The following is a 41963-nucleotide window of genomic DNA, read 5'->3' as shown; positions in this document are numbered from 1 at the left end:
ACACCGCACTATCAACTCCTTCTGGGCTTCGATGACCTGAAGCAACCCGCTGTCGAATTCCGCGTAACTACTTGTTTACCAAGGAGTTTTCCGTTTCGACTGCGCCGGAAGTGGGGCGAATTATAGAGAGATATGAAACGCCGTCAACACCTAATTTCAGTTTTATTCGGATTTGAGCGTAATACGCGCAAATGCCTTCTTGCCGGCTTGGCAAACGTGGGTCGCGCCCAGTTCGTATATAAAGGCGCGATCCACAACCTCACCATCTATACGCACACCGCCAGAACCCAACAGGTCACGCGCAACCGCCGAGTTCTTCACCAGGCCTGCCTTATTAAGGACAGCCGCAATCGGCATCGCCTCTGCCGCGGTCAGCTCGATCTCCGGCAAATCATCCGGCAGCTCGCCATCTTTCATACGGTTACCGGCAGCACGGTGAGCATTCGCCGCAGCCTCTTCACCATGGAAGCGCGCGACAATTTCTTCAGCCAGCTTGATCTTCACGTCACGCGGATTGGCGCCCGCCTCGACTTCAGCGCGCAGCGCATTGATCTCATCCATCGAGCGGAAGCTCAACAGTTCGAAGTAACGCCACATCAACGCATCCGGAATCGAAACCAGCTTGCCGTACATCACGCCCGGCGCTTCCTGGATACCCACATAGTTACCCAGGGACTTCGACATCTTCTTGACGCCGTCCAACCCTTCCAGCAACGGCATGGTCAGGATGCATTGGGCCTCTTGCCCATACGCACGCTGCAGCTCACGGCCCATCAGCAGGTTGAACTTCTGATCAGTACCGCCCAACTCAACGTCCGCACGCAATGCTACCGAGTCATACCCCTGAACCAGCGGATAGAGGAACTCATGAATAGCGATCGGCTGATTGGTGGAATAGCGTTTATCGAAGTCATCACGTTCAAGCATGCGCGCCACTGTGTACTGAGACGTCAGGCGGATAAAATCCGCCGGCCCCATCTGGTCCATCCAGGTGGAGTTGAACGCCACTTCGGTCTTTGCCGGATCGAGAATCTTGAAGACCTGAGTTTTATAGGTCTCGGCATTGTCGAGAACCTGCTCACGGGTCAACGGCGGGCGTGTAGCGCTCTTCCCGCTCGGATCACCGATCATCCCGGTGAAGTCACCTATAAGGAAGATGACCTGATGCCCCAACTCCTGGAACTGACGCAGCTTATTAATAAGCACGGTATGCCCCAGATGCAGATCCGGCGCCGTCGGATCAAAGCCGGCCTTGATACGCAGAGGCTGGCCACGCTTGAGCTTTTCGACCAGCTCGGCCTCGACCAACAGTTCTTCCGCACCACGTTTTATCAGCGCTAGCTGCTCTTCAACCGACTTCATAACAGACCCGCAAGGCTCAGATTCAAAAGGGGAACAACCATACAAGATCAGGGACTAATTACAAGTTTTGCCCTGCGCACGGACACCGCTGGGCAAGCCCAGCGTTCGCGAGCTTGCGCCACAGATGATTTGGTTATATTTTATACAGTTATTTCATCTTCATCATGTCATTCATCTTTTCCATTTCATCTTCAAAGTCAAAAATTACCTATGACCACTGAACCGTCTAAAGCGCCACCGCTTTACCCGAAGACCCACCTGCTCGCCGCAAGTGGTATCGCCGCCCTTCTTAGCCTGGCACTCCTGGTATTCCCTTCCAGCGACGTAGAAGCCAAACGAACCTCCCTGAGCCTTGAGCTGGAAAGTCCCGCTGATCAACTGACACAAGATCAAGACGCTTCCGACGCACAACAAGCCACAAACGCTGCGACAGAATCACCATTTGCCCAGATAGAAAACACACCAGAAGATACCCGGCAAGCCGAAGCAAAGCCCGCAGCTGACAGCGCCAAGAACCCGCAACACCGCGAAGTGATCGTAGCCAAAGGCGACACGCTTTCCACTCTGTTTGAAAAAGTCGGCCTTCCTTCCGCCACCGTTGGCGAAGTATTGGCCACTGACAAACAAGCCAAGCAATTCACCCAACTCAAGCGCGGTCAGAAGCTTGAGTTCGAACTGACCCCAGACGGCCAGTTGAGCAACCTGCACACCGCTCTCAGCGATTTGGAAAGCATCAGCCTGAGCAAAGGCGCCAAAGGTTTTGCATTCAATCGCGTAACCACCAAACCCGTGATGCGCTCCGCCTATGTGCACGGCGTGATCAACAGTTCCTTATCGCAATCGGCTGCCCGCGCGGGCCTGTCCCACAGCATGACCATGGACATGGCCAGCGTGTTCGGCTACGACATCGACTTCGCCCAGGACATCCGCCAGGGTGACGAATTCGATGTGATCTACGAGCAAAAAGTCGCCAATGGCAAAGTGGTCGGCACCGGCAATATCCTTTCCGCACGCTTTACCAACCGCGGCAAAACCTACACCGCCGTGCGCTACACCAACAAACAAGGCAACAGCAGCTACTACACCGCCGATGGCAACAGCATGCGCAAGGCGTTCATCCGCACCCCGGTCGACTTCGCCCGTATCAGCTCGCGTTTCTCCATGGGCCGCAAACATCCCATCCTGAACAAAATTCGCGCGCACAAAGGTGTCGATTACGCGGCCCCTCGCGGCACGCCCATTAAAGCGGCGGGTGACGGCAAGGTATTGCTGGCAGGGCGCCGTGGCGGATACGGCAACACCGTGATCATCCAGCACGGCAACACCTACCGCACCCTGTACGGCCACATGCAAGGCTTCGCCAAAGGCGTCAAGACCGGCGGATCGGTCAAACAGGGCCAGGTAATCGGCTACATCGGCACTACCGGCCTGTCTACCGGCCCGCACTTGCACTATGAGTTCCAGGTCAACGGCGTGCACGTGGATCCATTGGGCCAGAAGCTGCCAATGGCTGACCCGATCGCCAAGGCCGAGCGCGCGCGCTTCATGCAACAGAGCCAGCCGCTGATGGCGCGCATGGATCAGGAGCGCACCACCTTGCTGGCCTCGGCGAAGCGTTAAGGGATGCCTCTATATATAGGTGTGATGTCCGGGACCAGCCTTGATGGCCTGGATATCGCCTTGATCGAACAGGACTCGGCGGTCAACCTGATCGCCACCCACTACACCCCCATGCCGGATACCTTGCGCGCCGAGCTGCTCAGCCTGTGCGCCAGCGGCCCGGACGAAATCGCCCGCTCCGCCATCGCTCAACAGCACTGGGTGGAACTTGCCGCCAAGGGCATCAGCGCATTGCTGGCTCAGCAAAACCTCAAACCTCAGGATATTCGCGCGATTGGCAGCCACGGCCAAACCATTCGCCATGAGCCCGCACGGGGCTTCACCGTACAGATAGGTAACCCGGCGCTACTCACCGAACTCACCTGCATCACTGTGGTAAGCGACTTCCGCAGCCGTGATGTCGCGGCCGGCGGCCAAGGTGCGCCCCTCGTACCCGCGTTCCACGAAGCGCTGTTTGGCGAACGTACCGGCAACCGTGCGGTATTGAATGTCGGAGGCTTCAGCAACCTCAGCCTGATCGAGACGGGCAGGCCTGTAGCCGGTTTCGACTGTGGCCCGGGCAATGTCCTGCTGGACGCCTGGATTCACCTGCAACAGGGCGAGCACTTTGACCGTGACGGCCAATGGGCGGCCAGTGGCAAGGTAGAGCCTGCGCTACTCAGCGCGCTGCTCAGCGATCCGTTCTTTATGACCAAAGGCCCAAAAAGCACGGGGCGCGAAGTGTTCAACCTGCCATGGCTGCAACAGCATCTTGCGAAACTGTCAGCCTTCGAACCCCAGGATGTACAGGCCACCCTGCTCGAGCTGACCGCACTGACCATCGTCCACGCCCTGCAAGCCGCGCAACATCAGACCGAAACCCTTTTGATCTGCGGCGGCGGCGCCCATAACGCCACGCTGATGAAGCGCCTGGCCGCACTGCTTCCTGCCACCCAGGTCAGCAGCACCGCCGTTTATGGCGTTGACCCGGACTGGGTGGAGGCAATGGCGTTCGCCTGGCTGGCCCACTGCTGCCTGGAAGGCATCGCCGCCAACCGCCCCAGCGTCACCGGCGCCCGTGGGTTGCGAGTATTGGGCGCGATCTATCCCGCCTGACTGACCGCAAAACCGGCAGACAAAAAAACGCCGCTTGAACGATCAAATCCAAGCGGCGTTTTATAGGCGGTGCGAACCCATTTATCGATCAGATCGAAAACGAAGACCCGCAACCACAGGTCGTCGTCGCGTTCGGGTTCTTGATCACGAAACGCGAACCCTCCAGACCTTCCTGATAATCCACCTCGGCACCTGCCAGGTACTGGAAGCTCATCGGGTCCACGACCAAGCTCACGCCCTCGCGCTCAACGATAGTGTCATCGTCGGCCACATCTTCATCAAAGGTAAAACCGTACTGAAACCCTGAACAACCGCCGCCCGTAACAAATACGCGCAGCTTCAAGCGATCATTACCCTCTTCATCGACCAGGCTCTTCACCTTGTGCGCAGCACCGTGGGTGAATTGCAAAGCCGTGGGGGTGAAGGATTCAACGCTCATGCTGATAATCTCCCGGCGTAACGCCGTCATATGCGTAATGGCCGGTATTATCCGCTTCTCCTAGAAAAGCGGTCAACTATTGTTACGGTATAGCAAATCGGCCATGCGCCTATAAAGACAAAAAAGGCCCGATTAACGGGCCTTTGCACCTTTGCAGGAAATGCCTTAAGGCAACATGCCCGCGTGGGAAAGCCCCAGCTTCTCATCCAGGTCAAACAGAATGTTCATATTCTGCACCGCCTGGCCCGATGCGCCCTTGACCAGATTATCGATCACCGACAGTACCACCACCAGGTCACCATCCTGCGGACGATGTACCGCAATCCGGCACACATTGGCGCCGCGCACACTGCGGGTTTCCGGATGACTGCCGGCCGGCATCACGTCGACAAACGGCTCATTGGCATAGCGCTTTTCGAACAGCGTCTGCAGATCGACCGAACGATCGACCACTGTTGCGTACAGCGTGGAATGAATACCGCGAATCATCGGCGCAAGGTGCGGCACGAAGGTCAGGCCCACGTCCTTACCCGCTGCCCGGCAAAGGCCCTGGCGAATCTCCGGCAAATGACGATGCCCTTTAACGGCATAAGCCTTCATGCTTTCGGCAGTCTCGGCGTACAACGAACCTACCGCCGCACCACGACCTGCGCCGCTCACTCCCGACTTGCAGTCTGCGATCAAACGTGAAGCGTCCGCCAGCCCGGCTTCCAGCAAAGGCAGAAAGCCCAGCTGGGTTGCGGTCGGGTAACAACCTGGTACCGCAATCAAGCGGGCTTGCCTGATTTGCTCACGATTGACTTCCGGCAGGCCATACACCGCCTCCTCAAGCAACTGCGGCGCGCCGTGCGGCTGGCCGTACCACTTGGCCCACTCATCGGCGTCCTGCAGGCGGAAGTCGGCAGACAGGTCGATGACCTTGGTGCCGGCAGCCAGCAGTTCGCCGGCCAACGCATGGGCTACCCCGTGAGGAGTGGCAAAGAACACCACATCACAGGCGCCCAGCGTCTTGACGTCGGGCACGCTGAACGCCAAACCGTCGTAATGGCCGCGCAGGTTCGGGTACATGTCCGCAACAGCCAGGCCGGCCTCGGATCGAGAGGTGATGACCACCACTTCAGCCTGTGGATGCTGGGCCAACAGACGCAGCAATTCGACACCGGTGTAACCCGTGCCGCCGACAATACCGACCTTGACCATAACCCTGCCCTCAACGAACCACTGGAAAGCCGTCGATAATAGGGGTCGTATCGCCCTGCGACAACCGTCAACGTGACGTATGGGCGCATCAGCCACTACTATCCTCACTACCGTGAACCTGGGAATAACTAGAAATGCTCTATCTATGGATCAAAGCCTTCCACATCATCAGCATCGTCTGCTGGTTTGCCGGGCTGTTCTACCTGCCCCGCCTGTTCGTCTACCACGCTCAAAGCGAGGACACCGTCAGCAAGGAACGCTTCAGCGTCATGGAGCGCAAGCTGTACCGCGGCATCATGGGGCCGGCGATGATCGCCTCACTGGTGTTCGGCATCTGGCTGATCGTCCTCAACCCGGGCATCTTCCAATCCGGCGGCTGGATCCACGCCAAGCTGACGCTGGTGGTATTGCTCATCGGCTATCACCATATGTGCGGCGCTCAGGTAAAACGTTTCGCCCGTGGCGAGAACACCCGCAGCCACGTGTTTTATCGCTGGTTCAATGAAGTGCCTGTTCTGATGTTGCTGGCTATCGTCATTCTGGTGGTGGTCAAACCGTTCTAAATGCAATGAGGCCAGGGTGTCGGCGAGACCAACGACCTGCCCGGCGTAGAACTCGTTGCGCGCCTGGATGCCGAATACCGCACGGCGCGCGAGCAGACTGCACAGTTGCGCTGATCACGCTGATACACTCGCCGGGCCCGCCGATAAAGCAGGCCGGCTCACCTTCCCTTACGACTGACAAGGATGCCCGCATGAGCGACAACCGTTTCAAGATTGTGTTTGACGGAGCCCTGCTCCCGGGTGTCGAAAGCACCACCGCCAAATTGAATCTGGCCGAACTGTTCAAGAGCGATGTGGCCGCGATCGAGAAGCTCTTCACCGGCCGCCCGGTCGCGCTCAAGCGCGATCTGTCGCGGGCCGATGCCGAGACCTACCTCACCGCGCTGAAGGATGCCGGGGTCGATGCCCGTATCGAGGCCGAGCAACCTGTTGCTTTCAGCCTGGCTGAAGCTCACGAAACCGGCTCTACCGACTTCTCCCGCCCTGCCGCTTCTCCCTATGCGCCACCACGCGCCGCCGTCGGTGATGACCTGCCGGAATTCGCCGACTTGAAGGTGTTCACCATCAATGGGCGCATCGGGCGCCTGCGCTACCTGGCCTGGACGCTGGTGCTGACCATCGCCATGCTGGTGGCGGGTGGCATCATCAGTACCGCCAGTTTCGCGGTGGCGACCGCCTCGCCGACAGCGGCCATCATTCTCGGCGGCGTGCTGGGTTTCGCCCTGTTTATCGCACTGATCGTGGTCAGCGTGCAGATCGGCGTGCAGCGTCTGCACGACCTGGGCTGGTCCGGCTGGCTGTACCTGTTGAACCTGGTGCCGCTGGTCAACAGCGTATTCCCGCTGCTGATGCTGGTACTGCCAGGTAACGCAGGCGCCAACCAATATGGCGCTCCGCCTCCGCGCAACTCCACTGCGGTCAAAGTGCTCGCGACGCTGTGGCTGGCGTTCATCCCAGTGATGCTGGCAATCGTGGTGACATTGGGCATGAACGGCTACCTGGACCAGCTCGAAGCCAACATGGACAGCAACTATGAAAGCAGTTCGATCATCACCGATGAGGCCGGCGACCAAACCGTCATCATGGAGGATGAAGACGCGCAAAGTGCTGACGACGCAGGCGAACCTGTAGACTCTCCGGAACAGTAAAGAAACGCCCGCCGCCTGTGACGCCTCTGTCACAGGCAAGGCGGCGTTGCGATGGAGAAAGGCATGACCCGTTACGCTCTGATCACCGGTGCCTCCAGCGGCATCGGCTTGGCCCTGGCCGAAGCCCTGGCTCGGCGTGGCCGCAGCTTGATTCTGGTGGCCCGCCAGCGTGATCAGTTGGAAAGCATTGCACTCGAATTGACTCAACGCTTTGGCGTGGAGGTGCTGTTTCGAGCCTGCGATCTGGGCGAACCATTGCGCTTGTCCGGCTTTTTGCTGGAGTTGGAAGAAGGCGAGCGGCAGATCGACCTGCTGGTCAACTGCGCCGGCATCGGCACCAGCGGGCCGTTCCTGGCCCAGGACTGGATGACCGAGCAGGACCTGATTGAAGTCAATATCCTCGCCCTCACCCGCCTGTGTCACTCACTGGGCAACGCCATGGCGCTGCAGGGCGGCGGGCAGATTCTGAATGTGGCCTCCGTTGCGGCGTTCCAACCCGGCCCGTGGATGAGCAGCTATTACGCCAGCAAGGCTTATGTGCTGCATTTCTCCGAAGGCCTGCGCGAAGAGCTCAAAACCTGTGGCATCAGAGTATCCGTGCTGTGCCCCGGTCCCACGCGCACTGCATTCTTCGGCACTGCACAAATGGACACCGCCAGGCTCGACCGCAGCCAGCAACTGATGAGTCCCGAAGAAGTCGCGCTGTACGCCGTGCGTGCCCTGGAAAAGAACAAAGCCATCATCATTCCCGGTCGACGCAATCGCTGGCTGACATTCAGCTCCCGTCTCAGCCCGCGCTGGCTGACACGCAAGATCGCCGGCGCCATTAACAAGGCCTATTGCCCGCGCTGACCGCCTGGGTACACTCACTCGCATACCAATAAAGGGAGAAACCGCTGTGGATACTCTGTTCACCAAGATCATCAACAGAGAAATACCTGCCAACATCATCTACGAAGATGAACAGGTTCTGGCCTTCCACGATATTGCACCGCAGGCACCGGTACATTTTCTGGTGATTCCAAAAAAACCCGTCCGCACACTGAACGACCTGACCGAGGACGATAAGGCGCTGGCTGGCCACATCCTGTTCACGGCTCAGCGCCTGGCGCTGGAACTGGGCTGTGAAGCAGGGTTTCGGGTGGTGATGAACTGCAACGAGATGGGCGGCCAGACCGTTTATCACATCCATATGCATGTACTGGGTCAGCGCCAGATGAACTGGCCACCGGGCTGAAACAGCCTATTGCGTAAGGTCGTGGCCGCTGGCCGTGACCTCGTGCCCCCTGACTGCGCGCAAACGCTTCGCCCTCTCTTGCGGTAGACTGGCCGCTGAGATTTTTCCCGGAGGTCTGCATGACTACCCAACGTCACTACTCGCCGATTGACCGCCTGCTGCTGCAAGCCGACACCGCCATGCGCACGCTGCTGCCCTTCAGCGGCCAGCCTCACCGGCCCTCGCCGGCCATCGTGCAACCCGATGCCCAAATGAGCACCACCGAGACGCGCCATGTCGCCGGCCTGATGCGCATCAACCATACCGGCGAAGTCTGTGCCCAGGCGCTGTATCAGGGTCAGGCCCTGACCGCCAAGCTGCCGCAGGTGCGCGCAGCGATGGAGCACTCGGCCGAAGAAGAAGTTGACCATCTTGCCTGGTGTGAGCAACGCATCCGCCAACTGGGCAGTCATCCCAGCGTACTCAATCCGCTGTTCTATGGTTTGTCGTTTGGCATCGGCGCTGCCGCCGGCCTGATCAGCGACAAGGTGAGCCTGGGGTTTGTCGCCGCCACCGAACATCAGGTATGCAAACATCTGGATGAACACCTCGAACAATTGCCGGCCGAAGACGAAAAGTCCCGGGCAATCCTCGAACAGATGCGCATTGATGAAGCCCACCACGCAGACAGCGCGCTGGACGCCGGCGGCTTCCGCTTCCCGGCGCCGGTGCGGTTCGGCATGGGCCTGCTGGCCAAGGTGATGACCAAAAGCACCTACCGCATCTAACAGGAGCGAGCATGCTCGCTCCTGTCGCTCAACCCAGTTCGATAATCTCGTAATCATGGGTGATGGCCACACCGGCCGCACCCAGCATGATCGACGCCGAGCAATACTTCTCTGCCGACAGCTCGATAGCCCGCTTGACCTGGGCCTCCTTCAGCGCCCGCCCCTTCACCACAAAATGCATGTGAATCCGGGTAAACACCTTGGGATCTTCGGTGGCGCGCTCGGCCTCCAGAAACGCTTCGCAGCTCTCCACGGCCTGACGGGACTTTTTCAGGATACTGACCACGTCGAAATTGCTGCAGCCACCCACGCCCAGCAGGAGCATTTCCATCGGCCGCACGCCGAGGTTGCGGCCACCCGCTTCCGGCGGACCGTCCATCACGACCACATGGCCGCTGCCCGATTCACCGAGGAACATGGCTTCGCCCGCCCATTGGATGCGTGCCTTCATCGCCCAGACTCCACTGCTAAAAAAGGGTCGCCAGCTTAGCACAGGGCCCGGCAGCCACAGTGTTTGGCACCACCACGATCAATAAAAGCGTTTACCCGATAAATTGTCTAATCGAGTCAGAATGTGTCTGTTAAGCTGGCGCCAATTCGATGGCGTATTGCCACCCTTCGGAGACCATAATTCCAATTCCTTCGCGTCTCCTTTCGGGAAACAACCATGGTTGCCCTTACTCCCACACCCAAGATCAAGAATCTCGACAAGCTGTTGATGCATTGCCAGCGCCGACGCTACCCGGCCAAGCACAACATCATCTGCGCCGGCGAACGCTCCGAAACACTGTTTTTCATCATCAAGGGCTCGGTCACCATTCTGATCGAGGACGATGACGGCCGCGAAATGATCATTGCCTACCTCAACACCGGCGATTTCTTCGGCGAGCTGGGCCTGTTCGAACAAGCCGGCAAAGAACAGGAACGCAGCGCCTGGGTACGCGCCAAGGTCGAATGCGAAGTGGCCGAGATCAGCTATACCAAGTTTCGCGAACTGTCCCAGCAGGACCCCGACATTCTGTATGCCCTGAGTGCTCAGATCGCCCAGCGTCTGCGCGACACCACGCGCAAGGTCGGCGATCTGGCGTTTTTCGATGTCACCGGCCGCGTGGCCCGTTGCCTGTTGGAATTGTGCAAACAACCCGATGCCATGACCCACCCGGATGGCATGCAGATCAAAGTCACGCGGCAAGAGATAGGACGCATTGTCGGCTGCTCACGGGAAATGGTCGGCCGCGTGCTCAAAGACCTGGAAGAGCGCAACCTCGTGCACGTCAAGGGCAAGACAATGGTGGTGTTCGGCACGCGTTAAGCGGGCATGAGACCGGCGAGCATCTGACGGTACAACGTGTCGAGCCTGGGGATGGCATCCGGCGCGGCATAAGCCTCATGCAAAGCGATATGGCTGTCGGCGCGCACCCGCTGCTCCAGGCCACAGGCTTGATTGAACCGATTGACCGCCGCAATCAATGCCTCGCGATCGTCATCCAGTAATAACGCGCCGTGCACCAGTCCCACCGGGCGACCGCCGCTTTGCCGCCAGCGCTGGGCGGTGCCTACCATCTTGCGGCCGTTGAGATTGACGTTGTAACGCCCGTCGCAGAAGGCGCCCTCGACTTCACCCACACTGGCATCGCCGCCCAGCTCAATCAGCAAGTCACAGATCGGCTGGCACAAACGCTGATAACCGGTTTCGATCCGCCCCTGGTCACCTTCGCTGCGGGGTGGCGCATAGACCAGCGCGATATTCACCGTGGCGCCCGACTGCGGCACCGGCTCACCGCCGGTTTCGCGCAGCAGCACCGGCCAACCCGCCTGCGCGGATACCTGGCTTGCCGCCTCGAACGCCGGCAACCGGCTCAAGCGACGCGGCATCACCAGGGCCTGGTCAGTGGGCCGCCAGAACAGCAACCCGAATGCCTGCTCGCCTGCGCAAACGGCGGCCAGCAAATCCTGCTCGGCGGCAAGGCCAGCTTCAACAGTCATTGCCATCGGTTGAATCATCCGCTGCCTCCCTGAATCCCCTCAAGCCCAATGTGAGAGGGGGCTTGCTTCCGATAGCGGAGGCTCAGTCGAAATACCCATCAACTGAACGACTGCCATCGGGAGCAAGCCCCCCACCGGTTGACCGTGTTTCAATCAGTCCAGTGTCGATCCGCCGACCGGCACGCCACGCTCCGGGAAGAACAGCCGTTGCAGCTCCGCCCCAGGGTGCTCGGCGCGCATGAACGTCTCGCCTACCAGGAATGAATACACCCCATTGATTTCCATCAGCTCCACATCGGCACGGTTGGCGATGCCACTCTCGGTGATCACCAGGCGGTCACGCGGAATGCGTGGCAGCAGGTCGAGGGTGGTTTCCAGGCTGACTTCGAAGGTGTGCAGGTTGCGGTTGTTTACCCCAACCAACCGCGTGTCGACGGTGTTCAATGCGCGCTCCAGCTCATCGCCATCGTGCACTTCAACCAACACGTCGAGACCGACGCTCTTGGCCACCGCCGCCAACTCGGCCAGCTTCACGTCATCCAGCGCGGAGACGATCAGCAGTACGCAGTCGGCGCCCAGGGCACGGGCTTCGATGATCTGATACGGGTCAACCATGAAATCCTTGCGGATCACCGGCAGCTTGCACGCCGCCCGCGCCTGCTGCAGAAACAGGTCGGAGCCCTGGAAGTAGTCGATGTCGGTCAGCACCGAGAGGCAGGTCGCCCCGCCCTTCTCGTAACTGGCGGCAATTTCGGAGGGAACGAAGTGTTCACGAATTACGCCTTTGCTCGGCGAGGCCTTTTTTACCTCGGCGATCACCGCAGGCTGCTTGAGCTTGGCCTGGGCGATCAAGGCATTGGCAAAACCGCGCGGGGCATCGGCAACTTTCGCCTGCGCTTCCAGCTCGGCCAGGCTCACGCGCGCGCGGCGCTCGGCGACTTCTTCTGCCTTGCGGGCCAAAATCTTTTGTAGAACGGTTGGCACACTCATCCTTCATTCTCCATCTTGAATACCGCAGTGAATGCTCCCAGCTCCTCGAGTTTTTCGCGAGCCAGACCGGTGTGAAGTGCATCGTGAGCCAAGGCGACACCCTCTTTAAGACTATAGGCATGGTCGGCGGCGTAAAGTGCCGCGCCCGCATTCAGAACAATCATCTCAGCTGCTTTTTGACCGTTCTCGGTCTTGCGACGCCCCAGGGCATCGCGGATCAACTCCAGGGAAGCGGCGGGGCTTTCCACTGCCAGGCCGTGCAGGCTCTGGCTCTTCATGCCGAGATCTTCAGGTTCGACCCAATACTCGGTGATCTGGTCGTTTTTAAGCTCCGCCACAAACGTCGGCGCCGCCAGGCTGAATTCGTCCAGGCCATCCTTGGAATGCACCACCAGCACATGCTTGCTGCCCATGCGTTGCAACACTTCGGCCAGCGGCCGGCACAGGGCTTCGCTGAACACGCCCACCACCTGATGCTTCACACCGGCCGGATTCGTAAGCGGGCCAAGCATGTTGAACAGGGTGCGCAGGCCAAGGTCCTTGCGCGGGCCGGCGGCGTGCTTCATCGCGCCGTGATGGGACTGGGCAAACATGAAGCCAATGCCGACGCTGTCGATGCAGCGCGCCACTTGCACCGGCGTCAGGTTCAGGTAGATGCCTGCCGCTTCCAGCAGATCGGCACTGCCGCTCTTGCCGGACACCGCACGGTTACCGTGTTTGGCCACCGTGCAGCCCGCCGCCGCAACCACAAACGAAGACGCCGTGGACACGTTGAAGATATTCGCGCCATCGCCGCCGGTACCGACCACGTCAACCACGCCGTCGAGGGTTTTGAGCTCAACCTTGTCCGCCAGCTCGCGCATTACCGACACAGCGCCGACGATCTCGTCGATGCTCTCGCTCTTCATGCGCATGGCCATCATGAACGCGCCGATCTGTGCGTCGGTGCATTGACCGGTCATGATCTCGCGCATCACATCGCTCATTTCCGCGGTGCTCAGGTCCAGGTGGCCAACGATACGGCCCAGGGCAGTCTTGATATCCATGAAAAGTCCTTAGCGCGTGCCGCCGCTCTGCTTGAGAAAGTTGGCGAACAGCTCGTAACCCTGCTCGGTCAGGATCGACTCAGGGTGAAATTGCACCCCTTCGATATTCAGCGTCTTGTGGCGCAGGCCCATGATTTCGTCGACCGAGCCGTCTTCCAGCTGGGTCCAGGCGGTCGGTTCCAGGCACTCGGGCAGGGTTTCACGCTTGACCACCAGGGAATGGTAACGGGTCACTGTTACGGGATTGTTCAATGCCTGAAAGACGCCAAGGTCCCTGTGGAACACCGGGCTGGTCTTGCCGTGCATCACCTGGCGCGCGCGCACCACATCACCACCAAAGGCCTGGCCGATGGACTGATGGCCCAGGCACACGCCCAGGATCGGCAGCTTGCCGGCGAAATACTGAATGGCTTCGAGGGAGATGCCCGCCTCGGTCGGGGTGCAGGGACCAGGAGAAACCACGATGCGCTCGGGGTTCAGCGCCGCGATCTGCGCCACGCTCAGTTCGTCGTTGCGCACCACCTTGACCTCGGCACCGAGTTCGCCCAGGTACTGCACAACGTTGTAGGTAAAGGAATCGTAGTTATCAATCATCAGCAACATGTGGGTTCAAACCTCTTGAATTCACTGATTTCGAATGTCCGCCTTCCAGGGCGTGACCCGCTGCCGAACGCACGTTCCAGTTGCCGGCCGAGCCGACACGGGGCGTCAAACAAAGGGTGAAGAAGGCAAATCGGTACAGGTCCGGCGAGGCCGGCAGGGAACAGTCAGGCGCGCCAACGCCAACGGGCGTGAGCCTTGATGACGCGCATCAAGAGTTTGCTGATGATCAACACGGGGAGGGTCTCGTTCATACGTTGGGGCACAGTAGCCTAGCCTCGCGAGCGGTGCAATATCGCCGCGCAAATACCCGAGCAGGCCTGCATTGGTTTATAGGAAAAAGCTGTTTTCACTTGAAGAACATTCTCAATGTCTGGTTAATGTTTCGCTTCCGATACAACAAAACCAAATGGAATTTGTCATGCAAAGACCCGCCCTTCTCGCTCCGCTCGCCGGCTGCCTGTTGTCCCTGGCCTGCGCCCAGGCGTTTGCAGCCTCCTCGCCCTATTCAACCATGGTGGTGTTCGGCGACAGCCTGGCCGACGCCGGCCAGTTCCCGGACGGTAATGCCGGGTCGACGCTGCGCTTTACCAACCGCACCGGGCCGAACTTCCAGGGTGACTTCGGTTTGGTCTCATCGACCTTGCTCGGCAGCCGGCTGGGCGTTGCGCCCAACGACCTGAACGCCTCCACCTCACCAGTGCGCGCCGCCCAAGGCCTGCCCGACGGCAACAACTGGGCGGTTGGCGGCTACCGTACCGACAACATCCTGGACTCGATCAACTCGGTCTCCAACGCGACGATCCCGCCCAACAACCCCGGCGGTGGCACGGTGCTGCGCAGCCGCCAGGGCTACCTGCCGGCCAACGGCGGGCGGGCGGATCCAAACGCGCTGTATTTTCTCTCCGGCGGCGGTAACGACTTCATTCAAGGCCGCGTCCTCAGCGCGGGCCAGGCCGTCGCCGCTGGCAGTCGCCTGGCCGACAGCGCCCAGGCCCTGCAGCAGGCCGGCGCCCGCTACATCATGGTGTGGATGCTGCCCGACCTGGGGCTCACGCCGGCCATCAACGGCACACTGCTGCAGGCGCCGAGCTCGGCCCTCAGCAGCCTGTTCAACCAGTCGCTGGTGCAACGGCTGTCGCAGATCGACGCCCAGATCATCCCGCTGAACATTCCGCTGCTGCTCAATGAAACCTTCGCCAACCCCGGCCGCTTCGGCCTGGCCACCGGGCAGAACCTCACCGGCACCTGCTTCAGCGGCAACGGCTGCACCGCCAACCCGACCTACGGCATTGGCGGCACCACCCCGGACCCGACCAAGCTGATCTACAACGACGCCGTGCACCCCACCATCGCCGGGCAACGCCTGATTGCCGACTACGCCTACTCATTGCTGTCGGCGCCCTGGGAGCTGACCCTGCTGCCCGAAATGGCCCAAGGCACCTTGCGCGCCCACCAGGATGAACTGCGCAACCAGTGGCAAGCCGATAACGGCAACTGGCAGGCGGTAGGCCAATGGCGCGCGATCGTCGCGGCCGGTGGCCAGCATGTGGACTTCAATCATCAGGACAGCGCCGCAAGCGGCGACGGCACCGGCTACAACCTGAACGTCGGCGGCAGCTACCGGCTCAACGAGGACTGGCGTGTTGGTGTGGCAGCCGGTCTGTACCGCCAGACCCTGGAAGTCGGCGCCAACGATTCGGACTACAAGCTCAACAGTTACATGGGTACCGCCTTCGCCCAATATCAGCAAAATCACTGGTGGGCCGACGCCGCCTTGACTGGCGGCAAGCTGGACTTCGACAACCTCAAGCGCAAGTTCGCCCTGGGCGTCAGCGAAGGCTCCGAAAAAGGCGACACCGACGGTTGGCTGTGGGCCTTGAGCGGCCGCGTGGGCTACGACATTGCCGCGCCAGGCAGCGACTGGCACCTGTCGCCGTTCATCAGCGCCGACTACGCGCGGGTCGAAGTCAACGGCTACTCGGAGAAAGACAACCGCTCCACCGCACTGACCTTTGATGACCAGCAACGCGACTCCAAACGCCTGGGCGCGGGCCTGCAAGGCAGCTACCGGGTAACGCCACAAACCCAGGTGTACGGCGAAGTGGCTCACGAGCATGAGTTCGAAAATGACACGCAGAAGGTGAACATGTCGCTCAACAGCGTGCCGGGCATCGACTTCAAGCTCGACGGCTATACGCCACGCAGCAACTCGGATCGCCTGAGCCTGGGCGTCAGCCACAAGCTCACACCGGAACTGGCGTTGCGGGCGGCGTATAACGTGAGGAAGGATGACAACCTGACCCAGCAGGGGGTCAACGTTGGCGTGAGTCTGGATTTCTGATGCAGTCTTGAGCGCTGTACAACACAACTGTGGGAGCTGGCCTGCCAGCTCCCACAGTTTGCTCAATGCCAGCCTTTAGCTTTGCGGGGTTTGCTCGGCCAGGGCCACCGCCCGGAACATTGCCCGACGCTTGTTCAGGGTTTCTTCCCATTCAAGGGCCGGTACCGAGTCGGCGACAATCCCGCCACCCGCCTGTACATGCAGTTCGCCGTCCTTGATCACCGCCGTGCGAATCGCAATCGCCGTGTCCATGTTGCCGTTCCACGCAAAATACCCCACGGCGCCGCCGTAGACACCGCGCTTGACCGGCTCCAGTTCATCGATGATTTCCATTGCCCGGATCTTCGGCGCGCCCGACAAGGTGCCCGCCGGCAGAATCGCGCGCAGCGCGTCCATGGCGGTCAGCCCGGCCTTCAACTGGCCAGTGACGTTGGAGACGATGTGCATCACGTTGGAATACCGCTCGATCACCATCTTTTCGGTCAACTTCACCGAGCCGATTTCCGAGACACGCCCGGTATCGTTACGGCCCAGGTCGATCAGCATCAGGTGCTCGGCAATTTCCTTGTCGTCGCTCAGCAGGTCTTCTTCCAGCGCCAGGTCGGCTTCTTCGGTCGCGCCACGGGGGCGCGTGCCGGCAATCGGGCGCACGGTGATCAGGTTATCCTCGACGCGCACCAGCACTTCCGGCGAACTGCCCACAACGTGGAAGTCGCCAAAGTTGAAAAAGTACATGTACGGCGTCGGGTTGAAGCAGCGCAGCGCGCGATACAGGTCGATCGGCGCGGCCTTGAAGTCGATGGACATGCGCTGCGACGGCACTACCTGCATGCAGTCACCGGCGAGGATGTATTCCTTGATGGTATCGACTGCGCGCTCGTAGTCATCCTGAGTAAAGCTGGAACGGAAGACTGGATCGGCAGCCGGCGGACGGCTGAGGTCCAGGCCGCGACGCGGGGTGATCGGCTGACGCAGTTTGTCCAGCAAGGCTTCGAGGCTGGCCAGGCCCTGCTCGAACGCATCGGCCTGGGCCGGGTCGGCGAGCACGATGGCGTGCATCTTGCCGGCCAGGTTGTCGAATACCACCACCGCGTCGGAGACCATCAGCAGAATGTCCGGCACGCCCAGTGGGTCCGGGTTCGGGCATTTGCCCAGGCGCTTTTCCACGTAGCGCACGCAGTCGTAGCCGAAATACCCCACCAGGCCGCCGTTGAAACGCGGCAGGCCCGGGATGGTCGGCACGTTGTAGCGGGCCTTGAAGCTTTCGACGAAGGCCAGCGGGTCTTCCACGTCATGACTTTCGATCTCGACGCCATCGAGGGTGATGCTCACGTGGTGATCATGCACCCGCATCACCGTGCGACACGGCAGGCCGATGATCGAGTAACGGCCCCACTTCTCGCCGCCCTGTACCGATTCGAGCAGGTAGGAGTTGGGCTCGTCGGCCAGTTTCAGGTAAATCGACAGCGGCGTGTCGAAGTCGGCCAGGGTGTCGCAGGCCAGGGGAATACGGTTATAGCCGGCAGCGGCCAAACGCAGGAATTCTTCGCGGGTCATGATGTGCCTCGTGGCATGAGGGTCTAACGGTCGGGTAAGCAAACGTGCCGCAGGGTGCGGCCAGGAGCAGTCAGGCGCGCCAACGCCAGCGGGCCAGGGCCTTGATGACTTTCATCCAGAGTTTGCGGGTAACCACCACGATGGCATTTCCAGAAGGGGACGGGTCGATGTCGGGCAACGTTATCCCAGCGCCCGCTCCCAGGCAACCGGGGATTAGCAAACGCAGATCATCAATCACCAGCGCCGGCGATTCTTCGGCAATCGGCCGGCCATGGTTGTAGCCATAACTCAAGGCCACGCACTGCACGCCTGCGGCTTTCGCGGCCTGCACATCGCTGCGCGAATCGCCGACGAACAACGACTGGGACGCGGGAATATTCGCCATTTTCATCACGAAAAACAGCGCCGCCGGGTCGGGTTTCTTCTGCGGCAAGGTATCGCCGCCGATGATCCAGCGGAAATAACGACCGATTTTCATCTGGTCCAGCAGCGGCGCGACGAAGCGCTCCGGCTTGTTGGTGATCAGGGCCATTTCCACGCCCTTTTTGTGCAACCACTTGAGGGTGTCGCGCACGCCGGGGTACACCACCGTCAATTCATGGCTGCTTTCATAGGCCGCATTGAACAGTTCCAGGGCGTGCTCGGCCTCCACCTCGTCGACACCCGAGGCGTCGATATGGTTGGCCAGGGCCCGGCGCACCAGCATCGGCGCGCCATTACCGACCCATTCGCGCACCGCCTCGATCCCTGCCGGCTTGCGTCCCAGCTTGAGCAGCATGGTGTCCACCGCCGCGGCCAGGTCAGGCACCGAATCGATCAAGGTACCGTCCAGATCGAACATCACCAGCCGTGGCAGCTTGCCGGGGAACAGCTGCTCGAAGCCGCTCATGGACGCGTCAGCGCCAGTTCGGCGCGCATCGTGTCGATGACCTGCCGATAGTCCGGTGCATTGAAGATCGCCGAGCCGGCGACGAACGTGTCAGCGCCGGCTGCGGCGATCTCGCGGATATTGTTGACGTTTACCCCGCCGTCGATCTCCAGGCGGATATCCCGCCCCGAGGCATCGATCAGCGCCCGCGCTTCACGCAGCTTGTTGAGGGTGCCCGGGATGAATTTTTGCCCGCCAAACCCCGGGTTGACGCTCATCAGCAGCACCATGTCGACCTTGTCCATCACGTACTCGAGTACGCTCAGGGGGGTGGCCGGGTTGAACACCAGGCCCGCCTTGCAGCCGCCTTCGCGGATCAGTTGCAGGGTACGGTCGACGTGCAGCGTGGCTTCCGGGTGGAAGGTGATGTAAGTGGCGCCAGCCTCGATGAAGTCACCGATGATGCGGTCGACCGGGCTGACCATCAGGTGCGCGTCGATCGGCGCGGTGATGCCGTACTTGCGCAGCGCCGCGCAGACCATCGGGCCGATGGTCAGGTTGGGCACGTAGTGGTTGTCCATGACATCGAAGTGCACGAAGTCGGCACCGGCGGCCAACACCTTGTCCACTTCTTCACCCAGGCGGGCGAAGTCGGCGGAGAGAATCGATGGAGCAATGACGAAGGGCTGCATGACGCACCTTTTCTGAGCTAAATCACGATGGCGCGCATTGTATACCTCATGCTTTGCCGCGCGCACCGTGACCTCGCTCACGGATCAGAAAGCGGCCCGGTAGATTTTCTCTATATCCGCCGCGCTGAGCTTGCGCGGGTTATTGCGCATCAGGCGCTCGATGCCCGCCGCTTCCACCGCCATGGCCGGGATCGCGTCCTCGGGCACCCCGAAACTGTGCAGCCCGGCCGGAATTTCCACGGCGGCGCACAGGCGCGTCATCGCCTCGACAGCCTGATCGGCGGCGTCATTGGCGCTCAGTCCGGTGACATTGACGCCCATGGCCTGGGCTATGTCCTGCATGCGTTCGACACAGGCCAGTTTGTTCCAGTGCATCACGTAGGGCAGCAACAGCGCGTTGCTCACGCCGTGGGCAATATTGAAGCGCCCGCCCAGCGGGTACGCCAGCGCATGCACCGCGCCCACGCCGGCATTGCCGAACGCCATGCCGGCCATCAGGCTGGCGGTGGCCATATCGTCACGGGCCTTGAGATTGGCCGGGTTGGCATACGCCTTGGGCAACGCGTTGGCGATCAACTTGACCGCGCCAATGGCCAGCGCATCGGTGATCGGCGACGCGTTCAGCGACAGGTAGGACTCGATGGCATGCACCAGCGCATCCAGGCCGCTGGCGGCGGTGACGCTGCGCGGGCAGGTCAAGGTCATTTGCGGGCTGATCAGCGCCACATCCGGCAGCAGGTAATCGCTGACGATGCCCTTCTTCAATTGCGCAGCCTTGTCGGAGAGGATCGCCACATTGGTCACCTCCGAGCCGGTGCCGGCCGTGGTGGGGATGGCGATTAGCGGCGGCCCCTTGCGCGGCACCTGGTCGACGCCGAACAAGTCCGCCAGGGCGCCGTGGTAACCGGCATAGGCCGCCACGCTCTTGGCGATATCGATGGCACTGCCGCCGCCCAGGCCAATCAGCCCGTCGTGCCCGCCGTCGCGGTAGACCTGCATGCAGTCTTCGACGATGGCGATTTCCGGGTCGGGCAGCACGCGATCGAAAATCTCATAGGTGCGCTCGCCCAAGTGTTCGAGCGCCAGCGCCACGGTGCCGGACTTCACCAGCGCGGCATCGGTGACGATCAGCGGGTTATCCACATCCAGGCGCGTGAGTTCGGCGGCGAGTTGCTCGATGGCGCCAGCGCCAGTGAGCAGTTTGTGGGCGATCTTGAATGAGGAAGTACTCATGTGCGCGGCCTCTTATCAGTGATGGGCTGGCACAAGGATAGCTGACAGATGAGAGTTGTCTGCCATTCAGCATCTGAATGCATACCCTCTCACAACGCATCTCATTTCTAGACCTGTGCCGTCCGCAGTTTCTCGCTGCGCCCACGCAACCATTCCAGCGTCAGCAACAGCAGCACCGAGAACCCGATCAGCAGGGTCGCCGCCGCTGCAATCGTCGGGCTGAGGTTTTCGCGGATACCGCTGAACATCTGCCGGGGCAGGGTCGCTTGTTCGGGGCCGGCGAGGAACAGCGTCACCACCACCTCATCGAACGAGGTGGCAAAGGCGAACAAAGCCCCGGAAATCACCCCCGGCGCAATCAACGGCAAGGTCACCCGACGAAACGCGGTCAACGGTGAAGCCCCGAGGCTCGCCGCCGCGCGTACCAGGTTATGGTTGAACCCCTGCAAGGTCGCCGACACGGTGATGATCACGAACGGCACACCCAGCACCGCATGCACCACGATCAGCGAAAAAAAGCTGTTGCCCAGCCCCAACGGTGCGAAGAACAGGTAACTGGCCACGCCGATAATCACCACCGGCACTACCATCGGCGAAATCACCAGGGCCATCACCAGCGCCTTGCCGGGGAAATGGCCACGCGTCAGGCCAATCGCCGCCAGCGTGCCGAACACCATCGCCAGCACGGTGGCCGCCGGCGCCACGATAATGCTGTTCTTCAGCGCGCGCATCCATTCGGCCGAGGCAAAGAAGTCCTCATACCACTGCAGCGAAAACCCCTGCAACGGATACACCAGGAAACTGCCGCTGTTGAACGACAGCGGGATGATCACCAGCACCGGCAAAATCAGGAACAGCAGGATCAGGCCGCACAGCACCCGCAGGCTGTAGAACCAAACCCGCTCCACCGGGGACATATAAGGACTCAGCATCGCAAGGTCTCCTCAGCTCAGGCGCAGGCGGCTGGCGCCCACCAGCCGGTTGTAGATCAGGTACAGCAACACGGTGGCCAGCAGCAGCAGGCCGCCCAATGCCGTGGCCATGCCCCAGTTGATGCTGGTGTTGGTGTAGAACGCCACGAAATAGCTGACCATCTGGTCGTTCGGGCTGCCCAGCAGGGCCGGGGTGATGTAGTAACCAATCGCCAGGATGAACACCAGCAGGCAGCCGGCGCCGACACCGGCGTAGGTCTGCGGGAAGTACACCCGCCAGAAACTCGCGAACGGATGGCAGCCCAGGGAAATCGCCGCACGCATGTAGGTGGGCGAAATCCCCTTCATCACGCTGTAGATCGGCAGAATCATGAACGGCAGCAGGATGTGCACCATGGAGATGTAGACCCCGGTGCGGTTGAACACCAGTTCCAGCGGGCTGTCGATCAGGCCCAGGCCCATCAGCGCGCTGTTGATCAGGCCGCCGGACTGCAGCAACACGATCCACGCCGCCACCCGCACCAGAATCGACGTCCAGAACGGCAGCAGCACCAGAATCATCAGCAGGTTGCTTTTGCGCGCCGGCAGGTTCGCCAGCAGGTAGGCCAGCGGATAGGCCAGCAGCAGGCAGATCACGGTGATCACCAGGCCCATCCAGAAGGTGCGGGCGAAGATGTCCAGGTAGATCGCCTGGTCAGGCGTGGCCGGAGCGATCTCGCCGAGGTCGTCGATGCGGTGATCGACGGCCGCCAGCAGGTAGTACGGCGTCACGCTGCTGGTATTGCGCCGGATCGCCTGCCAATAAGCCGGGTCGCCCCAGCGTTCGTCGAGGTTTTCCAGTGCCTGTTTATAAGAGCCGGGCGTTTCGGCAAACGGCAACGCCCGCGCGGTTTTCGTCAGCAGGCTGCGATAGCCGGCCAGTTCCATGTTCAAGCGTTTGGACAGATCGCCCAGGGTCTGGTTTTTACGCGCCTCGCCCAGGTCTTCGCTGAGCGCCTGGTACACCGGCTCGCCCGGCAGGCCGCGTCCGTCCCACGCCGTTACGGCCACCACGGTACGCGGCAAACCGCCCACCACTTCCGGGTTGCCGACACTCTTGAACAACAGCGCGACGATCGGCACCAGAAACACCAGCACCAGGAACAGCACCAGCGGCGCAATCAAGGCCTGGGCCTTCCAGCGGTTGAGCCGCTCGGCGCGCGCCAGGCGCTGCTTGAGGGTGAGGATGGCCATGACAAACTCCGAAAATATGGGTGGACGCGCGCCCTGTGGGAGCTGGCTTGCCTGCGATGGCATCGACCCGGTAAATCAGTTGCACCGAGGTGTCTGCATCGCAGGCAAGCCGGCTCCCACATGAGCCGGTTTTGCCAGAAGGTTATGCGGTGTTACTTGGCTGCCCAGGAATTGAAGCGCTGCTCCAGCTGCTCGCCGTTATCGGCCCAGAAGCTCACGTCGATCTGCACCTGATTGGCGATGTTTTCCGGGGTGGTCGGCATATCCTTGAGGATGTCCTTGGCCAGCAACGGCACCGCCTGGGTGTTCGCCGGGCCGTAGGCGATGTTTTCCGAGTAGGTCTTCTGCTGCTGCGGCTGCACCGAGAAGGCGATGAATTTCTTCGCCGCTTCCGCGCGGTCCTTTGCCAGACCTTTAGGGATGGCCCAGGCGTCGAAGTCGTAGATGCCGCCGTTCCACACGACTTTGAGATTGCTCTCTTTCTGCACGGCGGCAATGCGACCGTTGTAGGCCGAACTCATCACCACGTCACCCGAGGCCAGGTACTGCGGCGGCTGTGCGCCGGCTTCCCACCACTGGATCGACGGTTTGAGTTCGTCGAGCTTCTTGAAGGCGCGGTCCTGGCCATCTTTGCCAGCCAGTACTTTGTACACGTCCTTGGGCGCTACACCGTCGGCCATCAGTGCAAATTCCAGGGTGTACTTGGCGCCCTTGCGCAGGCCGCGCTTGCCAGGGAATTTCTTGGTGTCCCAGAAATCCGCCCAACTGGTCGGCGCGCTGGTCAGCTTGTCGGCGTTGTACGCCAGCACGGTCGACCACACGAAGAAGCCAACGCCACACGGCTGGATCGCGCCCTTCACGTAGTCGGCGGTGTTGCCAAACAGTTTCGGGTCCAGCGGCTCAAACATGTCTTCGTCGCAGCCACGGGACAGTTCCGGCGACTCCACTTCCACCAAGTCCCAGGACACGCTCTTGGTGTCGACCATGGCTTTGACCTTGGCCATCTCACCGTTGTATTCACCAGCGACGATCTTGCCGTTGCCTGCACTCTCCCACGGCGCGTAGAACGCCTTGACCTGGGCCGCCTTGTTCGCGCCACCGAACGACACCACGGTCAGGTCGGGACCTGCCATGGCCTGTGTGGCGCCCATCAAGCCAAGTGCCAGGGCCGAATACTTAAGGGATTTCAACATTGTCGTGCTCTCCACGTGCAGGGTTGGTGAAGCCAGGGGGCGATCAGTTCGCCTCTAGAAGTGGGTCGAGTGCGCGAACGTGCTCGACTTGCCAGCCAATCGGTACCACGTCGCCGACCGCCAGGGCCGGGTCCAGCTCGGCAATCGGTTGTTTCACAAAGAAATCGGTCTTGCCGCAGACTTCCAGGCGCACGCGCACGTGGTCGCCCAGGTAGATGAACTCCGCCACGCGCCCGGAGAAACGGTTGACGCAGCGTTCGCTGGTGCCATTGAGGCTGACGCGCTCCGGGCGCACCGACAGGGTGACGGGGCCGCCGACCTGGCCGACGTTCACCGCCAGCGCCTCGACCTTCTCGCCCCGCGCCAGCTCCACCACGCAACGCTCGCCAGTGTGGCTGTGCAGACGGCCATTGAGGCGGTTGTTCTCGCCGATGAAGTTGGCGACGAAGGTGTTTTTCGGCTCTTCATACAGGCTGCGCGGCGCGGCGATCTGCTGGATTTCGCCCTGGTGAAATACCGCCACGCGGTCGGACATGGTCAAGGCTTCGCCCTGGTCGTGGGTCACGTACACCACGGTCAAGCCGAGGCGCTGGTGCAGGTGCTTGATCTCCATTTGCATGTGTTCGCGCAGTTGCTTGTCGAGGGCACCGAGGGGTTCGTCCATCAACACCAGCTGTGGCTCGAACACCAGCGCGCGAGCCAGGGCCACGCGTTGTTGCTGGCCGCCGGACAGCTGCGCCGGGTAGCGCTGGGCGAAGGCATCGAGCTGGACCATGCTCAGCACGCGTTTGACCCGCTCGCTGATATCGGTCTTGCTGAGCGAGCGTACCGACAAGGGAAAGGCGAGGTTTTCGGCGACGGTCATGTGCGGGAACAGCGCGTAATTCTGGAACACCATGCCGATATCGCGCTTGTGCGGCGGCACGTTGTTGATGGAGCGCCCGGCCAGCAGGATCTCCCCGGCGGTGGGCGTCTCGAAACCGGCGAGCATCATCAGGCTGGTGGTCTTGCCCGAGCCGGACGGCCCGAGCAAGGTGAGGAACTCGCCCTTGCGAATCTCCAGGTTGAGGTCCTTGACGATCAGGTTCTCGCCGTCGTAGCTCTTCTGCACGCCACGAAAGCTGACCAGCACATCATTTGAATCCACCTCGCTCATACCCGCACCTTTGTGTTTTGGACTGCCGTGGCACAAGCGTAGTCCAGGCGCGAGGCCCCGCAAATCGGGGGCCCGGAGAGAATCGCATCAGCCGGATGGACGATAACGGGTAGGGATTGCCCTACACCGATGGCGGGCATTGGACGGTGCCATTGCAAGGCGCGAGCTGCACGCGGCAGGAATGGCGCAACGGTGGGTTTTCGGGACGTCGTTATTGGATATGCCGCTAAAGAAGCTTGTGCTCCATGGCGTACTTCACCAACTCGGCCAATGAGGTGATATGCAGCTTCTGCATCAACCGCGCCTTGTGGGTGCTGATGGTCTTGTTGCTCAGGGCCAGTTGCTGGGCGATGTCATTGACGTTCGCGCCCTGGGCCAGGCGCTCGAACACCGAAAACTCCCGCTCCGAAAGCAGCGAATGCAGCGGCCGCGAGTCGGTGAGGCCGACTTCGAAGACCATCCGGTCGGCCAGGTCCGGGTCGATATAGCGCCCACCCGCCGCCACCTTGCGAATCGCCGCCAGCAGCAGCGCGGGGTCGCTGTCCTTGGTGGCGTACCCTGCCGCACCGACTTTCAGGGCGCGCGCGGCCATCTGCGCTTCGTCGTGCATCGACAGCACCAGGATCGCTGGCGGATCGTTCAGCGCGCGAATACGTGCAATCGCTTCCAGCCCATTGACGCCCGGCATCGAGATATCCAGCAACACCACCTCGCAGGGCACGTGGCGCAAGGTCTCGAGCAACTGCTCGCCGTTACTGGCCTCGCCGACCACCAGCAGGTCTTTGGCCAGGCCGATCAATTGCTTGATGCCTTCTCGAACAATGGTGTGGTCTTCGGCAACCAGTACGCGGATCACAGGCGTTTCCTTTTGTAGTTAGGCATCCAGCGGCACCGTGACACTCAGGGTGGTGCCCTCCCCCAACGCGCTGTCCAGGGTCAACCGCCCGCCCATGATCAGCACCCGCTCGCGCATGCCCACCAGGCCGAACGACACCGGGCGCTCGCCGGTCTGGACAAACCCCACACCGTCATCGCTGATGCTCAGCCGCAGAGACTCGCCGTCTAGCGCCAGGGTCAGCTCGACAGTATGCGCCTGGGCATGGCGCATCACATTGGTCAGCGCCTCCTGCAGGATACGAAACAGGCCGATGGCCTTGGCATCACTCAGCGTCGGCAGGTGTTCCGGCACCTGCACCAGGCAGGGAATCTGCGTGCGCGCTTCGAAACGCCGCGCCTGCCATTCGATGGCCGAACCGATACCGGCGTCCAGAATCGGCGGGCGCAGGGCCGTGGCCACGTCGCGCACCAGTTGGAACAGCTGGGCGATCAGGCGCTTCATGCTGTTCAAACGCTCATGCAGCCCAGGATCCAGCTGCGCATAGGCCAGCTCGCACATGGAGGTTTCCAGCTTGAGTACCGTGAGCATCTGCCCGAGTTCGTCGTGCACCTCGCGAGCGATGCGCGCCTTTTCTTCTTCGCGCACGGTTTCCAGGTGGGCCGAGAGCTCGCGCAGCTGCGCTTCGCTTTGCAACAAGGCGGCGAGGGTGCGGCGCAGTTCGGTGACGTCATTGAGGTAGACCACCAGGTATTCGGCTTCGGCAAAGCGCAGAAAACTCAGCGACACCGTGACTGGCAGGACGCTGCCATCGGCGCGCTTGCAGTCGGTGGCGAAGTTCTGCGGTGCCTCTTCGTTGGCCCGCGCGCGCTTCCACAGGTTGAGCCAGCGGTCCATGTCCAGCGTGGGATCCAGCGCGACCAGTGGCCGTTCGATCAGCGCCCCGGGGCCGTAGCCGAGCATGCTTTCAGCCGCACGGTTGGCATAGCGCACATGGCTGTCCCAATTGACCCAGAGGATGCCGACGGTGCTTTGATCGATGGAGAACTGCGTCAGCCGCAGCGCTTCGGCCCCGGCGGCGCGGGCGGCACTTTCTTCACGGGCGGCCAGCAGGCTGCGTTCGAGCCCACGCTGCTGACGACGCTGCCAGGCCACCAGCGTCAGGCTGGCAAACAGCAACAGGCCCAGCAGCAGGCAGAGGTTTTGCCACAGACCAGGGGATGCGGACAGCCGTGGATACTGCGGTTGCAGCCAGCGATTGTGCAATTGATCGAGGTCGCGCGCGGGGATGGCGCGCAGGGCGCCCTGCATGATGCCCGCCAACTGCGGCCAGTCGCGGCGCGTGGCCACCCGCAGCAATTGCGGCAGGCCAACATCGCCGACCACCGCCAACCCGGCGAACTCCGCCTCGCCCGACAGGCGGCTCAGTTGCGCTTCGTCCACTACCGCATAGCGGGCCTGCTGGCTCACCAACAATTGCAGGGCCTGGCGCTCCGTGGGCACGCCCTGCAGGTTGAGACCGGGATAAGTGCCGCGCAGGTAATCGGCCACTGCACTGGGCATGCGCACGGCGATACGCGAGAGGCTGTCGAGCTTTTCCAGTTCCACCGCGCCGCCGCCCTCGCGGGTGCCGACGACGTGTTGCGGCACGCGCATGTAGGGATCGCTGAACGACCACAGGCGCAAGCCGGCCGGGGTTTGCTGCAAGCCGGGGGCGATGTCGATCTCGCCGTCGCCCAGAGCGGCTTCGAGCTGCTCCTGAGTGGGAAAGTTGCGCCATGACAGCTCGATGTTCAGCGCTTTGGCCAGCCACTGCATCAATTCCACATTGGCCCCGGACAAGCGCTGCAACCGCCGGTCGTATTGTGCATACGGCACCTGCAGCACCAGGCCGACGCGCAGTTGCGAATGTCCGGCCAGCCATTCCCGTTGCTCGGCGTTGAGCTGCGCCTGCGGGATGCCCGGCGCAGGGGCGGCTTTGGCGATCAAGGCGAGACATAGACAGCCGATAACCAGCAAACAGCGAAAACCCATGATCATGTCTCACGTCACTGACAAATACTGACCAACCCATTAGGCTGCTGGAATCATTCCGGCCGGGAAGCAACGATGCCATCACACAACCGCTCAGCAGTGCCAGCATTGTGCCTGTCGCTGTTATTTACCAGCGCCTTTTCTGTCCAGGCCGCTGACGCCCCTGAGCCCGCCGCCGAAAAACCGGCCGAGCGCCAGCCCCTGGTGGAGCGCAGTCAGGAAGAATCCACGGCCCTTGAACGCCAGATCCCGCGCGGCGAGCAGCAACAGTTGCAGGCCGGCAGCGAGTCATTTTTGGCCCTGTGGAAGCCGGCCAACAGCGCCGAGCCCGAAGGCGTGGTGATTATTGTGCCGGGTGCCGGGGAAACCGCGGACTGGCCGCAGGCAGTCGCGCCGTTGCGGCGTAAATTGCCGGATGCCAACTGGGGCACTCTGAGCCTGTCGCTGCCGGACGTGAACCTCGACACCCTGCCGCCTCGGGTGGCCGAATCGCCCAAGGCCGCCGTCGACACCAGCAGCAAGGAAGGCAGCACCGCCGCCAAGCCGATCGAACAGGCCGCCAGCGCCGAGGCCGAAGGCACCGACCCGGCCGTGGTACCCGGCGCCGATGAACAGGACAAGACCGACGCCAAGCGTATCTTCGACCGCATCGATGCCGCCGTCGCCTTCGCCCAGACCCAGAGCGCGCGCAGCGTGGTGCTGCTCGGCCACGGCACCGGTGCCTGGTGGGCCGCGCGTTACCTGAGCGAAAAACAACCAGCCCAGGTGCAGAAACTGGTGATGGTGGCCGGCAAGACCCCGCCAGCCCGACAGCCGGACCTGCTGCAACTGGCACCGGCGCTGAAACTGCCGACTGCGGACGTCTTCTATCAAGACAGCGCAGCCGCCAGCAAAAACTCAATGGCACGAAACCAGGCCGCCAAGCGCGCGAAAAATGAGGGTTACAAACAGGTGTCGCTCAAGACGCTGCCCGGCAACAGCTCTGCCGAGCAGGAGCAGTTGTATCGCCGGGTTCGCGGCTGGCTGAGTCCGCAGGGCAGTGCCGACTGACGTTGTTGCTCAACCACAGCGTAGCCCCAGTAAATCAGGGGACACTTGTGGGGCAAGCCCCAATGCCGTTCAGTTAAGCGCAGATTCCCTGCGGCGAGCAGGCTTGTCCTGCGTTGGGGTTGCGCAGCAGCCCCAAAACCAGGCGCTGAGCCGTATCAGGTACACCGCGTTTTGCTGGATTGGGGGCGCTTCGCACCCCAACGCGGGGCAAGCCCGCTCGCCACAAGGTGTTGGGGCGGGAGCAACTTTCATCGGGTTGTCATTTCGACACGGTCAGCGAAAATCCCGCCGCTCGCGAATCAGCGCATACGCGTTGTGCAACTCGCGGGTGCGTTCGGTGGCCTCGCGCACTTGTGCGGGGCTGGCGCCTGAGCCGGCGATTTTATCCGGGTGATGGCGGCTGAGCAGACGACGGTAGGCGCGCTTGATCACCGAAGGCTCGCTTGTGGCGGTCACCCCCAGAATGCGCAGGGCGTCCTGATAGGCGCCGCCCCGGTTGGCCACCGGCTTGCGCTCCGGCGCATAGTCGGACGCCAGCGCCTGCAGCTGTTGCGGGGTCCAGCCCAGCCATTTGCCCCACAGGTCGATGAGGTCGCGCTCGGCGTTATCCGCCTTGCCGTCCGCCCAGGCCATGCGCCAGCAGGCGCGCAGCACGCCCTCCGCCGCATGGGGCTGGGCCTTGAGTACGCGCAGATAGGTGCGCACCCGGTCGGATCCGGACTTGCCACGGTTAAAGGCGGCAATCGCCCGACGCCGGGCTGGCTCGCTCATGTCCAGCGCGCGCATTTCCTGGCGGGCCTGCTGGATATGCCCTTCCACCACCTGGCCGTTGCTCTTGGCCAGGCGGCCCAGCAGCACGAACAACAGTTCGTCGTTGCGCAACGCCGGACGCCCGCCCAAGCGTTCACGCACCTGCGCCCAGCTTTGCAACTGCAAGCGACGGTCCAGCGCCTGCCCCAGCAATGCACCCAACAAGGCCCCCGGAATACTGGCAATGGCATAGCCAGCCCCGGCGCCGATCAGCGTCCCTGGCCACAACATGCTAGCGCCCCGCTGTCAGCAGGGTTTCGACTTGCGCCAGGCGCTCCAGCGTGCCGACATCAATCCAGCGTCCCGTCATGTGCTCTCCCGTTACCTGATCCCTGGCCATCGCCTCGCGCAACAACGGCGCGAGTTTGAAGGCGCCAGCGCTGCAACCCGCGAACACGCGTGGGTCGAGCACTGAAATGCCACTGAAGGTCAGGTTATCGGCACCGGGCGCCGCATCATGAAGCAGCCCGTCATCCAGGTAAAAATCCCCGCCCGAAGGATGATGCGCCGGGTTGTCCACCATCACCAGGTGAGCCAGGCCCTGAATGGGCTGCTTGAGTCGGGCGAAATCGTAGTCGGTCCAGATATCGCCATTGACCACCAGAAACGGCTCATCCCCCAGCAGCGGCAAGGCCTGGAAAATCCCGCCGCCGGTTTCCAGCGGTTCGCCCTCAGGGGAATAACGGATGCGCACGCCGAACTGCGCGCCGTCACCGAGGTAGCGCTCGATCTGCTGGCCGAGCCAGGCATGGTTGATCACGATGTCGGTAAAGCCGGCCCTGGCCAGCGCCTCCAGGTGGTATTCGATCAAGCGCTTGCCGCCGGCCTGCACCAGCGGCTTGGGCGTGTGCAGGGTGAGTGGGCGCATGCGCTCGCCCTTGCCGGCCGCCAGGATCATCGCCTTCATGGCAAGGCCTCGGCCGGTTGACGCAAGCTGCAAAGCAGTTCACCCAGCGCATCGAGTTCGGGGCGCTCGGCGAGGACAGCTTCTATATAAGCAAAGAAACGCGGCACATCCGCCAGGTAACGCGGCTTGCCGTCGCGGTGACAGATGCGCGCGAAGATGCCGATGACCTTGAGGTGACGTTGCACGCCCATCAGGTCGCTGGCGCGCAGGAAGTCGTCGAAATCCGCCTGCACCGGGATGCCCAGCTGCACAGCGCGCTCCCAGTAACCGCGCTGCCATTCACGCACGCGGGCCTGGGGCCAACTGAGGAAGGCGTCCTTGAACAGGCAGGTGATGTCGTAGGTCACCGGACCATAAACCGCGTCCTGGAAATCCAGCACGCCGGGGTTGGGCGTGCTGAGCATCAGGTTGCGCGGCATGTAGTCGCGGTGCACCAACACCTTGGGCTGGGCCAGGGCACTGTCGATCAGCCGGTCGCTGGCGCGCTGCCACAGCGCCTGTTGCTGCGGGTCCAGTTCGAGGCCCAGGTGCCGACGCACGTACCACTCGGGGAATAATTCCAGCTCGCGGCGCAGCAAGGCCACGTCGTAACTGGGCAGCGGTTCGTCCATCGGCAGTTGCTGGAAGGCCAGCAAGGCATCGATGGCATCGGCGAACAACGGGTCGGCATTTTGCGTGTCGATCACGTCAAGGAAGGTCTTTGTGCCCAGGTCATTGAGCAAAAGAAAGCCGCGCGGCAGATCTTCTGCATAAATTTTTGGGACATTTATTCCTGATTTCGCCAGCAAATGAGCGATATCGACGAAAGGTTTGCAGTTTTCCTGGGGGGGTGGCGCGTCCATCACAACCAATGTGCGGCCGCCGCCTTCCCAGCGGAAGTAGCGCCTGAAACTCGCGTCGCTGCTGGCCGCGGTCAATGTGGCCGGGGGTACGGGGCCCCAGTCCTGAGCGTTGAAAAGGATCGGCAACTGCTCATCCAGCCAGACTTCCAGCTGTTGTAAACGTAGATCGTGCTCGGGCATTACAAGGGTCTCCGACGGCGCTAGCCGTCAAGCGGGGCATGCTTTATTATCACGCATCTTTTTCAGACCATCGAGAGGCGTGCGGCCCAAACCGCGGGCAGATGGCACGCAGGAAGCCCGGACTAATAAGATGGCATTGAAATCCCCCGCGTTTCGTAGAAAATTTCCGTTGCTGGTAACCGGCAGTCTGCTGGCCATGCAACCTTTCGCCACCTCATTCGTGGTCGCCGCGGAACAGTATGACTGCTCAGTCTCTGCTTCGGGTGCCTGGGATTGCGCGCCGAAAACCGCCGCCGCCCCATTACCACCGCGCCCTGTGCATGACGGCGCCGCCGCAAGCTCGGCCAACAGCACGGCCCAGGCCGCTGCGGGTGGCACTGCCGAGGCCGAGCCGAAGACGGCGCTGGTCACCGAATCCAAGGGCCGTGGCCTGCGTTCGCGCAGCGCCGACTATAGCCACCTGGACTGGGTGCCTCGCGACAAGCTGACCGCAGCCCAACTGGCCGAAACCGGCCCGTATTGCGGCGGTGCGTACATCGAGCCGATTCGTCCTGGCATGAACGACAAGACGGACAAGAGCGACGCGCCCACCTTCATCGGCGCGAAGGCCTCTCGTTATGAGCAGGAATCCCAAGTCGCGACCCTGGCCGGTGACGTCGTAATGCGCCAGGGCAGCATGCAGCTCGAATCCCAGGAAGCCAGCCTGTACCAGGCCGAGAACCGTGGCGAGCTGAACGGTAATGTGCGCCTGCGCGACAACGGTGCGCTGATCGTCGGCGACCGTGCCGAGGTTCAGCTGGACACCGGCGCCGCACAAATCGACAACGCTGAATACGTGATGCACAAGTCGCGTATCCGCGGTAACGCGCTGTACGCCAAGCGTGCCGAAAACGCGATCATCCGCCTCAAGGACGGTACGTACACCACCTGCGAGCCGGACAGCAACGCCTGGCAACTGCGCGGCAACAACATCACGTTGAACCCGGCCACCGGTTTCGGTACGGCCACCAACGCGACGTTGCGGGTCAAGAACATCCCGATCCTGTACACCCCGTACATTTACTTCCCGATCGATGACCGTCGTCAATCCGGCTTCCTGCCGCCGAGCTTCAGCACCGGTAGCGAGACCGGCTTCTCGTTGACCACCCCGTACTACTTCAACCTGGCGCCGAACTACGACGCCACGTTGTACCCGCAATACATGACCAAGCGCGGCCTGTTGATGGAAGGCGAATTCCGCTACCTCACCAAGTCCAGTGAAGGGCAGTTTGGTGGTGCGTATCTGAACGACGATAACGACGAGCGCAGCAAGCAGACCGATTACGAAAAAACCCGCTATATGCTCAACTGGAAGCATAAGGGCGGGCTGGATTCGCGTGTGTCCACTCAGGTCGACTACACCCAGATCAGCGACCCGTACTACTTCCAGGACCTCAAGTCCTTCGAACAAGGCGTCGAAAACAGCGACGCGCTTAATCAGCAAGGCACCGTGACGTACCGGGGTGACGACTACACCGCGCGCTTGAATGTCCAGGCCTACCAGTTGGCGACCATCTCGCAGATCACACCGTATGACCGGTTGCCACAGATCACCTTCAATGGTGCATTGCCGTACCATCCGGGCGGGCTGAATTTCACCTATGAAACCGAAGCTGTACGTTTTGATCGGGATCTGAAGAACGGCTCGTTCACTGACGAGAACGGTGTGACAACGCCCCGGCTCGACAGATTTGTTACGGGCCTTACCCGTGCAAACGGCACCCGCTTGAATGCGGCGCCGGCCGTCGACTACCCGATGAACTGGACATATGGTTTCATCACGCCAAAGCTCAAGTACGTTTACACCAAGTACGATCTTGACTTGGACAGCAAAGGCAAGAGCGACATCATTGCAGCGCAGAATGCAGCAACGGCAGCTTCCCCTTACGCCGGCGGTGTATTCAAAAGCTCTCAGGATCGCGCAATCCCTATAGCCAGCATCGACAGCGGCCTGTACTTCGACCGCAAGACCAACTGGTTCGGCAAGGACTACAACCAGACCCTCGAGCCGCGCGCGTTCTACCTCTACGTCCCGAATAAAGACCAGAGCGACATTCCGGTCTTCGACACCAGCGAAAACACGTTCAGCTACTCCTCGCTGTTCCGCGACAACCGCTTCAGCGGCAGTGACCGGATCGGTGACGAGAACAAGCTGTCCCTGGGCGTAACCAGCCGCTGGATCGAAGAAAACGGTTTTGAACGTCAGCGCGTGGCCATCGGCCAAGCCCTGTACTTCAGGGATCGCAAGGTTCAACTGCCTGGCATTCTGGCCGCTGACCGCGACGACGCCAAGACCGACGTATCGCCAATCGCCCTGGACTACGAGTTCCGCTTCAACCGCGACTGGCGCGCCACTGCCGACTACAACTGGGACCCCGAGAGCCATGCTCCACGTTCCGGCAGCGCCATGTTCCACTACCAGCCGGAAGACAACCCGAACAAGATCATCAACCTGGGCTATCGCTATCGTAACGACCAGGTGGTCTACAACCAGTTGACCGGCAAATGGCAGTTCGGTGGTGACTACAGCGTTCCGTCAGACACCGCGAACTACGTCAAGGATTACTACAAAATCCAGCAACACGACTTCTCGATGATGTGGCCGATCATTCCGCAGTGGAACCTGATCACCCGCTGGCAGTATGACTACGCCCGCAACCGCACTCTGGAAGCCTTCGGTGGTTTCGAGTACGACAACTGCTGCTGGAAACTGCGCGTCATCAACCGTTACTGGGTTTCCAACGACGAATACACGCAGATCGCCCCGCTTAACGAAAAGGGTGACCACGGGCTCTTCTTCCAGATCGTCCTCAAAGGACTCGGCGGCCTGACCGGCGCCAAGGTAGAGAGCTTCCTCGACAAAGGCATTCAAGGTTATCGTCAACGTGAAGATCAAGCTTTCTGATTGTGTGCGCCCGCTCCTGCTGGGCGCGCTGTTCCTGGGTGCCGCATCGGCGCACGCTGCGGTTCAACAGCTGGACAAGGTCGTGGCCATCGTCGATAACGACGTGATCATGCAGAGCCAACTGGACCAACGTGTCAAGGAAGTCCAGCAGACCATCGCCAAGCGTGGCGGTGGTGTGCCGCCGACCAGCGTGCTGGACCAGCAGGTACTGGAACGCCTGATCGTCGAGAACCTGCAACTGCAGATCGGCGAGCGTTCCGGCATCCGTATTTCGGACGAAGAGCTGAACCAGGCCGTCGGCACCATTGCTCAGCGCAACAACATGAGCATTGACCAGTTCCGCGCCGCCCTGGCCCACGACGGTCTTTCCTATGATGACGCCCGCGACCAGATCCGCCGCGAGATGATCATCAGCCGTGTACGCCAGCGCCGGGTGGCCGAGCGCGTTCAGGTGTCCGAGCAGGAAGTGAAGAACTTCCTGGCTTCGGATCTGGGCAAGATGCAGCTGTCCGAAGAACTGCACCTGGCCAATATCCTGATCCCGACCCCGGACAGCGCCAACTCCGAGCAGCTCAACGCCGCCGCCGCGAAAACCCAGGCTATCTATGATCGTCTGAAAGCCGGCGCCGACTTTGCGCAAATGGCCATTGCCCAATCCGGCAGCGACAACGCCCTCGAAGGCGGTGACATGGGCTGGCGTAAAGCCGCGCAACTGCCACCGCCTTTCGACCGCGAGCTGAGCGCCATGGAAGTCGGCGGCATTACTCAGCCGGCCCGCACCCCGGGTGGCTTCATTATCTTGAAGCTGCTGGAACGCCGTGGCGGCGAGACCTCGCTCAAAGACGAAGTGCATGTGCGTCATATCCTGGTCAAGCCGAGCGAAATTCGCACTGAAGCGCAAACCAAGGAACTGGCCCAGAAGATCTATGACCGCATCGAAAGCGGTGAAGACTTCGCCACCCTGGCCAAAAGCTTCTCGGAAGACCCGGGTTCTGCCCTCAACGGCGGCGACCTCAACTGGATCGACCCGCGTGCGTTGGTGCCGGAGTTTCAGGACGTAATGGCCAAGACCCCGCAAGGCGTACTGTCCAAGCCGTTCAAGACCCAATACGGCTGGCACGTGCTGGAAGTCCTTGGCCGCCGCGCCACCGACAACACCGCCCAGGCCCGCGAGCAACAAGCGCTGACCGTGCTGCGTAACCGCAAGTACGACGAAGAGCTGCAAACCTGGTTGCGTCAGATCCGTGACGAAGCCTACGTGGAAAACAAGCTGCCAGGCGCCGAGCAAACAGGCACCGACCAGGCAACTCAGTGAAACCACAGCGTTTCGCAGTGACACCCGGCGAGCCGGCCGGCATTGGTCCAGACCTGTGCCTGCTGCTCGCCTCGCACGCCCAGCCCCATCCCCTGATCGCCATTACCAGCCGCGACCTGCTCCTTGAGCGGGCCGCGCAGCTTGGTGTGGCTGCCACGCTGCTGGACGTGGCGCCGGGCAACTGGCCGGAGCTGCCAGCCCCGGCGGGCAGCCTGTACGTGTGGGACACGCCCTTGCAGGCCGGGGTCGTTGCCGGTCAGTTGGACAAGGCCAATGCGGCCTTCGTGCTCGAAACCCTCACCCGCGCAGGCCTTGGTTGCCTCAACGGCGACTTCGCCGGCATGATCACCGCCCCGGTGCACAAGGGCGTGATCAATGAATCCGGCATTGCCTTTTCCGGGCATACCGAATTCCTCGCCGAACTGACCCATACCGAACAAGTGGTAATGATGCTGGCCACCCGTGGCCTGCGCGTCGCCCTGGTGACCACGCATCTGCCACTGCGGGATGTCGCCGACGCCATTACCGCCGAGCGGGTGGAACGCGTAACGCGCATCCTGCACGCCGACCTGCAACACAAATTCGGCATTGCCCGGCCCCGCATCCTGGTCTGTGGGCTCAACCCCCACGCCGGTGAAGGCGGCCACCTGGGCCATGAAGAAATCGACATCATCGAACCCACCCTGGAGCGTCTGCGCCAGGAAGGCATGGACCTGCGCGGTCCGCTGCCGGCAGACACTCTATTTACCCCCAAATATCTGGAGCACTGCGACGCAGTGCTGGCGATGTACCACGACCAGGGACTGCCCGTGCTGAAGTACAAAGGCTTCGGCGCCGCCGTGAACGTGACACTGGGTCTGCCGATCATCCGCACCTCCGTCGACCATGGCACCGCCCTGGACCTGGCGGGCAGCGGCAGGATCGATACCGGCAGCCTGCACGTGGCCCTGGAAACCGCCTATCAGATGGCCGAGACCCGTTTATGACCGAGCATTACCAACACCGAGCGCGCAAACGCTTCGGGCAAAACTTCCTGCACGATGCAGGCGTAATCGACCGCATCCTGCGCTCCATCCACGCCAAGCCAGAAGATCGCCTGCTGGAAATCGGCCCGGGCCAGGGCGCACTGACCCAGGGCCTGCTGGCCAGCGGCGGCCAGCTCGACGTGGTTGAGCTGGACAAGGACCTGATCCCGATCCTCAACCAGCAGTTCGCCGGCAAGACCAACTTCAACCTGCACCAGGGCGACGCGCTGAAGTTCGACTTCAACAGCCTCAATGCCGCGCCCAACAGCCTGCGGGTGGTGGGTAATCTGCCCTACAACATCTCAACGCCGCTGATCTTTCATCTGCTCAACAACGCCTCGATCATCCGCGACATGCACTTCATGCTGCAAAAGGAAGTGGTCGAGCGTCTGGCGGCAGGCCCTGGCGGCGGTGATTGGGGGCGTCTGTCGATCATGGTTCAGTACCACTGCCGCGTAGAGCACTTGTTCAACGTAGGCCCCGGCGCCTTCAACCCGCCGCCGAAAGTCGATTCGGCCATCGTGCGTCTGGTGCCTCACGCCGTGCTGCCGCACCCGGCCAAGGATCACAAGCTGCTGGAGCGCGTGGTGCGCGAAGCGTTCAACCAGCGCCGCAAGACCTTGCGCAACACGCTCAAGGCACTGCTGAGCAATGCTGAAATCGAAGCCGCCGGCGTCGACGGCAGCCTGCGCCCCGAACAGCTGGACCTCGCCGCCTTCGTGCGCCTGGCCGACCAGTTGGCGATCCAGCCTGCGCCAGCAGTGGAATAAGGCTCAAGCCTCGAAACAATCCAAATGTGGGAGGGGGTTTGCCCCTTCCCACAATTGAACCCAGTGATGCCGGCAGATGTTCAAAGCCCCCGGAGAGCATGTCTGGCCTAGTGCCCTCCTCTTGGCCTAGACTGGTCCGCATCCGCTGTCCTCCGCTTTTGCTTTTAAGGCCTCTTGCATGTCCGATCCTCGCTACCAGATCGACGTCAGCGTCGTCACCCGCTTCCTGGCGGACCAATCCCAGCCCGAGCACAACCGCTTCGCCTTTGCCTACACCATCACGGTCAAGAACAACGGCCTGGTGCCGGCCAAGCTGCTGTCGCGCCATTGGGTGATTACCGACGGCGACGGCCAGGTCGAGGAAGTACGTGGCGCGGGCGTGGTCGGTCAGCAACCGTTGATCGACAGCGGCGCCAGCCACACCTACAGCAGCGGCACGGTGATGACCTCCAGGGTCGGCACCATGCAGGGCTCGTATCAGATGAAAGCCACCGACGGCCAGTTGTTCGACGCCATCATCAAGCCGTTTCGCCTCGCCGTGCCCGGTGCTTTGCACTGATGGCGACGTATGCGGTCGGCGACCTGCAGGGCTGCCTGGATCCCCTCAAGTGCCTGCTTGAGCGCGTGGCCTTTGACCCGGCGCAAGATCGCCTGTGGCTGGTGGGCGACCTGGTCAACCGCGGTCCGCAGTCCCTCGAAACCCTGCGCTATCTCCATGGCCTGCGCGACTCTCTGGTGTGCGTGCTGGGCAACCATGACCTGCACCTGCTGGCGGCCGGCCGTAACATCGAACGTCTGAAAAAGGGCGACACGCTGCGCGAAATCCTCGAAGCGCCGGACCGCGACGAGCTGCTGGAATGGGTGCGTAGGCAAAAAATCCTGCATTACGACCAAGCGCGCAACATGGCACTGGTGCATGCGGGAATCCCACCGCAGTGGACGCTGAAAAAAGCCCTCAAATACGCCGCCGAGGTCGAAATCGCCCTGGCCGACGATAACCTCTACACCGCCTACCTCGACGGCATGTACGGCAATGAACCGGTCAAATGGGACAATGACCTCATGGGCGTCGCACGCCTGCGGGTGATCACCAACTACTTCACGCGTATGCGCTTCTGCACCGCCGACGGCAAGCTGGACCTCAAGACCAAAGAAGGCGCCGACAGCGCGCCGCCGGGCTACAAGCCCTGGTTCGCCCACAAGGAACGCAAGACCCGCGACACGAAAATCATCTTTGGCCACTGGGCCGCCCTCGAAGGCCACTGCGACGAGCCCGACGTGTTTGCCCTTGATACTGGCTGCGTATGGGGCGGCGCCATGACCCTGATGAACATCGATTCCGGCGAGCGCTTCAGTTGCCGGTGCGAACCCACACTGCCCACCCAGCCCTAGGAGCCCCCCCATGAGCGAATTCAAACGTATCCCCCCTGAACAAGCGCAGGCCCTGCGCGAGCAAGGTGCCGTGGTGGTCGACATTCGTGATCCGTCGACGTATGCCGCCGCTCATATCAGCGGCGCGCAGCATGTGGATAACCACAACATTCAGGACTTCATCCGCGCCGCCGATCTCGATGCGCCGCTGATCGTGGCCTGCTACCACGGCAACTCCAGCCAGAGCGCCGCCGCTTACCTGGTGAGCCAGGGGTTCTCCGACGTCTATAGCCTGGACGGCGGCTTTGAGCTGTGGCGTACGGCCTATCCCGCAGAAATTTCTTCCGGCGATCCGCAATAATTTTTTTCACACCCCGCTACCCCGCGTGACGCTTGGGCTTGCGCCGTTTCTGACGAACGGCGCGGGCAAACTAATTACGCATCACGCCTTGACCTCCACGATTCCGAACTATCCTTAAGCGCAGGCCATCCAAATCAGGGGAGAGCCGGTACACCGGCGCACGGGTCATCGGTAGCGTTTCAGGGTGTTCTGGGGGGAAACAGCCATCGGCGTCTGCCAATGACTGCCAGCATCGACTGATTGATCCGGCGTCGGCTCCACGTATCGAGCGAGGTGACGACGTCATGAGTATCTTTAGCCACTTCCAACAACGCTTCGCGTCCACGCAGCAGGAAGAACTCACGCTTCAAGAGTATCTGGAGCTGTGCAAACAGGACCGCAGCACCTACGCATCGGCCGCCGAACGCCTGCTACTGGCGATCGGCGAGCCGGAGCTGGTGGAGACCGCCAACAACTCGCGCCTGTCGCGCATCTTCTCCAACAAGGTGATCCGCCGCTATCCGGCCTTTGAAGACTTCCACGGCATGGAAGAATGCATTGACCAGATCGTCTCCTATTTCCGCCATGCCGCCCAAGGCCTGGAAGAGAAGAAACAGATCCTCTACCTGCTCGGCCCGGTGGGCGGCGGTAAATCATCCCTCGCCGAAAAGCTCAAACAGTTGATCGAGAAGGTGCCCTTCTACGCCATCAAGGGCTCGCCGGTATTCGAATCCCCCCTGGGGTTATTCAACGCCACCGAAGATGGCGCGATTCTCGAAGAAGACTTCGGCATACCACGGCGTTACCTCAATACCATCATGTCGCCCTGGGCCACCAAGCGCCTGGCCGAGTTCGGTGGTGATATCAGCCAGTTCCGCGTGGTCAAGCTCTACCCGTCGATCCTCAACCAGATCGGGGTGGCCAAGACCGAGCCCGGCGACGAAAACAACCAGGATATTTCGGCGCTGGTGGGCAAGGTCGATATCCGCAAACTCGAGGAATTCCCGCAGAACGACGCCGACGCCTATAGCTACTCGGGCGCGCTGTGCCGGGCCAACCAGGGCCTGATGGAGTTCGTGGAAATGTTCAAGGCACCGATCAAGGTGCTTCACCCACTGCTCACCGCCACTCAGGAAGGTAACTACAACAGCACCGAGGGGCTGGGGGCGATTCCGTTCAACGGTATCCTGCTGGCCCACTCCAACGAATCGGAGTGGCATACCTTCCGCAACAACAAGAACAACGAAGCCTTTATCGACCGGATTTACATCGTCAAGGTGCCGTACTGCCTGCGCGTCAGCGACGAGATCAAGATCTACGACAAGCTGCTGTTCAACAGCTCCCTGTCCAAGGCCCATTGCGCGCCGGACACCCTGAAGATGCTCGCGCAGTTCACCGTGCTGTCGCGCCTCAAGGAGCCGGAAAACTCGAATATCTATTCGAAGATGCGCGTGTACGACGGCGAAAACCTCAAGGACACCGATCCGAAGGCCAAGTCGATTCAGGAATACCGCGACACGGCGGGTGTGGACGAGGGCATGAACGGTCTGTCGACGCGCTTTGCGTTCAAGATCTTGTCCAAGGTCTTCAACTTCGATCCCCACGAAATCGCTGCGAACCCGGTGCACCTGCTCTATGTGCTGGAACAGCAGATCGAACAGGAGCAGTTCCAGGCCGAAACCCGCGAGCGCTATTTGCGCTTTCTCAAGGAGTATCTGGCGCCGCGCTATATCGAGTTCATCGGCAAGGAAATCCAGACCGCGTACCTCGAATCCTACAGCGAGTATGGCCAGAACATCTTCGACCGCTACGTGCTGTACGCCGACTTCTGGATTCAGGATCAGGAATACCGCGACCCGGAAACCGGCGAAATCCTCAACCGCGTAGCCCTCAACGAGGAGCTGGAAAAAATCGAAAAACCGGCCGGTATCAGCAATCCGAAGGATTTCCGCAACGAAATCGTCAACTTCGTGCTGCGTGCCCGCGCCAACAACAATGGCAAGAACCCCACCTGGCTCAGCTACGAGAAGCTGCGCGTGGTCATCGAGAAGAAAATGTTCTCCAACACCGAGGACCTGTTGCCGGTCATCAGCTTCAACGCCAAGGCCAGCAAGGAGGATCAGCAAAAACACAACGACTTCGTCACACGCATGGTCGAGCGAGGCTATACCGACAAGCAGGTACGGCTGCTGTCGGAATGGTACCTACGGGTCCGGAAATCGCAGTGAGAGAAATAGCTGCAAGCTTCTAGCTGCAAGCTGCAAGAGAACAGCGCACGC

At 61.5% G+C, this 41963-nt stretch carries 39 protein-coding genes and 1 pseudogene; 19 read left to right on the top strand and 21 right to left on the bottom strand.

What is annotated here, in order from left to right; translation table 11 throughout:
- Positions 1-162: 162 nt before the first annotated feature.
- Positions 163-1362, bottom strand: a complete 1200-nt coding sequence (gene tyrS / locus TU75_RS03670) for a tyrosine--tRNA ligase (protein WP_060548221.1) — start codon at positions 1360-1362, stop codon at positions 163-165.
- A 210-nt stretch (positions 1363-1572) separates the two neighbouring features.
- Between tyrS and TU75_RS03665 the strand changes: the two genes are divergently transcribed.
- Positions 1573-2982 (top strand): peptidoglycan DD-metalloendopeptidase family protein, encoded by a 1410-nt coding sequence (locus TU75_RS03665; RefSeq protein WP_003232540.1) that lies wholly within the window; start codon positions 1573-1575, stop codon positions 2980-2982.
- Between the two features lie 3 nt (positions 2983-2985).
- Positions 2986-4077, top strand: coding sequence for an anhydro-N-acetylmuramic acid kinase (locus tag TU75_RS03660; protein WP_015373078.1), 1092 nt, complete (start codon positions 2986-2988; stop codon positions 4075-4077).
- Positions 4078-4165: 88 nt separating this feature from the next.
- Here the strand turns inward: TU75_RS03660 and erpA are convergent, their stop codons facing one another.
- Positions 4166-4516, bottom strand: coding sequence for an iron-sulfur cluster insertion protein ErpA (gene erpA / locus TU75_RS03655; RefSeq protein ID WP_003176443.1), 351 nt, complete (start codon positions 4514-4516; stop codon positions 4166-4168).
- 165 nt (positions 4517-4681) lie between these two features.
- Positions 4682-5716 carry an N-acetyl-gamma-glutamyl-phosphate reductase gene (argC, locus tag TU75_RS03650; protein WP_003232545.1) on the bottom strand — a complete coding sequence of 345 codons (1035 nt, stop codon included), beginning with the start codon at positions 5714-5716 and terminating at the stop codon, positions 4682-4684.
- A 134-nt stretch (positions 5717-5850) separates the two neighbouring features.
- Between argC and hemJ the strand changes: the two genes are divergently transcribed.
- The 6 genes and pseudogenes from hemJ (at position 5851) to coq7 (ending at position 9431) form a co-directional block, all read left to right on the top strand.
- Entirely contained in the window at positions 5851-6279 is a 429-nt protein-coding gene (gene hemJ, locus TU75_RS03645; protein ID WP_003232547.1) for a protoporphyrinogen oxidase HemJ, read from the top strand.
- 9 nt (positions 6280-6288) lie between these two features.
- Positions 6289-6393, top strand: a pseudogene (locus TU75_RS27970) (nitronate monooxygenase); the annotation flags it as partial.
- A gap of 77 nt (positions 6394-6470) precedes the next feature.
- On the top strand, positions 6471-7427 hold the full coding sequence (locus TU75_RS03640) for a DUF805 domain-containing protein (protein ID WP_060548220.1): 957 nt from the start codon (positions 6471-6473) through the stop codon (positions 7425-7427).
- Between the two features lie 63 nt (positions 7428-7490).
- Complete coding sequence (locus TU75_RS03635; protein ID WP_003232550.1) at positions 7491-8279, top strand: SDR family NAD(P)-dependent oxidoreductase; 789 nt, start codon at positions 7491-7493, stop codon at positions 8277-8279.
- Positions 8280-8325: 46 nt separating this feature from the next.
- Entirely contained in the window at positions 8326-8664 is a 339-nt protein-coding gene (locus TU75_RS03630) for a histidine triad nucleotide-binding protein (protein WP_003232552.1), read from the top strand.
- A gap of 119 nt (positions 8665-8783) precedes the next feature.
- Positions 8784-9431, top strand: a complete 648-nt coding sequence (coq7, locus tag TU75_RS03625; RefSeq protein WP_015373082.1) for a 2-polyprenyl-3-methyl-6-methoxy-1,4-benzoquinone monooxygenase — start codon at positions 8784-8786, stop codon at positions 9429-9431.
- 28 nt (positions 9432-9459) lie between these two features.
- On the opposite strand, the gene TU75_RS03620 is transcribed toward coq7, so the two are convergent.
- The gene (locus TU75_RS03620; RefSeq protein ID WP_003210947.1) at positions 9460-9882 is read right to left on the bottom strand and encodes an OsmC family protein; all 423 of its coding nucleotides are present in this window, start codon (positions 9880-9882) and stop codon (positions 9460-9462) included.
- Positions 9883-10098: 216 nt separating this feature from the next.
- Between TU75_RS03620 and crp the strand changes: the two genes are divergently transcribed.
- Entirely contained in the window at positions 10099-10743 is a 645-nt protein-coding gene (crp, locus tag TU75_RS03615; protein WP_003232557.1) for a cAMP-activated global transcriptional regulator CRP, read from the top strand.
- Here crp and TU75_RS03610 read toward each other — a convergent pair.
- From TU75_RS03610 to TU75_RS03595, 4 genes are all read right to left on the bottom strand, one after another.
- Positions 10740-11435, bottom strand: a complete 696-nt coding sequence (locus TU75_RS03610; RefSeq protein WP_060548219.1) for a lipoate--protein ligase family protein — start codon at positions 11433-11435, stop codon at positions 10740-10742. The genes crp and TU75_RS03610 overlap by 4 nt on opposite strands.
- Positions 11436-11570: 135 nt before the next feature.
- The gene (gene trpC, locus TU75_RS03605; protein ID WP_015373083.1) at positions 11571-12407 is read right to left on the bottom strand and encodes an indole-3-glycerol phosphate synthase TrpC; all 837 of its coding nucleotides are present in this window, start codon (positions 12405-12407) and stop codon (positions 11571-11573) included.
- Positions 12404-13453: an anthranilate phosphoribosyltransferase gene (gene trpD / locus TU75_RS03600; RefSeq protein ID WP_015373084.1), complete on the bottom strand. Its 1050-nt coding sequence runs from the start codon at positions 13451-13453 to the stop codon at positions 12404-12406. Before trpD ends, trpC begins: the two co-directional genes overlap by 4 nt.
- 9 nt (positions 13454-13462) lie before the next feature.
- A complete protein-coding gene (locus tag TU75_RS03595) occupies positions 13463-14056 on the bottom strand; it encodes an aminodeoxychorismate/anthranilate synthase component II (protein ID WP_003232567.1) in 594 nt (197 codons plus the stop codon).
- 418 nt (positions 14057-14474) lie between these two features.
- Here TU75_RS03595 and estP point away from each other — a divergent pair, with 418 nt between their 5' ends.
- Positions 14475-16397 carry an esterase EstP gene (gene estP / locus TU75_RS03590; protein WP_060548218.1) on the top strand — a complete coding sequence of 641 codons (1923 nt, stop codon included), beginning with the start codon at positions 14475-14477 and terminating at the stop codon, positions 16395-16397.
- A gap of 75 nt (positions 16398-16472) precedes the next feature.
- Here the strand turns inward: estP and trpE are convergent, their stop codons facing one another.
- The 10 genes from trpE to TU75_RS03540 all read right to left on the bottom strand — a co-directional run bounded on the left by trpE (position 16473) and on the right by TU75_RS03540 (position 28130).
- Complete coding sequence (trpE, locus tag TU75_RS03585; RefSeq protein ID WP_003232573.1) at positions 16473-17954, bottom strand: anthranilate synthase component I; 1482 nt, start codon at positions 17952-17954, stop codon at positions 16473-16475.
- 70 nt (positions 17955-18024) lie between these two features.
- Positions 18025-18843 carry a phosphoglycolate phosphatase gene (locus TU75_RS03580; protein ID WP_003232575.1) on the bottom strand — a complete coding sequence of 273 codons (819 nt, stop codon included), beginning with the start codon at positions 18841-18843 and terminating at the stop codon, positions 18025-18027.
- The gene (gene rpe / locus TU75_RS03575; protein WP_003232577.1) at positions 18840-19514 is read right to left on the bottom strand and encodes a ribulose-phosphate 3-epimerase; all 675 of its coding nucleotides are present in this window, start codon (positions 19512-19514) and stop codon (positions 18840-18842) included. The genes TU75_RS03580 and rpe overlap by 4 nt, the downstream gene beginning before the upstream one ends.
- An 84-nt stretch (positions 19515-19598) precedes the next feature.
- Positions 19599-20747 carry an iron-containing alcohol dehydrogenase gene (locus tag TU75_RS03570; protein WP_003232579.1) on the bottom strand — a complete coding sequence of 383 codons (1149 nt, stop codon included), beginning with the start codon at positions 20745-20747 and terminating at the stop codon, positions 19599-19601.
- Positions 20748-20854: 107 nt separating this feature from the next.
- Positions 20855-21679, bottom strand: a complete 825-nt coding sequence (locus TU75_RS03565; RefSeq protein ID WP_003232582.1) for an ABC transporter permease — start codon at positions 21677-21679, stop codon at positions 20855-20857.
- Positions 21680-21691: 12 nt separating this feature from the next.
- Positions 21692-22912 carry an ABC transporter permease gene (locus TU75_RS03560; protein WP_060548217.1) on the bottom strand — a complete coding sequence of 407 codons (1221 nt, stop codon included), beginning with the start codon at positions 22910-22912 and terminating at the stop codon, positions 21692-21694.
- Positions 22913-23064: 152 nt separating this feature from the next.
- Positions 23065-24105, bottom strand: a complete 1041-nt coding sequence (locus TU75_RS03555; RefSeq protein ID WP_003232586.1) for an ABC transporter substrate-binding protein — start codon at positions 24103-24105, stop codon at positions 23065-23067.
- A gap of 43 nt (positions 24106-24148) precedes the next feature.
- Complete coding sequence (locus tag TU75_RS03550; RefSeq protein WP_015373087.1) at positions 24149-25261, bottom strand: ABC transporter ATP-binding protein; 1113 nt, start codon at positions 25259-25261, stop codon at positions 24149-24151.
- A gap of 226 nt (positions 25262-25487) precedes the next feature.
- A complete protein-coding gene (locus TU75_RS03545; protein ID WP_003232590.1) occupies positions 25488-26117 on the bottom strand; it encodes a response regulator in 630 nt (209 codons plus the stop codon).
- 18 nt (positions 26118-26135) lie between these two features.
- Positions 26136-28130 (bottom strand): PAS domain-containing sensor histidine kinase, encoded by a 1995-nt coding sequence (locus tag TU75_RS03540; RefSeq protein ID WP_060548233.1) that lies wholly within the window; start codon positions 28128-28130, stop codon positions 26136-26138.
- A gap of 75 nt (positions 28131-28205) precedes the next feature.
- Between TU75_RS03540 and TU75_RS03535 the strand changes: the two genes are divergently transcribed.
- Positions 28206-29180: an alpha/beta hydrolase family protein gene (locus tag TU75_RS03535; RefSeq protein WP_060548216.1), complete on the top strand. Its 975-nt coding sequence runs from the start codon at positions 28206-28208 to the stop codon at positions 29178-29180.
- Between the two features lie 273 nt (positions 29181-29453).
- Here TU75_RS03535 and TU75_RS03530 read toward each other — a convergent pair whose 3' ends face one another.
- Genes TU75_RS03530 through TU75_RS03520 form a run of 3 tightly spaced genes read right to left on the bottom strand, consistent with a single transcriptional unit; the run spans position 29454 to position 31919 of the window.
- The gene (locus TU75_RS03530) at positions 29454-30221 is read right to left on the bottom strand and encodes a TerB family tellurite resistance protein (RefSeq protein WP_015373090.1); all 768 of its coding nucleotides are present in this window, start codon (positions 30219-30221) and stop codon (positions 29454-29456) included.
- Position 30222: 1 nt separating this feature from the next.
- Positions 30223-30897 carry an N-acetylmuramate alpha-1-phosphate uridylyltransferase MurU gene (gene murU / locus TU75_RS03525; RefSeq protein WP_003232598.1) on the bottom strand — a complete coding sequence of 225 codons (675 nt, stop codon included), beginning with the start codon at positions 30895-30897 and terminating at the stop codon, positions 30223-30225.
- Entirely contained in the window at positions 30894-31919 is a 1026-nt protein-coding gene (locus tag TU75_RS03520; RefSeq protein WP_060548215.1) for an aminoglycoside phosphotransferase family protein, read from the bottom strand. The genes murU and TU75_RS03520 overlap by 4 nt, the downstream gene beginning before the upstream one ends.
- 130 nt (positions 31920-32049) lie before the next feature.
- Here TU75_RS03520 and TU75_RS03515 point away from each other — a divergent pair, with 130 nt between their 5' ends.
- The 8 genes from TU75_RS03515 to TU75_RS03480 all read left to right on the top strand — a co-directional run bounded on the left by TU75_RS03515 (position 32050) and on the right by TU75_RS03480 (position 41912).
- The gene (locus tag TU75_RS03515) at positions 32050-34863 is read left to right on the top strand and encodes an LPS-assembly protein LptD (protein WP_060548214.1); all 2814 of its coding nucleotides are present in this window, start codon (positions 32050-32052) and stop codon (positions 34861-34863) included.
- On the top strand, positions 34844-36178 hold the full coding sequence (locus tag TU75_RS03510) for a peptidylprolyl isomerase (protein WP_060548213.1): 1335 nt from the start codon (positions 34844-34846) through the stop codon (positions 36176-36178). The genes TU75_RS03515 and TU75_RS03510 overlap by 20 nt, the downstream gene beginning before the upstream one ends.
- Positions 36175-37164: a 4-hydroxythreonine-4-phosphate dehydrogenase PdxA gene (gene pdxA, locus TU75_RS03505; RefSeq protein ID WP_060548212.1), complete on the top strand. Its 990-nt coding sequence runs from the start codon at positions 36175-36177 to the stop codon at positions 37162-37164. The genes TU75_RS03510 and pdxA overlap by 4 nt, the downstream gene beginning before the upstream one ends.
- On the top strand, positions 37161-37973 hold the full coding sequence (gene rsmA, locus TU75_RS03500; protein ID WP_057006674.1) for a 16S rRNA (adenine(1518)-N(6)/adenine(1519)-N(6))-dimethyltransferase RsmA: 813 nt from the start codon (positions 37161-37163) through the stop codon (positions 37971-37973). The genes pdxA and rsmA overlap by 4 nt, the downstream gene beginning before the upstream one ends.
- Before the next feature lie 178 nt (positions 37974-38151).
- Complete coding sequence (gene apaG / locus TU75_RS03495) at positions 38152-38532, top strand: Co2+/Mg2+ efflux protein ApaG (protein WP_015373096.1); 381 nt, start codon at positions 38152-38154, stop codon at positions 38530-38532.
- On the top strand, positions 38532-39365 hold the full coding sequence (locus tag TU75_RS03490; protein ID WP_060548211.1) for a symmetrical bis(5'-nucleosyl)-tetraphosphatase: 834 nt from the start codon (positions 38532-38534) through the stop codon (positions 39363-39365). Before apaG ends, TU75_RS03490 begins: the two co-directional genes overlap by 1 nt.
- Before the next feature lie 10 nt (positions 39366-39375).
- A complete protein-coding gene (gene glpE / locus TU75_RS03485) occupies positions 39376-39705 on the top strand; it encodes a thiosulfate sulfurtransferase GlpE (RefSeq protein WP_060548210.1) in 330 nt (109 codons plus the stop codon).
- 284 nt (positions 39706-39989) lie between these two features.
- Positions 39990-41912 (top strand): PrkA family serine protein kinase, encoded by a 1923-nt coding sequence (locus tag TU75_RS03480; protein ID WP_003232611.1) that lies wholly within the window; start codon positions 39990-39992, stop codon positions 41910-41912.
- Positions 41913-41963 lie beyond the last annotated feature (51 nt).

Source organism: Pseudomonas poae, assembly GCF_001439785.1.
Classification (GTDB): domain Bacteria; phylum Pseudomonadota; class Gammaproteobacteria; order Pseudomonadales; family Pseudomonadaceae; genus Aquipseudomonas; species Aquipseudomonas poae.
The sequence above is the reverse complement of the archived record's forward strand: the minus strand, read 5'-3'. Positions and strand labels throughout refer to the sequence as shown.

Bases quoted from the DNA above. Each gene is read 5' to 3' on its own strand.
- TU75_RS03595 (WP_003232567.1), bottom strand. From the start codon at position 14,056: ATGTTGCTGATGATTGATAACTACGATTCCTTTACCTACAACGTTGTG.
- glpE (WP_060548210.1), top strand. From the start codon at position 39,376: ATGAGCGAATTCAAACGTATCCCCCCTGAACAAGCGCAGGCCCTGCGC.
- trpD (WP_015373084.1), bottom strand. From the start codon at position 13,453: ATGGATATCAAGACTGCCCTGGGCCGTATCGTTGGCCACCTGGACCTG.
- TU75_RS03620 (WP_003210947.1), bottom strand. From the start codon at position 9,882: ATGAAGGCACGCATCCAATGGGCGGGCGAAGCCATGTTCCTCGGTGAA.
- TU75_RS03480 (WP_003232611.1), top strand. From the start codon at position 39,990: ATGAGTATCTTTAGCCACTTCCAACAACGCTTCGCGTCCACGCAGCAG.
- tyrS (WP_060548221.1), bottom strand. From the start codon at position 1,362: ATGAAGTCGGTTGAAGAGCAGCTAGCGCTGATAAAACGTGGTGCGGAA.
- hemJ (WP_003232547.1), top strand. From the start codon at position 5,851: ATGCTCTATCTATGGATCAAAGCCTTCCACATCATCAGCATCGTCTGC.
- trpE (WP_003232573.1), bottom strand. From the start codon at position 17,954: ATGACCCGCGAAGAATTCCTGCGTTTGGCCGCTGCCGGCTATAACCGT.
- trpC (WP_015373083.1), bottom strand. From the start codon at position 12,407: ATGAGTGTGCCAACCGTTCTACAAAAGATTTTGGCCCGCAAGGCAGAA.
- TU75_RS03570 (WP_003232579.1), bottom strand. From the start codon at position 20,747: ATGAGTACTTCCTCATTCAAGATCGCCCACAAACTGCTCACTGGCGCT.
- TU75_RS03520 (WP_060548215.1), bottom strand. From the start codon at position 31,919: ATGCCCGAGCACGATCTACGTTTACAACAGCTGGAAGTCTGGCTGGAT.
- TU75_RS03665 (WP_003232540.1), top strand. From the start codon at position 1,573: ATGACCACTGAACCGTCTAAAGCGCCACCGCTTTACCCGAAGACCCAC.
- TU75_RS03640 (WP_060548220.1), top strand. From the start codon at position 6,471: ATGAGCGACAACCGTTTCAAGATTGTGTTTGACGGAGCCCTGCTCCCG.
- TU75_RS03565 (WP_003232582.1), bottom strand. From the start codon at position 21,679: ATGCTGAGTCCTTATATGTCCCCGGTGGAGCGGGTTTGGTTCTACAGC.
- TU75_RS03540 (WP_060548233.1), bottom strand. From the start codon at position 28,130: ATGGGTTTTCGCTGTTTGCTGGTTATCGGCTGTCTATGTCTCGCCTTG.
- apaG (WP_015373096.1), top strand. From the start codon at position 38,152: ATGTCCGATCCTCGCTACCAGATCGACGTCAGCGTCGTCACCCGCTTC.
- crp (WP_003232557.1), top strand. From the start codon at position 10,099: ATGGTTGCCCTTACTCCCACACCCAAGATCAAGAATCTCGACAAGCTG.
- argC (WP_003232545.1), bottom strand. From the start codon at position 5,716: ATGGTCAAGGTCGGTATTGTCGGCGGCACGGGTTACACCGGTGTCGAA.
- TU75_RS03580 (WP_003232575.1), bottom strand. From the start codon at position 18,843: ATGAGCGGCTTCGAGCAGCTGTTCCCCGGCAAGCTGCCACGGCTGGTG.
- TU75_RS03535 (WP_060548216.1), top strand. From the start codon at position 28,206: ATGCCATCACACAACCGCTCAGCAGTGCCAGCATTGTGCCTGTCGCTG.
- estP (WP_060548218.1), top strand. From the start codon at position 14,475: ATGCAAAGACCCGCCCTTCTCGCTCCGCTCGCCGGCTGCCTGTTGTCC.
- TU75_RS03610 (WP_060548219.1), bottom strand. From the start codon at position 11,435: ATGATTCAACCGATGGCAATGACTGTTGAAGCTGGCCTTGCCGCCGAG.
- TU75_RS03490 (WP_060548211.1), top strand. From the start codon at position 38,532: ATGGCGACGTATGCGGTCGGCGACCTGCAGGGCTGCCTGGATCCCCTC.
- rpe (WP_003232577.1), bottom strand. From the start codon at position 19,514: ATGCAGCCCTTCGTCATTGCTCCATCGATTCTCTCCGCCGACTTCGCC.
- TU75_RS03515 (WP_060548214.1), top strand. From the start codon at position 32,050: ATGGCATTGAAATCCCCCGCGTTTCGTAGAAAATTTCCGTTGCTGGTA.
- TU75_RS03635 (WP_003232550.1), top strand. From the start codon at position 7,491: ATGACCCGTTACGCTCTGATCACCGGTGCCTCCAGCGGCATCGGCTTG.
- TU75_RS03560 (WP_060548217.1), bottom strand. From the start codon at position 22,912: ATGGCCATCCTCACCCTCAAGCAGCGCCTGGCGCGCGCCGAGCGGCTC.
- erpA (WP_003176443.1), bottom strand. From the start codon at position 4,516: ATGAGCGTTGAATCCTTCACCCCCACGGCTTTGCAATTCACCCACGGT.
- TU75_RS03530 (WP_015373090.1), bottom strand. From the start codon at position 30,221: ATGTTGTGGCCAGGGACGCTGATCGGCGCCGGGGCTGGCTATGCCATT.
- TU75_RS03555 (WP_003232586.1), bottom strand. From the start codon at position 24,105: ATGTTGAAATCCCTTAAGTATTCGGCCCTGGCACTTGGCTTGATGGGC.
- rsmA (WP_057006674.1), top strand. From the start codon at position 37,161: ATGACCGAGCATTACCAACACCGAGCGCGCAAACGCTTCGGGCAAAAC.
- coq7 (WP_015373082.1), top strand. From the start codon at position 8,784: ATGACTACCCAACGTCACTACTCGCCGATTGACCGCCTGCTGCTGCAA.
- TU75_RS03550 (WP_015373087.1), bottom strand. From the start codon at position 25,261: ATGAGCGAGGTGGATTCAAATGATGTGCTGGTCAGCTTTCGTGGCGTG.
- murU (WP_003232598.1), bottom strand. From the start codon at position 30,897: ATGAAGGCGATGATCCTGGCGGCCGGCAAGGGCGAGCGCATGCGCCCA.
- TU75_RS03660 (WP_015373078.1), top strand. From the start codon at position 2,986: ATGCCTCTATATATAGGTGTGATGTCCGGGACCAGCCTTGATGGCCTG.